The organism is Glaciihabitans sp. dw_435 (assembly GCF_018449675.1).
In the GTDB taxonomy this organism is placed as follows: domain Bacteria; phylum Actinomycetota; class Actinomycetes; order Actinomycetales; family Microbacteriaceae; genus Glaciihabitans.
Genome location: NZ_JAAVUZ010000001.1, coordinates 285,729 through 343,399, shown reverse-complemented (window position 1 = coordinate 343,399; position 57,671 = coordinate 285,729). Strand labels below are relative to the sequence as shown.

Below are 57,671 nucleotides of genomic sequence, written 5' to 3'. Positions count from 1 at the left end.
CGGGGCGTCAACGGGAATGTCTGAGGGGTTACTTGTATTCATGGCGTTCGCTACTCTACGCGGGCGGCAGTACCCGCGTGGCGGCTCCCCCGGTCCCGCGCTATGCCGCGGCGATCCAGATCGACTCGAGGGCCTGGTCGCCGAGGTCGAGATCTGCGGGGGTGGCACCGGTCGCGGCAGAGGTGGCGTCCCCGGCGTGCGCACCCAGGCGCACAAGAAATCCTCCGCCGAACGGCGCGCGACCGATGACCGTCAGGTCCGTGTCGAGCGTGATGCCTTCCGCCTCGAGGTGCCGCAACAGCAGGGGGTCGCGGTCGCTGATGCGCACCACCCGCCCGGTGCTGCCCTCCGAGGCATCCCGCAGCAGTACTCCAACCGGGCGCGTGATCGTGCCGTCCCTCGCGGGGATGGGGTCGCCGTGCGGATCCCGCGAGGGAAAGCCCAGCTGCTCGTCGATCGCGTCCAGCAACCGGTCACTCAGCGCGTGTTCGAGCACCTCGGCTTCATCGTGCACTTCGTCCCAGCGGTACGCGTACTGCTCGACGAGCCACGTCTCGATGAGCCGGTGGCGCCGCAGCATGCGCAGCGCCAACTCCGTGCCCTGCGCAGTGAGGGTGACGGCGCCGTACTTCACGTGGGTCGCCAGTCCCTGTGCGGCAAGTTTCTTGACCATTTCGGTGACGGATGACGCGGCGAGCCCCAACCGCGCGGCAAGCACCGAGGGCGTGATGGGCTCCGGCTGCCACTCCGTGTGGCTGTAAATCACTTTGACGTAGTCCTCGACTACCGATTGGGTCTTCATGCGCAACGGTCCTAGGTCGTGATGGTCAGGTAGATGAGCGCGAGGTTCAAGCAGACCACGAGACCGACGATGATCGTCAGCAGCACCCGAACGACGGGGCGATTGACCGACTCGCCCATCACGGTGCGGTCGTTGGTGAGTCGCAGCAGGGGAACAAGAGCAAACGGGATGCCGAAGCTCAGGGCGACCTGGCTGATGACGAGGGCCTGGGTGGGGTCGGCGCCGAGCCCGAGCACGAGAAGGGCGGGAATGAGCGTGATGATGCGACGGGCGAAGATCGGGATGCGGCGCTTGAGCAGGCCCGCCATGATGGTTGCTCCCGCGTAGCTGCCCACCGAGGTGGAGGCGAGTCCCGAGGCGAGCAGCCCGATCGCGAAGACGAGGGCGACCCCGGTTCCGAGGGTGTCACTGATCGCCGCGTGCGCGCCCTCGATGGTGTCGACCCCGGTGACGCCGCGCAGGTTCACTGCCGCCAGCAGGAGCATGCCGATGTTGACGAGCCCAGCGAGCCCCAGGGCGATGATGACATCCCAGCGGGTGGCCCGCAGCAGCCTGCTCGTGCCCTCGATACCGTCGGCTTTTCCGTGGCGGTCGCGCGCCAACGCGGAGTGCACGTAGATCGCGTGGGGCATCACGGTGGCGCCGAGCATGCTCGCCGCCAGCAAGACGGAGTCCGTGCCGTCAAAGCGCGGCACGAGGCCGCCCAGCACCTGTGCGCCATCGGGTGGGCTCACCGCGAGGCCCGCGAGGAAGCCGATGGCGATGATCGCCAGCAATCCGATGATGACGGCTTCGAACGGACGCTGTCCGAACTTGCTCTGCAGGTACAGCAGCACCATCGATACCCCACCGACGATGGCACCACCGAGCAGCAGCGGGAGGTTGAAGAGCAGGTGCAGCGCGATTGCCCCACCGATGACCTCCGCGAGGTCGGTCGCGATCGCCACGAGTTCCGCCTGCACCCAGAACGCGCGCCGGGATACCGGGCGCAGGCGTTGCCCGAGGAGCTCGGGGAGGGTGTGCCCACTGACGAGGCCGAGCTTGGCGGACTGGTACTGCACGAGTCCCGCCATGAGGTTGGCCGCCACCAGCACCCACACGAGGAGGTACCCGTACCGAGCACCGCCGGTCAGGTTCGCGGCGACGTTGCCCGGGTCGACGTATGCGATAGCCGCGACAAATGCCGGACCGAGCAGCATGACGCCGCGCAGTTTTCGGTTGGTGGCAAGACCAGTTTTCGGCACACCGAAATCTTAGCGCGCCACGGACGCCTTATTCCCGTGCGGCCGGAGAATCCGCAGGCTAGATGCGGTCCTGGATGACCCGGATCAGCTGACCGAACGCGAGGGCGCGATGACTAACCGCGTCCTTCTCGTCGGCAGTCATCTCTGCGGCACTGATCGCGGACCCGGTGGGCTGGAAGATGGGGTCGTACCCGAACCCTCCGCCTCCGACGGCCTCCGCGAGAACCTTGCCCGGCCAGATTCCGAGCTCGACGTGCTCGAAGTCACCGTCCACAAGCGCCGCGGCACAGGTGAAGTGCGCAGACCTGTCCGCGCCTGCTCCCAGCGCGGCAACGTTGGTGAGCAGCAGTTCGAGGTTCTCGGCGTCATCGCGGTTACCTGCGTACCGGGCGGAGTGGATGCCGGGCGCACCTCCCAGCGCGTCGACAGAGATGCCCGAGTCATCCGCTATCGCAGGCAAACCCGTGAAGAGCGCCGCCGCACGCGCCTTGATCAGCGCATTTTCTTCGAACGTGGCGCCGTCCTCGACTGGTTCGGGGCCGTCGTAACCGATCAGCTCGATGCCGGCGAGGCGGTCGCCGAGAATGCGGCGCAGTTCCTCGACCTTGTGCGGGTTGTGCGTGGCAAGAACGACCTTCACGGGCGCGGCGCTCATGATGCGAGCGCGGCCTTCTGCAGCTCGGTGAGGGTGATGCCGCCGGCGAGCGCGAGGTCGAGCAGGTTGTTGAGCTCGGTGCGATCGAACGGTGCGCCCTCTGCGGTGCCCTGCACCTCGACGAAGAGGCCGCGGCCGGTGACGACAACGTTCATGTCGGTCTCGGCGCGCACGTCCTCGACGTAGGCCAGGTCGAGCATGGGGGTTCCGTCGATGATGCCGACGGATACCGCGGCGACGCTGTCGATGATGGGCTGCGACTTCTGGCCGATGAACTTCTTCTCGCGTGCCCACTCGATCGCGTCCACCAGGGCGACGTAGGCGCCGGTGATTGCCGCGGTGCGCGTGCCGCCGTCGGCCTGCAGCACGTCGCAGTCGATGACGATCGTGTTCTCGCCGAGCGCCTTAGTGTCGATGACTGCCCGCAGCGAGCGGCCGATCAGGCGGGAGATCTCGTGCGTGCGGCCGCCGATCTTGCCCTTGACCGATTCACGGTCCATGCGGGAGTTCGTCGAGCGCGGCAGCATCGAGTACTCCGCGGTGACCCAGCCCTTGCCCTTGCCGGCGAGCCAGCGCGGAACGCCGTTGGTGAACGTCGCGGTGCACAGCACCTTGGTGTTGCCGAACGAGATGAGGGCGGAGCCCTCGGCCTGCGTGCTCCATCCGCGCTCGATGGTGATTTCGCGGAGGTCGTTGTCGGCGCGGCCGTCGGTGCGGGTCATTACGAGGTGCTCTTTTCGTCGGGAAGGTCGGGTGGGATGGTGGCAGCGATCACGCGACGGAAGTCGTCGGCGCGGTCGGCGAAGTCGCGGTAAATACCGTAGCTCGGTGCTCCCGGGGACAGCAGCACCGTTCCGGCGGCGGGGGTGAGCGCGCGGGCACGGGTGACGGCGTCCAGCATGTCATCCGCAAGTTCGCGGTGCAGGTCGAGGCCGTCCATCGTGGCGAGGATGCGGGGGCCGCTCGGCGGCAGCCCGACGACGGCGGACACCGGATGACCCGCGAGGAAGTCAGCCAGCGGCGTGTAGTCCACTCCCCTGTCCTGGCCACCCACGATGAGCGTGACATCGGGAGACGCGAACGCCTTCAGCGCCTCGATGGTCGCGAAGGGACTCGTCGAGAGGGAATCGTTGACGAAGGTGAGACCGGACGGGTCCGCGATCGGCTCGAGACGGTGCTCGAGCGGAAGAAACTGTTCGAGGGCGGAGGCGGCTGCCGTGGCATCCACCTCGATCCCGGCCGCTTCGACCGCTGCCAGCGCGAGGCAGGCGTTGAGCGCGTTGTGCCGGCCGAGCAACCGCAGTCGCTCGCGGGGCATGATCGGCTCGTCGCCGCGCATGATCCAGTCGGAGCCGTCGTGCTCGCGCACGCCCCAGCGGTGGTCGGCACCGACGCTCTCGAATTCGACGTCCGGGTGCAGGCGGGTCACGGCGGCGAGCAGGTCGGCGTCCTCGGCGTTGAGGATCACCCGCCGCGGGCTATGCCCGATGAGATTCAGCTTGTCGGCGTAGTAGTTCTCTTCGCTGCCGTGCCAGTCCAGGTGCTCGGCGAACAGCGAGGTGAGCACGGCGACATCCGGCGAGATCGTCAGGCTCTGGCACTGGTAGCTGGAGAGCTCGACCACCGTGCGCGGGGCCGGCCCGAGCGCGAGCAGCGGAACCCCGATGTTGCCGCCCAGCACCGACCGCCCACCGAGCGCGTTCGTCAGGTGGTGGATGAGCGACGCCGTCGTGCTCTTGCCCTTGCTGCCGGTAATGCCCGTGGTGGTGGCGAAGTTGGCCGCCATCCACAGGTCGGTGCCGCTGGTGATGCGCAGCCCCACGGCGGTGAGGACGGAGACGAGTGGATGACCCGGGCTGATGCCCGGCGACTTGACGACCACATCCACCCGACCCACGAGATCCTCGGGGCGGGGCGCGATCAGGACGTCGATACCCGGGCCGTACTTCTCGCGCCACGCGATCGCGGACGCGCCGTCCTTATCATCGGCCGCGACAACACTGGCCGCGGTGCCGGCGGACAGGATCGCATCGGCTGCCGCGACACCCTCACGCCCGGTACCGAGGATGAGCACGCGCGCGCCGGCGAGACCGGCCAGCCCCGTGGCATCCGCTTCCGTACCGAACCCGGCCAGCGAATCAGACGAGGGCATGCCGCGCCTTCTCGTACTGCTCGGTGAGGGCGAGCGCGTCGGAGTCGGCGAACACCTGGCGCTCGAGGGCGGGGTCCCCGGTGGCAAGCGTGGGAATCTCCTCGACGAGCGCGCGCAACACGGCGGTCGAGGACCACTCGGGCGAGCGGGCCGCGAGGCTCATCGCGACCGAGCACTCGGCCTCTTCGCCCACACACTCGAACGGCTTGTGCGCGTCGAGTCCGAGCAGTGCGCGGTAGCCCGGCAGCTGCGTGGCGTCGTCAAACATGTTCTTGCCGAAGATGCCGGTGAGGCGCTCGCCCGACATGAACGGGGCAAACGCGAGAAAGACGAAGCGGCACTTGTCGCAGTCACCACACCAGCCGACGTTCGCGGCCCCCAGGCGGTAGGCGCGGTTGCAGCTGACGATCGCGGCGTCGTACTTGGTGGTTCCGGCGAAGCCGCGGGCGATGCGCAGCTCCGAGAAGGGGCGCAGCAGCGAGAAGTACGCGTCGGTGAGTCCCACCTGGTCGGCGAGAACGGAGACGAGGGCACGCTCTGCCTCGAGGCTCTTCGACCACTGGTGGTTGATCCAGCGACCGTTCCACTGGAGGGTCGGGTCGGACGCCGACGACTCGTTCGACATCACGACGGGCCCCAGCCCCAGCAACTGCGACTGGATCACGGCGATCAGCGAGTTCATGGCGGTCACCGGCACGTGGCCGTTGAGCGCGCCCTCGGCGTTGAGCTCGAGCAGGCGGCGGTCGATGGTGCGGGAGGCGGTGACGAGCGGATGACCCGAGACGGCGGCAACCCGCTTAATGATCGAGTTCGGGTTGACGGCGAACTGCACCGGGGCGAAGCCGACGTCCACGGTCGACTCGACCGACATGACCGAGTCCTTACCTCCACCGATGGCGACAAGGGGTGCACCCGTGGCGGCGACGGTGTGGGTCCACGGGACGAAGGTGTCCGCGGTGTTGGTCACCACGATTTCCGGGGTCAGCAGGCCGGGCAAGCCGGCACGATAGGCGAACTCACCGAGACCGTTCTCGATGATGGCGGAGAGGTAGCGCACACCCTCGGGACCGAGGCCGGCAGCCTCGACGACGAAGCGTGAGGGAGCCGCGGCCTTGTAGTAACTGGTGCTCAGCACGGCGCCGAGCAGCACGAGGGTCGACTGCACGCGTTCCCAGTCCACCGCTGCCGAATCCTCCGGCAGCGTGAATCCGATGCGCTCGACGAACGACTCGTCACCGCTGCCGACGAAGGCGAACGAAAACTCGGCAAGGCCGGTCGTGCGGTCGATCCGAGCGTCGAGGTAGCGGAATTCCGTGACATCCCCGGGTACAAAGACCATTAACGCGCCCGCCTCTTTTCTGTGCGACGGCACTGACTCCGGCGCACAACGATCTTACTGTGAGGCCCCTTGGGGCTGCCGGTGCGCGACACGGGCCACCCCGCGGGTCGCCGTAGGCTTGCAGGATGACCAGTGCGTTCCTCACCGACCGGTATGAATTGACAATGATCGACGCGGCCATCGGCAGCGGCAGGGCGCACCGCGAGAGTGTCTTCGAGGTCTTCGCCCGGCGTCTGCCCGACGGACGCCGGTACGGCGTCGTCGCGGGAACGGGACGACTGCTCGACCTCATCGCCGACTTCCGCTTTGATGACGCCGACCTCCAGTGGCTGCGCGACAACCACGTCGTCAGCGACGCGACAATTGACTGGTTCGCGGACTACCGTTTCTCCGGCTCCATCACGGGCTACCGCGAGGGCGACGCATACTTCCCCGGCTCTCCCATCATGGTCGTGCAGGGCACCTTCGCCGAGGCAGTGATTCTCGAGACGCTCGTGCTCAGCGCACTGAACTACGACAGCTCGGTCGCCGGTGCCGCCAGCCGCATGGTGTCCGCCGCCGACGGTCGCCCCCTGTCGGAAATGGGATCGCGCCGCACCTCCGAGCACGCCGCCGTCGCCGCGGCACGGGCCGCCTACATCGCCGGGTTCTCGGCCACGAGCAATCTCGAAGCGGGCCGCCAGTGGGGCATCCCCACCATGGGAACCGCTGCCCACGCCTTCACGCTCCTGCACGACAGCGAGGAAGAAGCCTTCCGCGCCCAGGTCGCCGCCATGGGCGTCGGCACCACGCTGCTGGTCGACACGTACGACGTGGAGGCGGCCGTCGCCCTCGCGGTCAAGGTTGCCGGAACCGAGCTCGGAGCAGTCCGCATCGACAGCGGTGACCTGCCCGTTCTCGTCGGCGAGGTGCGCGCACAACTCGACGCGCTCGGCGCCACCAACACCCGCATCACCGTCACCAACGACCTGGACGAGTACACGATCGCCGCCCTGCGCGCCGCCCCGGTCAACGCCTACGGCGTCGGCACGTCGGTCGTCACCGGTTCCGGCTTCCCCGCCGCGAGCATGGTCTATAAGCTGGTTGCGCATCGGGATGACTCGGGCGCATGGGTCTCCGTCGCGAAGAAGTCAGCGGCGAAGGCCACCGTCGGAGGGCGCAAGTTTCCCGTGCGGACCCTCCTCAACGGGGTCGCCCAGACGGAGACGATTCACGTGGGAGACGAACAGGCGACGACGGAGAGCCAGCGCGCCCTGCTCGTGCCGTTGATCACCAATGGCACGGTGAACGAGATCTACCGCGGCGAGGCGGGAACCGCTCTCGCCCGCGAACAGCACGCCCAGTCGATGGCGGAGCTGCCGGTCGACGCGCATCGCCTCAGCCGGGGCGAGCCTGCCATTCCGACGATTTACGCGTGAGACGCGGAAGCTACTTCTTCATCTTTTCGTAGACCTCTTTGCAGGTGGGGCACACCGGGAACTTCTCCGGGTCGCGCCCGGGAGTCCATAGCTTGCCGCACAGTGCACGCACGGGCTTGCCGGTCATGGCCGACTCGAGAATCTTGTCTTTCGGCACGTAGTGCGAGAAACGCTCGTGGTCGCCCTCTTCGATCTTCTCCTGATTGAGAAGTTCTTCGAGTTCGCGGTCGAGGGTCGACGTACCGCCGCCGGTGTGTTCGGTGTCGCTCATAGCCTCTAGTTTCGCATGCTGAACGCGAGAATGTCGGGTGAGCGCTTCTCGAAGATGCGACCTCCCCAGGCGATTCCCACGGCGAGCACGAGCAGCCCGACACCGATGCCGATCCACAGGGATCCCCACGCCCAGGTGCCGCCCTCGATGAGGCCGAGACGCGCGAGCGCCAGCGCGGGGACGGCGACCACGATGGTGAGCAGGAACGAGAATGCCTGCACCGTCGCCGACCCGCCACCGCCCGTCTGCGGCTGGGCGAACGGGCTGTCGCCGGGACGCGCCACCGGGTACGGGAACCGCGCCGACATGATGCTCGACAAGCCGAGACCGCTGAGCAGGATGCACAGGCTCACGCCGATGAGCGAGGGCAGCACCCCGATGTCGCCAAAGAGCACCGCACAGAAGAACGACCCGAAGACGACGATCGGGATCCCGATGATCAGGGTCGGGATGGCTCGGCCCAGACGGTCCGCGCTCCCCCGGGTGTGCGACACCACGTGCAGCCACACCGCCGTGTTGTCGAACGCGACGTCGTTATGGATCAGCCAGCCGAGGAACAGGGCGACCACGGGAACGGGGATCAGCGCCAGGTAGTTCGTCGGTACTCCCGCGACCATCAGGGGGATTAGCATGACGAACGGCACGAGCGGCACGATCAGCAGGGAGACGTGGTAGCGCGGATCCCGTCCCCAGTAGGTGAGGGTGCGCGCGGCAATAACGCCGGATCGCGTCGACGGGAAGCTGTCGAACCACCCGAGGCCCTTGTACTTCTTGACGACGACTTCGCGGTACTTGGTGACGATGGTGTGACCGGCGACGACGCGCCAGAGAACCCAGAGAACGGCGACGGTTGCGAGGGCCACGAGCGTCTGTCCGGTCGCGGTCCCGCCGTGTCCCGCCGCGGCTTCCGCGGGGGCCGACCAGGCAGCGCCGAACGGGGTCCACCCGGCGAAGACCACGATGGAGTGCAACACGGAGGAGCCGTCCGTTGACCAGTCGACGCCGAGGAATCCGATGCCAATGACCACGACGACGGCCAGCACAAGAAGAGCGACGACGCCCGCGACATCCCGTGCCCAACGACTGGCGACGATGAGCGCTGCCACCGCGGTGGTGACCCGGGAACCGAGGACGCACGTGGCGATGATGAGAAGTGCGCTGAGAACCGCGAGCACCGATGCCCCGGAGGAACGGCTCCACGTCGCGATCTGCGCGAACGCGACCAGGGCGATGGCCAGGGAGGGGACGCTCACGAGCGCGGCAACGGCGAGCCCGGTCGCGAGTCGGCCAGCGGGCAGGTCAAACAGGGCGAACTTGCGCGGATCCATCGCGTCGTCGCCGCCGAAGGCGAGGGGAATGAGGAAGTAGCCGAGCACGATCAGCGCACCCGCGACCGCGACGATGTCTCCGGCAACGGTGACCGTCGCGTCCCGCAGTTCGACGAGCGCGGTGACACCGAGGATGGCGGCTACCAGCCCGACGGCGAGGCCCACCAGCAGACCGACGGTCTGCCAGGCGCCACCGGCAAAGGAATTAGCGAGCAGCCGCAGCCTCAGTCCGAGAAACTGTGCAACCACTCCATGCCCTCCGCGCTCTTGCGTCCACCGGCGAGTTCGACGAAGCGCTCCTCGAGCGAGCCGCCCTTGCGCACGTCGTTGACGGACCCCGTGTCGAGCACGGCGCCGTTGACCACGACGGCCACGTCGTCACAGATGCGTTCGATCAGGTCCATGCTGTGGCTGGAGAGCACGACGGTACCGCCGGCGCCGACGTAGCGGCGCAGGATCGCGGTCACGTTTGCGGCAGAGACGGGGTCCACCGATTCGAATGGTTCGTCCAACACCAGCAGTCGGGGCGAGTGGATCATGGCAGCGGCGAGCGCAACCTTCTTGGCCATACCGGCCGAATAGTCGGTGACGAGCCGGTCGAGCGCGTCCTCCAGACCGAACGACGCGGCCAGGTCGGCGGTACGCGAAAGGACGGTCTTGCGGTCGAGCCCGCGCAGCGTGCCCGCGTAGTACAGCAGTTGGGCGCCGGTCAGTCGGTCGAACAGACGCAGGCGGTCGGGAAGAACTCCCATGTTGCGCTTGGCGGCCGCGGGGTTCGCCCACACGTCCGCACCGTGCACAAACACGCGCCCGGCATCGGGACGGAGCAGACCGGTCACCATCGACAGGGTGGTGGTCTTGCCCGCGCCATTGGGGCCGACGATGCCGAAGAACGAGCCGGCGTGAATGCTCAGGTCGATTCCGGCAACGGCCGTCGTCTCACCGAACCGCTTGACGAGTCCTTCGATGAGCAGAACTACCTCGCGAGCCGGCTTGGCTGCCGCGTCCGACTGCTTCGCGAGCGGACGACGAGGGATGCTCCCGCGCACGGCAGGGGGCTTGCGGGGCGTCCGCGCTGGTGACGGCGCCGAAGGTGGAGAGGTCGTGCGGGCAGCTGACGTCGCATCGGTTTCGGAATCCACCACACAACCGTACCAACCCCTCACGGCTGCGACCTGACTATCACGAATGGACTACAACCCCCGCGAGTTTCATAGTATTTAGCGCCCCCGCCCGGTAAACTCGCCCAAGCACAACGTTGTGTCCAGAAGCATTTCTCCCGGGTAAACAGCACGTAAAGGTTTTCCGACGGGGGCGAAAACAAGAGGAGACCACACGATGAGCACACAGATCGTCATTCTGGCTGCCGGAATGGGAAGCCGTCTCGGCCGCTCACTTCCGAAGCCGCTGACCGAGCTCAGCAACGGCCGCAGCATCATGCAGCAGCAGTTCGACAACATCAACCACGCGTTCGGCAAGGATGCCCGCGTCACGGTTGTCGTCGGCTACAAGTCCGAGCACATCATTGAGGCGTTCCCGCAGGCCTCCTTCGTCTACAACGAGCAGTACGACCAGACCAACACGTCCAAGAGTCTGATGCGCGCACTGCAGGCGTCGTCGACCGGCGGAGTGCTCTGGATGAACGGCGACGTCGTCTTCGACCCCAACGCTCTCGTCCGTGCCGCCAAGCTGGTGGCCCGCGACCAGTCCTTCGTGTCGGTCAACACCGCCAAGGTTTCCGACGAAGAGGTCAAGTACACGACCGACGCCGAGGGCTACATCCGCGAGCTGTCAAAGATCGTGAAGAACGGTCTCGGCGAGGCCGTCGGCATCAACTACATCGCCCGCGACGACAAGGCGGTGCTTCTGCGCCAGCTGAAGCGCGTTGAGGACCAGGACTACTTCGAGCGTGGAATAGAGTTGGCAATTGAGCAGGACAAGCTGCGCATTGAGCCGGTAGATATTTCCGACCTCTACGCCGTGGAGATTGATTTCGCCGAGGACCTGGAGAGGGCCAACCTCTTCGTCTGAGTCACCACGGGGCACGGGGTCGAATTAGACCCCTAGTGAGGACCCCGTGACGGTAGCAGCACCCGCGCGCACAGTGTGGACGCCTTTCTCGCGCTACCGCCATTCCCTGTGGTTGCTCACCAGCCGCGACCTCAAGGTGCGCTACTCCACCTCGGCGCTCGGTTACTTCTGGTCGATCCTCGACCCGCTGGTCATGGCCGGCATCTACTGGTTTGTGTTCACCGTGGTCTTCGACCGCGGCGTGGGCCACGAGCCGTACATCGTGTTCCTGCTCACGGGGTTGCTGCCCTGGATGTGGTTCAACGGCGCCGTCTCCGACACCACGCGGGCGTTCCTCAAAGAACAGAAGCTCATCCGCTCGACCAAGATCCCCCGCACCATCTGGGTACTGCGCCTCGTGCTGTCGAAGGGCATCGAGTTCATCGCGAGTCTTCCGGTCATCGCCATCTTCGCGATTATCGCCGGGGCCACGCTGCGGTGGGGAGTCTTGTACTCCCTGCTCGCCATCGTGATGCAGACAGTACTCATTACCGGAATCGGTCTCATCGTCGCTCCCCTCGTAGTCTTCTTCCGCGACCTCGAGCGCGCCGTCAAGCTTGTTCTGCGGTTCCTCTTCTATGCATCGCCCATCATCTACAACCTGCAGGACCTCGGGCCATTCAAGACCCTTGCCGCGTTCAACCCGCTCAGTGGGATTTTTGAGCTGTACCGGGCATCCTTCTTTGTGAACCCGATCGACTGGTTCGCCGTGGTCGTCTCGGCACTGATGTCCGTGATCATCCTCGGTGTCGGCATCCTGGTCTTCCGCCGGTCGATCAGCACCGTCCTGAAGGGAATCTGATCGTGACCGAAACCGCGAGTGTGTCGGGCGGTGCCATGACGACGGATCCGGTCATCCACGTCGACAATCTGGGCATCAGTTTCAACCGCAACCGCCGTCAGCGTCGTAGCTTCAAGGACTTGCTCTCGTCGGGTGCCCGTCGCAAACGCCCCGACCAGTTCTGGGCACTGCGCGATGTCTCCTTCGACGTGGGTCGCGGCGAGGCCATCGGCGTCGTGGGTCGGAACGGTCAGGGCAAGTCGACGCTGCTCAAGCTCGTTGCGCAGGTCATGCTTCCCGATGAGGGCTCCGTCACCGTCAGCGCCGGGGTCGCTCCCCTGATCGAAATCACCGGCGGGTTCGTCGATGACCTCACCGTGCGCGACAACGTTTACCTCACCGCGGGACTGCACGGAATGAAGCGTGCGGAAATCGACGCGCGATTTGACGAGATCATCGACTTCGCCGAAATCGGTGACTTTCTCGACACCCCCTACAAGCACCTGTCCAGCGGAATGCGCGTGCGCATCGCCTTCTCCGTGATCTCCCGGCTGGAAGAGCCGATCCTCATCGTCGACGAGGTTCTCGCCGTCGGCGACCGTGGTTTCCGTGAGAAGTGTTACCGCCGCATCGAGGAGCTGCTCGCCGGTGGCCGCACCCTGTTCTTCGTCTCGCACAGTGAAAAAGACCTCCGCCGCTTCTGCACCCGCGGTCTGTACCTCGACAAGGGAAGATTGGTGCTGGATGCACCGATTGAAGAGGTCATAGATCGCTACAACTCGGATTACGCTGTTGAGTAATGACAATCGCACCGCAGGGTAACCAGTACGTATTTCGAGGCATCGACAAGGTGCTCTCCGTGCAGCGGCCGGTCGTGCTCGCTCACATCCGGGCCATCCGCCACAGCAAGCCCAACGCGACGCCCGCCGAGGTCATTCACATTCTTGAGCGCCGCTATCTGGCGGCCGTCACGACCGGTGGTGCGATGGTGGGCGCGAGCGCCGTCATCCCCGCGGTCGGCGTGGGAATCTCCCTCGCGCTGTCCAGCGTCGAGACCGCGGGCTTCCTCGAGGCAAGCGCTCTGTTCGCGCAATCCGTCACCGAGGTGCACGGAATCGTGGTCGAAGACCCGGATCGCGCCCGCGCGCTCGTGATGACCATGATGCTCGGCTCCGGCGGCTCCGATCTCGTGCGTCAGCTGGCAGGTCAGGTGACCGGCGGCGGCCCGAGCCGTACCGGTTTCTGGGGCGACATGGTCACCAAGAGCCTGCCGTCGGCGGCCATGGGACACATCGCCGACCAGATCAAGAAGTCCTTCATGAAGAAGTTCGTCGTGCAGCAGGGCACCAACCTGGTCGGACGCGCGATCCCCTTCGGCATCGGAGCCGTCATCGGCGGATCCGGCAACCACATTCTCGGTCGTCGCGTCGTCAAGAGTTCGCGGGAGGCGTTCGGTGTCGCTCCCGACCACTTCCCCCTCACGCTCGAGCCCAAGGTGCGCATCGAGAAGCCGGCGAAGGCTCCCAAGGCCGTCAAGCAACCGAAGACTCCGAAATCCACCGGGTCGGGCGAGCGTGCGGATGCCCCGACCAAGCGTTTCCGCCGGCTGCCCCCGCTGCCGTCCTTCCCCCAGCTGTCCCCGCGGAATCGCAAGGCTCTGATGACCTCTCCTCCTCCCCAGGACGAGGACACGTCCGCTTCTCCCCAGTAGTCCCGGGAGGGTCGGATGTCGCGGCTACCGTGCGATCATGACCCACAGCCACCTCGCCCCTGTCAGCGCGGAGATTGCCTATCGGGTGCCCTGGCACTTCGAACGAGAGAACCGCGCCCAGCGTTACGCCCTGCGAAATCTCGGCGCCGAAACACTCACCGGGGTGACCCTCACCCTCCACGGCGGTGGCGTGATGCCGGCCACCGCTCCCTCCACCCTCGCGCCGGGTGACACCCTCGTGATGACGATTTCCGGACGCGACCTTGCCCGCCAAAGCATCGCGATGGTGCGATGGTTCCGCCCCAACGGGCAGGAGTATCTGTGGCCCGTCAGCTTCTAGGCGACCGGTCGCTGCAGGCGCGGCTGATACTGTTCGACAGGTGAGCCGCTTTACCTTTTCCCGAGGGAATACCCAGAAGGTTCTCGCGCTCCCCCTCTACGCGCTCGGCGCGGTCGCGAGCGCAATCGTCCCCCGCCGCACCGGCCACTGGGTCTTCGGTTGTGGCAGCGGTGTCGGCGAAGGCGCCCTCGCCCTCTACCGCGAGACCCATGCCCGGCACCCCCACCTGCATCTGACCTGGCTGGCGCGCAATAGCCGGGACATGACGGATGCCTCGGCCCTCGGCATCCCCGCGGTCCGGGTCACGAGCTGGCGCGGCTTCTGGCTCACGCTGCGTGCCCAGGTTCTCGTCGTCACGCATGGCTTCGGCGACGCCAACCGCTTTGGAACCCGCGGAGCTTTCATCGTGCAGCTATGGCACGGCATCCCCCTCAAGCTGATCCACCTTGACTCGCCCGCGACGATGCGGAGCCCCATCCTGCCGAACTCGTCGGCCATCCGTGGCATCCTGCGCCGCATGTACCGACGGGCCGCCCAGGGAATCAGCCTGTTCCCGGCAGCGTCTGAACTCGCCGCGTCCCGCATCCGCACGGCATTCGCCCTGCCCGCCGAGCGCGTTGTCGTCACCGGGGACCCGCGCGACGACGTCCTCGCCACCGGCAGCCCCGCCGAGCGCGTCTCAGCGGCTCGTGACCGCGTCGCGACGCTGACAGGGCTCGCCAGCCTTGGCGACTCCCCCGTACTGCTGTACGCGCCTACCTGGCGCGATGGCGAGCGCGACCCCGGCGTACCCACCGCCGAGCAGTGGCGAGCGCTCTCGCAGTACCTCGATTCGACGGGGTCCACCCTGATCATCCGACCCCACCCCCTTGGCGTGGGCGATTACGCCGCGGGAGCTGCGCTCTCCCCGCGCATCGCGATTCTCGGCGGCGACCTGCAGGGTGACATCACTCCGCTGCTCCCGGCGGCGACCACGTTGATCACGGACTACTCCTCCATCGCCTACGATTTTGCTCTGACCGATGGAGAGATCATGTACCTGGCCCCCGACATCGCGGAGTACACCCGCACCCGTGGTTTGTACGAGCCATACGACGAGTTCAGCGGCGGACTGCACGTCTCGACGTGGGACGAAATTCTCGCGCTTCTCTCCACCCGGGAGGTCGACGCCGACCTCAGCTCGCGAATCCAGGAGCACACCCGCATGATCGCCTCGCGCAACTTTGCGTTCAACGATGGCCACAATTCCGCCCGCGTTCTCGACGAGATCACCGCCCGCCTGTCGGCGGCCTCGTGACCGGCGCCACCGACGCCGAGACCCCGCGCCGTACCATCCGCTCGCTTGCCATCGTGGGCGACGACTCCCCCTCGCTGTCCATCTCGGGCGATTTCACGGGAACCGCGCCGACGGTTATCACGCTGATCGGACCGCGCCTCCGGCTGACCGCCCCGGTCGTTGTCACCGACACCGGCTTCTCTGCGGACCTGCCCCTGCTTACGTCGCGCTGGGGCGGCCCCGCCCTGCCTCCGCCGTCCGGCGATTATGTGATCGAGGTGCCGACAGCGGATGACACGTCCGCCGCCACCACGCTCGCCGCGACGCTTCCCGACCCCCGCCTGTACCCGGCGCTATTTCGCACCGAATTCAGCGACCACCCACTGACGCTCTCGCTCGCGGCGCCTCTCGCCGATGACGAAGTGGGCCCCGCGAACCAGCAACGCCTCGAGGCCGAGTACCGCGCCACCAACCCCACGCCGCTTGACGCCGTGTTTTTCGAGAGCTTCTACGGTCAGAACGTTTCCTGCAACCCGCGAGGGATCGATCGCGCCCTCACGATCGCCCGCCCGAACACGGCTCGCTACTGGAGCGTTGTCGACGCGTCGGTCGAGGTGCCGCAGGGGGCAACGGCCCTCATCGAGGGAAGCACGGAGTGGTGGCGCATTCGCGGCGCCGTGCGCCTCATCGTGGTGAACGACTGGCTACGCAAGCGATTCCGCAAGCGTAAGTTCCAGACGGTGCTGCAGACCTGGCATGGCACCCCGCTCAAGAAGATTGGTCTCGACCGCAAGCGGGTGCACCCGCGCACGATCGTCGCGACCCTGCGCGAGCGCTACCGCTGGAACATCCTGCTCAGCCAAAACCCCTACAGCACCCGCATATTCCGAACGGCGTATGGATTCGTCGCCCCCGTCTGGCAGGACGGGTATCCCCGCAACGACGCGCTGGTAACGGGCGATGGCGGCACAATGCGTGCGACGCTCGGCATTGCAGCGGATGCCACGGTGGTGCTGTACGCCCCCACCTGGCGTGACGACCGACCCGGTGATGCCGACCAACTCGATGTCGCCGCGTTCACCGAGCGCCTCGGCGATGGCTACGTCACACTCCTGCGCGGCCACTCCCGATCCATCGCCCACGGCGGGGACGTGCACGCCGCGAACGTCATTGACGTCACGAGCTACCCGGATGTGTCCGACCTGTTTCTCGCCGCCGACGCACTGGTCACCGACTACTCCTCCGTGATGTTCGACTTCACCGTCACGGGCAAGCCCATCTACTTCTTCACACCCGACGTGCAGTCATACCGCGACGAGCTTCGCGGCTTCTACTTCGACATGCTGCCCACGGCGCCGGGTCCCGTAGTCGAGACAGTCGACGATCTCGTTGCCCACATCACGAATCCCGCCGGTGAGGAGGCCACGTACCACGCCCGCTATCAGGCGTGGAAGAAGCGATACAACCCGTGGGATGACGGGGGCGCGGCTGACCGGGTCGTCCGTCGAATCCTCGACCGGGGCATCCTGGACTAATTCCGGTTGCTGCGCGAGGTGTCCATCGTGTCGCGGCCGCCGTGGAGCAGCCCGCGAATGAAGCCGGTGCCCCAGCTCAGGTGCATCGTCGGCAGAACGAGCATGAAGATCAACGCATCTCGGGCGGTCTTCCCGCGGTCGATGGTGAAGGCAACGCCCACCACGAGGAGGGCGTACGCAAGCAGCCCTGCGTAATCAAGGTAGGCGAGGATGCTCCATGGCCAGCCGAGCACGCCGGTGGCCTGCAACACGATACCCACCACACCGAGAACGACAGCGAGCACGAGCAGCGGCGGGACGAAGAACCGCCACGGGTTCTTGCCCGGGTGGCGACGCACGAGCTCTCCGCGCCAGACACCGGTGGTGAAAAATTGGCGGGTGAGCTTGTTCCAGTTTTCGCGGGGCCAGTACGTGACCTTCAGTTCCGGATCGAACCAGACGACGTGCCCCGCCGCACGAATGCGCAGGTTGAGTTCCCAGTCCTCGCCGCGGCGCAACGACTCGTCATAGAGCCCCACCTCGGTCAGAACCTCGTGCCGGAACACGCCAAGGTAGGCCGATTCTGCCGGTCCCTCCGCATCGCCACCGTGATAGGTGCCGCCGCCGAGACCGAACTTGCTGTTGTACGCGCGGGCGACAGCCCACTGGAACGGCGAGCGTCCCTTGGCCTTCATCAGGCCGCCGACGTTGACGGCCCCTGTGCGCAAGAGCGTCTCCACAGCGCGCGCAGTGTAGCCGGGGGCAAGTTCGGAGTGGGCATCCACCCGCACGATGATCGGGTGCTTGCTGGCCTGCACGGCGAGGTTGAGTCCGACCGGGATGTGACGGTTCGGATTGAGCACGAACGTCACCCGCGGGTCCTGCGCGACCAGTCGCTCGACGACCGCCATGGTGCCATCGGTGGAGGGTCCCAGCGCGAGAATGAGCTGCTGCTCCCCCGCGTAATCCTGACTGAGGATCGTGCGGACCGCGTCTTCGACGTAGTCGACCTCGTTGAGGACCGGCATCACGTACGAGACGCCTGGTAGGTCTGCCTGGGTGGCCAATTCAGTCCAATGCGTCGATCCAGCGGGTCGGTTGAGCCTACCAGCCGACAAACGAGAGGCGCAGGCGCACCGTACTGGTGCGACCCGCGCCTCTCGTGAGGAGCTCCCGAAGGGTTACGAGCTGTAGGTACCCAGGGTGACCGTCGCGGTTCCCTTGACGCCGTTGCGCACGTAGGTGACCTCGGCCTTCGCGCCTGCAGCCATCGAGCGGATCTGCGCGGTCAGGTCGGTCGGGCTCGTAATCGGCACGCCGTTGACGTTCGTCACGATGTCACCGGCCTTGAGACCAGCCGCAGCAGCAGCGCCCCCGCTGACAACGGACTTGATGCTCGCACCGACCGTGGTGGCGGTGTCCGCGGCATCCTGAACATTCGCACCCAGCAGACCGTGGGTGGCCTTGCCGTCCTTGATGATCTCCGCGGCGACGCGCTGGGCGACGCTGGCGGGAATCGCGAAACCAACGCCGATGCTGCCGGCGGCCGACGAACTGTCAGACGAGCCACCCGCGCTCGCGATAGCGACGTTGATGCCGATGACCTTGCCATCCGAGTCAAGGAGCGCGCCACCCGAGTTGCCGGGGTTGATCGCGGCATCCGTCTGAATCACAGAGAGCGAAATGGTGGACGTCGAAGTGGTGGATGACCCGGAGTTGTTCTGACCCGGAATGTCGAAGTTCCAGAAGTCGAAGGGGCTGTCCGTCGACTGCGGTGCAGGCGTCTCACCCGAGGTGTCCGTGGGTGCCGCTGAGGACGCAACCGTGATGCTGCGGTTCAGGGCGCTGATGATTCCGTTGGTCACGGTTCCGGAGAGCCCCAGCGGAGCACCGATCGCAATCGCCGTGTCACCCACGTTGAGCTTGGTCGAGTCGGCGAACGTGGCGACCTTCAGCCCCGTGGCATCCGCCACCTTGATGACCGCGAGGTCATTGGTGGGATCCGTGCCGATGAGTTTGGCGGTGGTGATCCGTCCATCGTTCGTTGTCACCTTGATCGTCGCGTTGGCAGCTTCGCCATCGAGGGTCACGACGTGGGTGTTGGTGAGGATGTAGCCATCGGTCGAGAGCACGACTCCCGAACCGGTGCCGGCTGCGGTCGAGCCGGAAACGTTGATGGTGACAACGGACGGAGAAGCGGATGCCGCAACTGCCGTGATCGCGTTGACCTTGCTTGTGTCGTTGACGGTGATGCTGGCGGGGGTGCCAGAGCCGTTGGTTGAAGAGGACTGGCTCGAGTTGCCGGCGAGAACTGCGACGCCGGCGCCGGAAATGCCGCCAATAATGGCGGCCGCGGCGATAGCGGCGATTACTCCAACGCTGACGGAGCGCTTGCGAGCGGCGGGTCCGGCCAGTACGGGGTGTTCTTCAGCCGAAATCTCGGAAGGGGGCGGTGTAGAGGCGACGTAGTGAGTGATCTCAGGTGTCGGCTCGTTGTGCGCATCGGTCATGGGGAGAGCTCCTTTCAGCGGTGCCAGCTTCCTCCGCTTACCTGAGCATATTATTTGACTGCGCTGGGAGGCTGCTGTCGGGACTCTCAGCAGCCGGGTCCGCGCGGATTTCCGGTGCAATCACCTCCCACCAGCACGGTCTCCGCCGTTCCGGCCACCACCGAAGTAGCCGCGGTAGGGATGCTCAGCACTCCATCGACTGGCACCCACGGGTCGCCAGCGAACTGGTACTCGGCACCATAATCAACCGTGAGCTGGACGGCGTACTTTCCAGCCGCGACATAAACATGGCTGGTGGATGTCTCGTCAAACTCCTCGAGCCCGAGCGCTTGCCACGACGCGCCAGGCTCACTCAGAAGCGACGAGGATCCGTCGCCATATGACCACCGATACCCCACCGGCGTGAACCGCACCGAGGCAGGTTCACCGAGAAGCGTTCCCTTCTCAACGTTCACGCGCGCGTTCGCGAAGAAATTCGTCGGCAGCCCCACGATCGTCCAGCCGTTCGGCTCCATATTGCTGACGCCTACCTGCGGGTGGAAACTCTTGAGATCCTCAAGGGTCGGCGGCCCGATCACGCCGATCTCGTCGAACAGCCTGACGATTGGTTGCCCGTCCGGGCCAACCGGACTATCTGGAACTTGGGTCGCGGTGTCACGCGTTGCTGAATTCAATCCGTTGGAACCGTCTCGACCTGAAGCATTCGGCGTCGAGCGCTTTGTCGAGGGGCCCGTCTCTCGCCGACCACTTAAATCCACCGCGCGATCGCCTACGGAAGCTTGAACCTCAGCGCATGTTTCTCCAGAGGTACTCCATAGACCACAAACTCCCGATGGAAGCAGGCCCGCAGATTCAGGGAGGTGGCTGAGATTCGTGGATACGATCAACATGAGCGCCACTCGCATCACGATCAACACACGCTTCCTCCTTTCCAGACGCTCGATTCGGCGAGCAGCAAATCCTCCCCAGAGCCCCGTTCAAACTTCAATTCGAAAGGCACCACGGTTACTCGATCTGCCGTCAGAGTGGACGCACCTTTCGCGTCGACAACATCGGTGTCGGATACGTCGAGGCACACATAGGCGCCAATCGCACCTGTTGAGACGTCCGTAGACTGGATGCGAAAATTTCGAAAAGTTGCGGATCCAGTCCCGCGCAACATCTGACTGCGAAATCGAGCGAACGTCGACAGGTCATCCCTCAGAACCTCGCCAGTCGCAACGGAGCTAATGCGATCAGGCTGTGCCCCACCACTGTGAGCTACTAAGTTCGACACCAAAATGTATTTCTTGTACGCCGCGGTGGCCGCCGCGAGGGCCTCGGCGTCGGACGCGAAGACGGGGGTCGCGGCGGGCGATGGCGTGGGTGTTGGGGATGACTGGGGCGGGGTGCATCCGCTCACCACAAGTGCGCACGCGAAGGCCAGAGTCAGCCCGACAGCTCGCATCCGTGATCGCATGCAGCGACGCTAGACCAGCGAGCGTGTCTGGTTGAGGAAATATCCACAGGCTGTGTGACAGCGCGCGTCAGGCAGGTTGCCCGGCAGAAGGTAAATTGGCGGGATGACTGTGAGTGGCTCCTGGGAACGTGCGGCGCGTGGTGCGATGCTGCTCGGTGATGACGGCGATCTGAAGACGACGATCTTCGCGGAGATGTCCAACCTTGCGCTGCGCACCGGTGCCATCAACCTGGGGCAGGGCTTCCCGGATGAGGACGGTCCCGAGGAAGTGCTCGAGGCCGCCCGCAAGGCGATCACCGACGGTTTCAACCAGTACCCGCCAGGGCGGGGCATGCCGGTACTGCTGAACGCGATCGCCGAGCACCAGAAGCGTTTTTACGGGCTTGAGTACGACCCGGCATCCGAGGTGCTGGTCACCGCTGGCGCGACCGAGGGACTCGCTGCGACCCTGCTGGCTCTCACCGATGAGGGCGACGAGGTGCTGACCTTTGAGCCGTTCTATGACTCGTACGCGGCCATCATCGGGCTGGGACGGGCGACGCACGTCACCGTGCCGCTGCGCTCCCCCGACTTCCAGCCCGACCACGATGAGCTGCGGAAGTCCGTGACCGACCGCACCCGGGTCATCCTCATCAATAATCCTCACAACCCGATGGGCGTCGTTCTGTCCCGCGAGACCCTCGAGCTGATCGTTGAGCTAGCGCATCGCCACGACGCGATCATCGTCGCGGACGAGGTGTACGAGCACCTGACGTTCAACGGGCCGCACATCCCGATCGCCTCGCTTCCGGGTGCGCGCGACCGCACCGTCACGATCTCCAGCGGCGGCAAGACGTTCAGCACCACAGGCTGGAAGATTGGCTGGATGACGGCGCCGCGCGACCTCATCGACGCGATCCTCGCGGTCAAGCAGTTCCTGACCTATGTGAATGGTGCGCCGTTCCAGCCCGCGATCGCCGTTGGCCTTGGCCTTCCCGACGAGTTCTTCGAGGGCATCGCCGCGACCATGAAAGCGAAGCGGGACATCCTCTCCGCCGGTCTCGTCAAGGCCGGCTTCACGATCTCCCAGCCCCAGGGCGGGTACTTTGTGGTCGCGGACGCCGCGCCTTTTGGAGTGACGGATGCCGCGGAGTTCAGTCGCCGCATGCCGGAACTGGTTGGCGTGGTTGGTGTTCCCATCAGCGCGTTTGTCCGTGACGACCACGCGACGGATTACTCCTCGCTGCTGCGATTCGCGTACTGCAAGAAGTTCGACATCCTCGAGCGCGCATCGGCGCAGCTCAGCGGTCTCAGCCGACTCTAGGCGCGACCGCACCGCGGGACACGCCTAGCTGCCGTACCGGGGCCACGCGGGCCGCGGTACCCGGAGCTACGCGCGGAGCGCCGGGGTTCCGGACAGGCGCAGCGTGACGCTGAACGTCGTTCCGACGCCCTCTGCACTCTCGACGTCGAGCTGACCGCGGTGAGCGGTGACGATCGCCTTGGTGATCGTCAGGCCGAGGCCGACGCCGGGAACGGCGTTCCGCGTCGCGGTGGTCGCGCGGAAGAAGCGTGCGTACAGCTGGTCGAGTTCTGCGGCCGGGATTCCCATGCCGGTGTCCCGCACGGTCACGACGACGGTCTCCTCGGTCACGGCCACGGCGATCGTGACCGATCCCCCGCGCGGAGTGAACTTGATCGCGTTGGAGATGAGGTTGTCGAATGCCTGGCCGAGACGCACCGAGTCACCGTTGACGAACGGCGAGCGGTCGTCGAGCTCGGCGACGAGATCGATGCCCGCGGCAGCGGCGACGGGACGCGCCGACTCCACCGATCCGCTGACGATCTTGTCGATGTTCGCGTTGTGCAGGTCGAGCGGGAACTTGCCCGATTCCACCTGCGCGGTGAAGAGCAGGTCGCCGACGAGACGCAGCAGGCGGTGCGCGTTGCGCTCGGCGACACCGAGGTACTTGATCTGTTCTTCGGACAGCGGGTTGTCGTCGTCGTCGCGCAGCAGCTCGAGGTACCCGAGGATCGAGCTGAGCGGGGTGCGCAGCTCGTGTGAGATGAGTCCAACGAACTCGTCCTTCAGCCGCGCGACCTCGCGGGACTGCGTAACGTCCGTCGCGACAAACAGGTAACCCGAGGTCTCGCCGGTGTCATCGACACGCTTGGTGACCGACAGCAGAACGGGCACGGGGGTTCCATCGGCGCGGATGTACGTCCACTCACGACTCTCGGCTCGCCCCAGCCGCGCGGACTCGACGAGCGCCGAGAATCCCGGGTTGAGGACGGTCTCTCCGGGCGGGTAGTTGAGCTCGCGGGAGAGGTCGAGCAGTTCCTCGAGCACATGGAACTCGAAGACGTACTTCTTGCCCTCGGCTTCGTCGATCGTCAGCCCAAGCAGCTTCTCGGCGCCGGTGTTCCACGCATCGATCAGGCCACTGCTGTTCGTTCCGATGATGGACTGCTCGGTGACGGCAGCCCAGACGCCACGGAACAGGCGATCGGCGGCACGAATCTTCGCTTCGCTCTCCTGTAGCTGCGTGGCAAATTCCACCGTGCGTTGCAGGATGACTTCCTTGTCATCGGCCAGTCGTCGGATCGACTGCAGCTGGGCGCGACTCTGCCTGGCCAGCTCGTTCACGATGGCCGCGGCGAGAGCGAAGACGAACGGCGAGTAGACGCCGCGCAACAGCTCGGCAATGTCTTTGGGCGCCGTGATGCCCAGGATGTACGGCATGAGGAGGGCGACGGATGTCCCGACCGCCGCAATCACGATGTGCCGACGACCCTCTTCCGCCGCGATCCACACGACGGGCAGCAGGATCAGCTCACTGAACAGCGAGGCCGTACCGCCGGTTCCCGCGCGGAAGGCACCGATGGCGAGAAAGTCGATGATGGGGACGAAGATTGCGTACCGGTCAAGGTGCTCGGCGCGGGTGAGGATGGCGGACAGCACGGTGGCGGTCACCATCAGCGTGATGCCGACGACGGCCATCAGCTCATTGGTGACTTCAATGCCCGGAACGGTGAGCAGGAGCACGATGCCGATGGCAAACGCGCTGGCCGTTGGCAGCTGCTTAAGAGCCGGTGACGGGTGATCGACGGACAAAAATCCCATCATCCGCCCGTACACGGTTTTCACGGGCGCGCCTGGTACTCGGTGGCCAGCCAGGACACGAGGGCACGTGGGCTGAAGGGCTTTCCGAGGTAGTCGTTTGCACCTGCTTCGATTCCCGCCTCGCGCGAGCTCTCATCGACAGCGGCAGACAACAGCAGAACGCGAACGTCTGCCAACGAGGCATCCGCTCTGATCAATCGACAGACCTCGATGCCTGTCATGCCGGGCATGGCGACGTCAAGAATGACGAGATCGGGCCTGGTCTCCTGGACGACATCCCAGGCGCGGTCGCCGTCTTCGGCGGCGGCAACAACTTCCATGCCGGCTTTCTTCACGGCAATTGCCACGAGCGCGCGGATGTCGCTGTCGTCGTCCGCGACAACAACGCGGTGGGTCGGGTTCGCACTCATTCCGGAACGCAGTCCTTCAGTACCTGGTTTATCTGCGCTCGGGTGAACGGCTTCGGCAACACACCTTCTGATGCCGGGAAGTCGGCCACATCAAGCACCGACGTTATGACGATAGCGCAGGCCGGACGGTCGCTGCGAAGGCGACTGACAAGTTCCCACCCGTTCATGCCGGGGAGAAGAAGATCAATGACGGCGAGATCGGGCTCTTCGACGTTGTATTCGGCGATGGCGTCTTCCGCGTTTTCCACCGCGATGACCTCGCACTTGGCACGTTCGAAGTACGTGCGCATGAGCTCGCGCTGGTCTTCGCTGTCCTCGACGATCAGCACGCGTGCCCGCGCTCCATTCGCCCGCGCCACAGTCTTTTCCAGTTCCTGGATCACTGCGGCTGCGAGTTCATGTGGTCCAACCACTGCGTTCTGATGCCCCTGCGACCATGTCGCGACACCCAGCCTGTCTCGTCCATGAGAACCTCCCCCTGTACCCCGTTCGCTAATTCTAGGGGTGGCGCGGCGATGACGGGCGAGAGTCCCGGAAATCATCGCGGAACGACCGCGAAGCGACGAAGCGCAACGGCCGGGTTGATGGTTCGGACGGCGTTCACCCGGTCGGCCGAGATGACCGCGACCGCGACATCCGCTGCCTCACCAATCGTCGCGATTTCGATGCCCATCGGATCGACGATCATGCTGTTACCGACGCCCACGGGCGGGGCATGGTCTGCCGCCGCGACATAGGACGTGTTCTCCAGGGCGCGCGCCGTGACCAGCGTGCGCCAGTGGTGCTCTTTCAGCGGTCCGCTCACCCATTCGGATGGCACGAGAACGAGAGTTGCCCCCGCATCGGTCAGGCGACGCGTGACCTCGGGAAAGCGCAGGTCGTAACAGGTCTGCAGGCCCACGACGAAGTCGTCGAACGGGAACGTCTCGGGCACCTCGATGTCGCCCGGCTTCACCCAGGTGGATTCGCTCCCACCGAAGGCGTCGTAGAGGTGCAGCTTGCGGTACGTGGCGACAAGCTCCCCCGCGGGTGACAGCGCGACGAGCGTGTTGGAGAAGCGCGACGGTTCGTCGATTTTTTCGACGAGCCCGGCGACGATATGTACCCCGAAATGGCGCGCGATGTCCGCAAGATGGAGGACAAAATCGCCGTCAAGCGGCTCTGCCGCGTCCACGAGTTCCTGCCCGAGCTGCGGCACGAAGAACGACGAGTACTCCGGGAACACCACGAGACGGGCACCGCGGGACACGGCCCGTTCCGTCAACTCGCGGATGGTCTGGAGGTTAACGGACGAATCCGCGACCGGCGCAAATTGGGCTACGGCGATCGCGGATTCGGTTGTGCTCATGTAGTTAGGGTACGGCGTGCGGGGGTCAGGCTTTGCGTGCCCGAACGACCTCGACGACGGGAGCGAACAGGGCGTGAGATTCGCCCAAACCCGTCACCTGGGTCACGAACTCTTCGGGCGTGGCGGATTCCAGCAGAGCCTTCATCTCGACGCTCTGCGGGTCCTCCGGCACATCGAACAGGAGTGCGGCGCCCATGGTGCGAACCAGCGCGGGAGTCGGGATGCCTCGCTCCACGAGTTCCGCGGCCGGACCGACGAAACGCTCATGCCTGCTCAGCTTGCGCAGCGGCTGGCGACCCACCCGGTCGACCGTGTCGCTGAGCTCGGGGTTGGCGAAGCGCACCATGTTCTTATCGATGTACGCCTGCTGCACCTCGGGATCAAAACCATGCTTGGCGACGAGCAACTGCTTCGTCTCCGCGAGAACCGCACGCACCTCGTCAGCGACCGCCGGGGTGGCGAACGCTTCCGACATGGACGAGATCCCGGCGACGAAGCCGTGGTACGCCGCTGTGGCGTGTCCGGTGTTGACGGTGAAGAGCTTGCGCTCGATGTAGGGCGCGAGATCGTCGACGAAGTGCGCTTCCGGGATGACGGGAAGCGCGTCACCGAACGGACCACTTTCGATGGCCCACTCGAAGAACGACTCGACGGTGACGTTGAGGCCGTTGCCCTCGGGCTGTCCCGGGACGATGCGGTCTACGGCGGTGTTGGCAAAGATCGCGCGGTCGGCGAGCGATGCGTCGGGCAGTGACTTGAGCACCTCGCCCTTGAGAACGTCGGTCGCGTTGATGGCGTTCTCGCAGGCCATGACCGCCAGCGGCGGAAGATCGGCGGAGCGCTTGGCGATCGCCGCGGCGATGAGAGGTGCAACGAACCGCAGGATGTTCGGCCCTACGGCCGTCGTCACGATGTCGGCCGTGGCGATCTCGTCGATGACCGACGATTCGGCCGTCGAGCTGTTGAGGGCGCGGTAGTTGTCGACTGTCCACGTCTTCGCGCCGGCACCCACCTCGGTGACGACGTAGCTCGGCGTCGACGCGAGTGAGTCGATCAGTTCGGCGTTGACGTCAGCGAAGACGACCTCGTATCCCGCGTTGTGCAGGATGAGTCCGACGAAGCCGCGACCGATGTTGCCGGCACCGAAGTGCACGGCCTTCAGGTTGGTGGCGCTCATGCGTTGATGTCTCCCAGCAGGTCGAGGACCTCTTCGGGAGTCTGCGCGGCGAGGAGTTTCGCGACGTCGTCGTCCTCACTGAAGACGATGGCGATGGAGGAGAGAACCTCCATGTGGCCACCGTCCTTGCCAGCGATGCCGACGACGAAGCGAACCTCGTTGCCGTTCCAGTCGATCGGGTTGTCGTACCGCACGAACGAGAGCGCAGACCGAAGGATCGTGTCCTTGCCCTCGTTCGTGCCGTGCGGAATAGCCAGGAAGTTGCCCATGTAGGTGGACACGGTTGCTTCACGGTCGTGCATGAAGCCGATGTAGTCATCGGTTACCGCGCCCGTCGCGACGAGGATCCGTCCGGCTTCGTCGATCGCCTCCGCGGGTGTCGTTGCCGACCCGTGCAGGTTGATCTGTGCGAGCTCAAGTACGTTGCTCATGCGATTGTCCTCAATTCCTTCTGGCTATTTCCGGTGGTACGGGTGATGCGGGTGGAGCAGGTGTTACTTGGACTCCTGCGCCTTGAGCTGCTCTACGACCTCGTCGTAGCGCGGGCTGTTCATGAAGTTGTCGACCGAGACGTGCTGCGAGTTCGGCGACTTCTGCTGCGCACGCGGCGTGAGCTCACGCTGCGTGATGACCAGGTCGGCGTTGCCCGTGAGGTTCGAGATCGCCTCGTTGACCACGGTGACACCTTCGATTCCGGCCTTCTTGATCTTGTTGCGCATAACCGTGGCGCCCATGGCGCTGGAACCCATACCGGCGTCGCAGGCAAAGACGATGCTCTGCACGCGCGTGGCGGTCGTGGTGTTGCCCGCAACCGGAGCGGTTCCCGCAGCGGCTTCGTTGCCCAGCGACGAGAGAACGTCGGACTTCTTGCCCTTGTTCGCCTCGGTCTTGGCAATGGCGTCGTCGAGGTCTCCTGTGCCGCGCTTGCCCGTGCGAAGGATGATCGCACCGACGAAGAGGGTAACGGCGGCGGAGATGACGACCGAGAGGATCACGCCGAACCAGTCGCCGTTAGCGGTCTGGGCGATGATGGCGATGATCGATCCGGGAGATGCGGGAGCCCGAAGACCCGTGCCGAACGCGACGTTGGTCGCGACACCACTTGCACCACCGGCGATGACGGCCAGGAACAGCATCGGGCGGCTGAGTACGTACGGGAAGTAGATCTCGTGGATGCCACCGAAGAACTGGATGATGATCGCGCCGGGGGCCGTGCTGCGCGCAGCGCCGACACCGAAGAACGTGAACGCCAGCAGCAGTCCGAGGCCGGGGCCGGGGTTCGCCTCAAGCAGGAAGAGGATCGACTTGCCGGTTTCCGACGCCTGGTCGGTTGCCAGCGGGGTCAGGATTCCGTGGTTGATGGCGTTGTTGAGGAACAGAACCTTGGCCGGCTCGATGATGATGCTGGCCAGCGGCAGCAGGTGCGCGTTGACGAGCCCCTCGACGCCCGCGCCCAGGACAAAGGTGATTCCCTTGATGACGGGGGTCAGCAGGTAGAAGGCACCGATGGCGAACAGACCACCGATGATGCCGGCGGAGAAGTTGTTGACCAGCATCTCGAAGCCAGCGCGGATCTTGCCGTACCAGAGGCGCTCGATCTGCTTGAAGAGGTAGGCCGCGAGCGGACCGGTGATCATCGCGCCCAGGAACTGGGGGCTGGAGACGCCGGCCTCGCTCATGAGCGGGGTACCGATCGTGCCCATGATGATTCCCATGGTGGCGATCGAGGCGACAACGCCACCACGCACGTCATAGATCATGCGTCCACCGGTGTTGGCGATCAGCAGCGGGAGCAGGAAGTACAGGATCGGCGAGACGAACCCGGCCAGGTCTGCATTCGGGAAGTAACCGTCCGGGATGAACAGCGCGGTGATGAGGCCCCAGGCGATGAATGCCGCGATATTCGGCAAAATCATGTTGCTGAGGAATGTGCCAAACCGCTGCACACGCAGCTTGGCTCGGCTGGCCGCCGAGGGAGACGTCGTTGTCATGGGTCTTACTCCGATTCTGTGGATGTTAGAGAGGTGGTGACAGGAGTTGCCGCAGCGAGGACCGCAACACGGGCCTCCACTGCGCTATTAGCCGACAGTGCGATTTCGGCGAATTCTTTGGCCTGGTCGAGGGTGAACCTGGCCAGTTCCGTGCGCACATCCGCGAGGGCGGCGGGCGACATGGAGAGTGAGGTGGCGCCAAGCCCGACGAGCACCACGGCGAGCAGCGGGTCGGCAGCGGCTTCACCGCAGATTCCCACGGGCTTGCCCTGTGCCGTTCCGGCGCGACCGACCTCACCGACGAGCTTGAGAACCGCCGGGTGCCACGGGTCCTGGAAGGACGCGACGGAACCGAGCAGACGGTCGGCGGCGAGCGTGTACTGCGTCAGGTCATTGGTGCCGATGCTGGCAAAGTCCGCGTCCGGGAGGATGCGATCGGCCAGCAGGGCGGCGGCCGGAACCTCGATCATCACGCCGGCGGTCTTGATCCCGAGTTCCCGCGCGAGCTTCGTGAAGTAACGCGTCTCCTCGACGGTCGAGACCATCGGCGCCATGACCCAGAGGTCGGCGTCGGTTGCGGCGTCCGCGTTGGCGAGGGCCGTGAGCTGGTCCCGGAGGATCGGCTCGTTTGCACGCAGGGCGCGAAGTCCGCGAAGCCCGAGGGCGGGATTCTCTTCCTTCTCGTCGTTGAGGAAGCTCAGCGGCTTGTCTGCGCCGGCGTCGAGCGCGCGGACGACGACCTTCTTGCCGGCGAACGCGGTGAGCAGCTGGGTGTACTTCTCCTGCTGCTCATCGACCGTCGGGGCCTTCTCGGCATCGAGGAAGAGGAACTCGGTGCGGAACAGGCCAACGCCCTCGGCACCCTTCTCGATCGCCGGGAGGGCGCCGTCCACCGAACCGAGGTTCGCAAGCAGGGGAACCGGGGTTCCGTCGGCGAGCGCACCGGGACCAACGGGAGCGTCGGCCGCCGCAGCGCGAGCCGCGATGGTGTCCGAAGCGGAAGCCTGAGCCGAGGCATCCGGAGCAACCGTGACGATTCCCGTGGAGGCGTCGACAATGACGACGTGATCGTCATCGAGATCAAGTGCACCTGCCGCGCCAACGACGGCGACGATCGACTTCTCGCGGGCGAGGATCGCCGTGTGCGATGTGGGTCCGCCGTCACTCGTGATGAGGGCGAGCACCTTGTCGAGGTCGAGCAGCGCCGTGTCTGCCGGGGCCAGGTCGCGGGCGACGAGGATGAACTTGTAGTCGGGGTCGGGCACGCCGGGTGCTGCAACGCCCTGAAGGTGAGCGACAACGCGCTGGGAAACATCGTTGAGGTCGGTCGCGCGCTCTCCCATGTAGCCGCCCATGCTGGTGAGCAGGTCACGGAAGGCGGCGAATGCCTCGTAGACGGCGCGCTCGCCGGTCTTGCCGGTGTCGATGCGGGCGTCGACGTCGTCCTTGAGGGTCGGGTCTTCCGCCATGAAGGCCTGCGCTTCGAGTACGTCCTTGGCCGCACCCCCGGCGCGCTGTCCGCGCAGGCGAATGTCGGCAGCGGTGGCGGCGAGCGCCCCCGCGGTGCGGACTTTCTCGGCGTCGGCACCGATCGTGCTGGGGGTGTCGGTCGGTTCCGGCAGCGGCTCGGGCATACGCAGGACGGGCCCAACGGCGAGGCCGCGGCCGATTCCGACGCCCTGGAGGTCGTGGGTCACGGTGTCACTCATGCGTCGTGGTCCTGGCTGAGGAAGGCCGCGAGATCATCGAGGACGGCGTCGGCGTTGTCACCGTCGGCGTGGAGGGTGACTTCGTCGCCGTGCTTGAGGCCGAGGGCGATGAGGCCGAGGATGCTCGCCGCGTTCATGGTCTTTTCGCCCTTGGTGAGCTCGACAGCGAGGCCCGATCCTGAGACAGCCTGAACAAACAGTGAGGCGGGGCGTGCGTGCAGCCCATTTGCGGAAGCGATTGTGACGGTGCGATCAGCCATGAGGGGTTTCCTTCGTTCAGTTGTTGGAGGCGGAATGCCCGATCGGGGCAGGTCCGGTTGCGAGGGCAAAGGCAGCTTCGGCGCCACCGGGGCCGAAGACGGTATCGGGGAGCAGGTAGGCGGGGACGCCGGACGAGGCGGCGCGCTCAACGATCGAATCGAAGTCGCCGGCGAGGTGGGCCCCGACAAGAAGGACGTCGGTGGAGGGGAGCCGTGCGTCGAGTTCGTCATCGGACGCGGCCTGAATCGTGAGGGGGATTCCGCGGGATGTGGCAAGGGCGCGCATGCGGCTGGCCAGGAAGGTACTCGAAGCGCCGGCACCACAAATAATCAGAATGGTAGTCATGGATCGCCTCCTTGCGTTCCCTGCATTACAGCGAATCGACGTGCTTTTACTCAATCCTGAACCTGACAGGCACCTGAAATCCAACAGTTATCTTTCCGCGTGGGCGGAAAAGATCATGCGGAGGCATGGACCCCGGCGGGAACGTGGTTAAGTTGCTGTAGATGAGCGATAAGTATGAGCGCCTGCTGGACTACCTGTCGCAGACCGACGGACGCGTTACCGCTGCGGAGTTGTCCGAACAGCTGGGCGTGACGACCCGCAGTGTGCGCAGCTACGTCACCGCGGCAAAAGCGGCGGCGCATCCGCTTCCCATCATTTCGTCATCGACCAACGGCTACCGCCTCAACCGCGAGGCCTATGCGAAGTTCGCCTCCGGATCCCGCGACAGCAACGGCGAGCTGCACACTCCCCGCGACCGGGTGCATCACCTCGTGCGGCGGCTCACCGAGGCGCCGACCGGGCTGGACATCCACGACCTGGCCGAGGGCCTGTACGTGAGCGAGTCGACTATCGAGTCCGATCTGCGCAAGGTCAAGGCACTCGGCGAAGAGGCAGGCCTCAGCCTGACGCGACGCGGCAGCGTGGTGACCCTCAGCGGCTCGGAGGCCGAGTACCGCAAGGTGCTGAGTAAGCTGTTCCGCAGCGAAAGCGCGCAGGGCTTCCTCGAGCTGGAGACCGTGCAGCGCGAGTTCGCCTCCGACGACCTCAGCTCGTTCAAGACCGACCTCATCGCGATGCTCGACTCGCAGGGGTATTTCGTCAATGAGTACGGAATCAACAGTGTGCTGTTGCACGTCGCGATTGCCGTCGACCGGGTCATCCGCCACACCCGTTCGGATGGAATGGATGACACTGCGCCGGCGCCCGACTCCCCCATCGGGTTGGCCCTCGCCGGGCTCATTCACCGCCACTTTCGTGTCGAGCTCGACCGCACCGACCTCGACTACCTGGCCAAGCTGCTGACCACCCGCGTGATCACGCCGCGGCAGGATACTCCCGAGCCCGCCGCCGACTCCTCTGAGCCGGAGCACCTGGGCACCGTGCGGCGCATCGTCGCGCAGGTCGGCGACGAGTACCTGCTCGATCTCGACGACGAGACCTTCATGGTGCGGCTCGCCCTGCACGTTGGCAACCTCATCGCGCGGGCGCAGGACAACTCCTACTCGCGCAACCCGCTCGTGAAGTCGATCAAGACGTCGTATCCGATGATCTACGACGTTGCCGTCTTCATCGCCAGTCAGATCCAGCGCGAGAAGTCGATCGCCATCAACGACGACGAGATTTCGTACATCGCCATGCATCTGGGCTCGCACCTCGAGCGGCAGTCCCGCCGGGAGGAGCGCATCACCTGCGCGATCGTCTCGCCGGGCTACTACGACATGCACCTGATTTTGCGGGAGCGCATCGAGAAGGCACTGGGCGACGAACTGTCGGTGGAGATCGTCGTCACCCGCACCGATGTCGACTGGGACGAGTTCTCCACAGATCTCGTGCTCACCACCATCGCGGCGAAGGGCGCGGGCGACAATGTAGTGACCATTCAGCCCTTCCTCACCGAGGGCGACATCGACAACATCCGTCGGGCGATCAGCAAGCTGCGCCGGCACCGCCGACGTCTGCGCATCAAAGACGACCTGTTGCTGTACTTCGACGAGGCACTGTTCCTGCGGAACGTGCACGCCGACACGGAGGTCGGCATGATCCGGATCCTCGGTGACCTCATGGTCGAGCGCGGCATCATCGACGAGTCGTACGTGACGGGGGCGATCGAGCGCGAGCTGCTCTCATCCACCGCGTTCACCGATTCCATCGCGGTGCCGCACGCCATGGCGATGAGTGCCAGCCGCACGTCCATCGCCATCGCGGTGAACGAGACTCCGATGCCGTGGGGCGATAACCGCGTGAACGTGATCGCCCTGATCGCGTTCAGCTCGAGCGGACGGGCATCCTTCCAGGTCGTCTTCGACCAATTTGTCGAGGTGTTTGCCGAGCGGTCGGAGGTGCTCGAGTTGATCAAGCGCTCGACCGACTTTTCCGCGTTCATCGAAGAACTGGTGCACCTCTTCGACCGGTAGCGTTTCCCCATGGATCCCGACGACCTGCGTGATGTGTGCCTGGCGCTGCCCGCCACGTCCGAGACCTTCCCCTTTGGGCCGGATACCCCCGTCTACAAGACCACGGCGAACAACAAGGTGTTCGCGATCATGTCGACTCCCGGCGACCCGAACCCCCTGGTGACCCTCAAGTGTGTGCCCGAAGACGGCGCCTCGCTCTGCGAGCAGTACGACTCGATCACCCCCGGGTACCACATGAACAAGAAGCACTGGCTGACCGTGCGGCTGACCGCCGAGGTTCCGGACTCCCTCGTCACCGAACTCGTGACCGAGAGCTACCGCCTCGTGCGCCCGCGCCCGCCCCGGGCACGCGCCTCCGACAGTTAAACGACGACGGGCGCCCCGCCAGATTGCGGTGGGACGCCCGTCGACACTCAGACTCGTTCTAGCGGTGGCGCACCACGGTGATGACCGCGTGCCCGGTGCGCGCGGGAGCCATGCCCCGCACCACCACGCTCAGCGTGCCGCGCGATGACGGCGCCTTCACCTTGACCGAGTAGCTGCCCGATCCCGATGCGTGGGCACTGGCGATCGACACCCGCTTGCCGCCGACCAGAACCACCAGGGGCTCCCCCGGTGCGAGGTTCTTTACCGCGACCGTGAAGGTGCTGCCGGATGCCACGGACGACCGTGATACCCCCACCTGAACGGCCTTGGACTTGGCCACAACATACGTCGTGGTTGCCCCGGTGCGCTTCGAGGTCGACCCCACCAGCAGCAGCGCCTTCTTCCCCTCGATGATCGTGCTGCCAATGGCAACACGTGCCGTGGCGACGCCCTTCGAGTTCGCCACTCCCGTGTACACGGTCGTGCCCTGCAGACGAACGTAGAAGTGTTCCTTCGGCGCCAGTCCCGTTCCCGTCACGGTGATCGTCGAACCCTGCACGTGCAGTCCGGCCGTCGTCGTGACATGGAACGCCTTCGCGGGAAGTCCCGTGGGCGGTGTCGTCGGCGGTGTCGTCGGGTCATCCGTGGGCGGCGTCGTCGGGTCATTTGTTGGCGGTGTCGTCGGCGGAGCGGTCGGCTCCTCGGTCGGAGGTGCATTCACCGGAGCCAGATCGGCGACGGTGGTCGGCAGTGCGAACGAACGATAAATCTTCGACGCCTGCTTGCCCGGCTTGAAGTCCTCGAAGATCGCTGCCATCCAGTAATCCTGCTTTTCCTTGAACGCAAAGGTGCGGTCAACGACCGGGCCCTCCTTGGTCACGTAGGTGACGGGAATGCCCTCGGTCGAGAACTGATCCTTGAGAACCTCGGTGCCGGTACCCGCACGCAACGTGTAGCCGTAGCTGTACGAGGCGTAGCGGTTGCTGACCACGGCCGTGATCGGGCTGCCCGGAGTTCCGGTGTCACCCGCATCGCTCAGCGTGATCCAGAACGGCTGCGAGATCTTGGGGGCGACAGGGGCACACCGTCCTTCGCTGGCGTTCTCGTAGTCCGCGACAACCTTGCCGTCGAGGGTCATGGTGGCGCGGGTGATTCCATGCATGTCGTACGTCGCAGGGAAGGACACGTCGGGGCTCACGCCGATGTTGGCGAACACGACTGGTCCGGCGCACGTCTTGTACTCGATCGTCGGGTACAAGGCGTACTGGGTGTTGTTGGTGAACGTCATGTCGACAAAGTTGGGATCGTCAACGCTCTGTTCGAGCACCGTCGAGCTGGGCGTGGTGGCGCCGACATCGAAGCTGGTCTCGTGCAACTGGCTCTGCACACCGTCTTCGTCCACGACCCATACCCGCAGGGAGTAAGTGCCGTCATCAAGGGCGGTCCGCTTCGAGAGGTACTCCATCGCGTCAAAGATGGTTCCGCCGTCGACGGCCTCTGTCGTGTCGATGTACTTCTTGCCCGTAGAGGACTTCAGCAACACGCGCAGCGAGCCCTTGCCCGCGTAGATGGTATCCACGATGACGGTAGGAGTTCCGTCATACGCTGCATCGATCAACGGGAAGACGTAGCCGATGGTGATGGGGGCGACGATGACCGTCACGGACGTCGATTTTCCCGCCGTCGTGATTGTGATCGTGTGCGGTCCCTCGGTGGTCTCCGGGGCGAGCGAGGCGTAGCGTGCCACCTTTCCCGATGTGGAGGCGAACCCGGTGATCGACGACGTGGTGCTCTTGTCGAGATACATCGAGTAGGCCTCACCGGGAACGAGTCCCCGGGCGAGGAGTGAGACTCCATGACCGGCACGGACGAATCCGGGATCGGTCGTGACGACGAAGTCACCCGTGTTTGTTGCCGGCTGGGTGAGCGGTGTGGTCGCCACGGTGACGTAGGTCGACTGACCGGAGTCGCCGAAACTCACCTTGCCGAGGTAACTGCTTCCTGCGTCGAGGCCCTTCCAGCTCGCGGATACCGATGCGTCGTCGCCCAGCGTCATGCTCAGCGTGGACGGATCAACGGCGAAGTCTCCCGCGCCGCTGGCTCCCAGGTTATAGGTGCTCAGGCTGAAGCCCAGATCGCCCGTGCCCGACACCGCGGTGACGTCGATGATGTACTTCGCCACGTCCGGGTTGGACATGTCGACACGCTCGTCGGCCGCGCCCGATTCCGCAGCATTGGAGAGGAACGTGCCGCCGTACGGCCAGATCTCGTAGACGTGCATGTCGAGGTCTGCGGTTTCGTCGTCGGTGTTGAGGTCGATCCGCGTGAGAGTCGTTCCCTCGGGAACATCCACGACATAGCTCTGGGTAGAGCCGTCCGCGTGGGCGACGCCGCGAAGAACCTCGCCCTTGGCCAGTCCGACCGAGGAGATGTCGACGTCCGTGGTTTCACCGGCGAGCACGGGGATCGTTGCGCTTCCCGTGTTGCCCGTGCCCGTGACATCCGCCGGCACTGACAGCATTTCTGGTCGCACCGCGAGCGGGCTCGTGACGACGACGTCGCCACTGGTCCAGCGCAGGTAACCGGTCGTGAACTCGTCGATGGCAGCGTCGGTGCGGTCGAACCTGACGGTGTAGCTCTTCGTCTCGCCCGCGGCGCCGAAGGTCATGGTCGCGGGGCTGACGGTTACGTCGACTCCGGCCATGGTGACCGGCTGGGCCGTGAAGGTGCCCGCCTGCGTGGAGGTCACCGTGCGGGTGACGGTCTCGGTTCCGGCGAGCGAGCCGATGCTGATGGAGGCGAGGTTCAACTCGGTTCCGTCGAGCGGCTCAACACCGAATTCGATCTGGCCGAGCGACTCGACGTAGCCCTTCCAGTCGTCGATGTCGTTCAGGTAGAGCAGTCCGGGCGCGAGGAACTTTGTGGGGTCAACGTTGCCGGCACCCTGGGCGAAGGGATCTTCGTCGGGGTCGCCGCCCGCGGTGATCGTGTTGTACGCGGTCGTCATCATGGCGGACTTGATCTCGGCGGGCGTCGCCAGTGGGTCCTTGCTCAGGTAGAGCGCGGCAAGACCGGTGATGTGGGGTGCTGCCATCGAGGTACCCGACATGAACTCATACGTCGGGGTGGCACCGGCGGCGTTGGGGCCGTCGGCGAGAATCGCAACGCCGGGGGCGGCAATGTCGGGCTTGAGCATGTCTCCACCGTCGGCCAGGATCGGCCCACGCGAGGAGAAACCGGCGACCTGCGGGGTGGCAACGTCGGGCTTGTCCGACGTGTTGCCATTCTCGAAGGTGACCCGGGCTGCCGGGTTGGCCGCGTACTCACGGATCTTCGCGAACGAGTCCGCGTTGAGGTGAATGGTCGGCACGCTGTGCTCGTCCAGGTCGATCGAGTCGTCGGCGGGGTTCACGAGAATCATGCCGATACCGCCGGCACGCTTGACCTCGGCCGACTTGGCGACGCGATCGTTCACGCCGCGCTCACACAGCACGATCGCGCCGGTGACCTGCGCCGGGTCGAGGGTGCCGGTTCCGCAGAGCTCCGGCTGGGTCGCTCCGGCAACGCCGGTCAGCCGACCGGCGACCAGCTTGCCGCTGATCTTTCCGGTCTCCGGCAGGGTGATGGAACCACCGAGGAACGTCTGGCCATCGGCCGCCGTTACCGTCGCGTCATAGGACGGAATGGTGGATGCCGCGACAGTCGTGATCCACGGAGAAGCGTTGTCCGCGGTCGACGCCTTGGGGCCGTCGTTACCGGCGGATGCCGAGACGAAGATTCCGGCTGCGGCTGCGTTGAGGAATGCCTGGTCGGTCACGGACACGGTGCTCTGCGCCTGTCCTCCACCGATGGAGAAGTTGATGATGTCGACGCCGTCGGCAACGGCCGCGTCGATGGCGGCAACAAGGTCGCCCGTGGAGCAACCGTCGCCGTCGATACCGGTCCAGCAGACCTTGTAGATCGCCAGCTTGGCGGCCGGAGCGACACCAGAGATGGTGCCGAACTTCTTGCCACCCACCGATGCACTGACGCCGGCGTTGCCGGCGGCGGTGCTCGCGGTGTGCGAACCGTGGCCCGCGCCGTCACGCGGAGACACGTACTCTCCGTCGGCCGCACCCTTGATCGAGTCGAGGCCGAAGTTGTCGATGAAGTAGCGGGTACCGATGATCTTGGTGCTGCAATCGGCGGCGGTGAACTGCTCGCCCGTGGTGCACACGCCGCGGAACTGGGTTCCGTCGGACTTGTTGTACACGGTCGCGCTGCCGTCGAGGTATGGAGCGTCCCCGGCGACGGTGCCCAGCGGGTCACCCGCGAACGACGGGTTCTCCGGTGCGATACCGGTGTCGATGTCACCGATGACGATTCCGTCGCCCGCGGCATCCACTCCTCCCAGGCTCGCCCAGAGACCATCGTCCCCGGACAGTCCCAGGAAGTCGGTGGATGGCTCGGCAGCCGTCACGTGCAGGAGCTCATCCTTCACGACCGACACCACCCGGTTGTCCCGGGACAGCTCGAGCGCCTGACGGGCCGTGAAGGTGCCGGTGAAGCCGTTGGTCGCGAGCGTGTAGGAGCTGACAATCTTCGCGCCAACGTCGGTGGCAACGTCCTTCTGCTCAGTCGACAGGTAGGAGGCGTAGGAGCTGACCTTCTTCGATCGGGTCACCAAGGACTTGCCCGGGGTCGCGCGCGTTGCCGCGTACGACTTGACGCCGCCGTCGTAGGTCGCGACGGGCGCGTCGCGCAGCGTCACGATGTAGTGGCCATCGTCGTACGGGTTGGTCAGTGCCGACGATGGTGACGTCGGGCTGGTCGTCGCGGCAACGGCGCCGGACACGGGAACGAGCGCGCCGGCGATAACCAGAGCGGAAGCGATGAGGGTCGAGGCCAACCTCGCCCCGAGGCGTTTGAGCAGTGCAGAGGTGCCCAGCGGGCGCCGATGTTCAGTCACGGGGTTTCCTTGCCGGAGTTGGGAACGCCGTCGCCAGCGCGTCCGCACCCACCACGCGAAGGTGGCGTTCCGGACAACACTTAACAAACAAACGAACACCGCTGGATGCAGTGTTCGTTCAGTATGTTCGGGAGGCTGCGGCCTCCGCTGGCCGATTTTGTCCTCTGGCCGGAATCGGCCAGATCACGAAACGCGACTGTTACATTCGCGACATTTGACGGTCACACCCACCCGCGGCGGGACGCTTCGACACCGGCCTGGAACCGGTTGTCGGCACCCAATTCGGTCATGAGGTCCTGGCTCCGTCGACGGAGCGTGCGGGGCGACATCCCGAGCTGACGGGCGATCACATCGTCTTTTAAACCCGCGCCGATAAGAGTGAGCAGTGCCTGCTCTTCGTGCGTGGGCGGACGAACGGATGACGCGTTCCACAGCTTTTCCTGCGCGGTGGGCGTGGCCAGCGAGAGCGTGCCGGGCTCCGGCGGGGCGACGACGGGTTCCTCAAACGAGCGGTTCTTGGGCATCCGAAGCGATCGCTCCCAGTAGAACTCGAACAGGTCGCACAGGGCGTTCACCAGCGGCTGGGACTCCGTGACCAGCGTCTCGATGTGGCCACTCTCGTGGCTGAGTGACAGCAGGGCGATGGAACGGTCCGCGATTGCCAGCTTCAGCGGCAGGTCCGCGATCACGCGCGACTGCTCGCCCTGGGAGGCGAGTTCCTCGACCTCTTCCCATGCTCCGGGGACTTCGAAACTGCTCGCCGCGTAGATCGCCCGCCACGACACTCCGCGGTCGAGGGACCCCGCCTGCAGTGGATCCATGGACGCCGTGACGTAGGGAGGACGGTCAAATGCCATGAACTCGCGCACCACCTGGTGCTGCAACCGCGCGTACAGGCCCGCGACGGCGTCGGGGTCGTTCAAGACCTGTGTCTTCGGGGACTCGGTCTGTGAGGCGAGACCTCGGTCGAACCGCTCGGCGAGCACCGGCGTCTGGTCCTGCAGGCGGCGCACGCTCTCGTTCAGCCGGTCGGCGATGGCGCGCAACGAGTACCTCGGGTCGACCGGGGCGAAGCCCTCGCCGTCGGATCGGCGGGCCAACAGCCCCATGTCGCGCAGCGACTCGAGCCGCTCATGTACCTCGGACTCCGGCAGGTCGAACCGCTCGCAGATCTCCTGGGCGGTCGCGCGTCCGCGGTGGAGCACAAACATGAAGATGCGCTCGCTGAGGTGCTCGATGCCCATGATGCGAAGCAGTGAGTTGTCTTCGGCCATGAGCACAGGCTACTGAACTACCCCAGTACCCGCTGTAGCACGGCTGGCTCGTGCCGCGCTCCCAGCACCTCGTATCCCACCACCACGATGGCCGGGGAGAGCGTGATGATCATCAGGCTCAGTCCGATGGGCGCGCCGAGCGCCGCGAGCACGATGGCCACCACCAGAAACACCACAGTCGCCGCAAACAGCACGATGTGGAAGGGGTCCAGTTCCCGTACCAGATACGCGTACAGGGCGAAGAGTGCGATGGAGAAGATGAGTACCGGAACCGCCACGGCAACGATCGCGCCCAGCACGCCGATCTCGGCATCCCCCTCGATCACATAGGCGGCGATGTGCGGGCCGGCGCCGGTGGCAACGATGGATCCGTAGATAAAGAAGTGGCTGTATCCCCACGGCTTCGCGCGCTGCCGAAACTTCACCAGCACGGGTCCCGACGGAATCATAAAGTAGCTCCACCACAGCCCGAAGGTCAGCCCGATGCCCGCCACCACGACGAGCACCGCGTTGACACTCCATCCCTGGCGGTCGACCAGGGCCGTCACCGCGGCGACCGTGCCGAAGATGCCCTCCCCCAGCGCGATGATCGTGAGCAGCGCATACCGTTCGGCAATATGTTCGGGATGCCACGGAGTGCCGGTCGACTTCCGTTCCGCCATCCACGGTCCGATGAATTCCACAAAAAACAGCACGATGGACACCACGATGAATACGTCGGTAGGCGTGTGCAGGATCGCGAGAATGACCCACCCGACCTGGGCTACCCCGATGCTGATAGCATAGGCGATCGCGGTGGGACGCCGCCCCGGGTCATCCCGAGCCGCCCGCAGCCACTGAACGATCATCGCGATGCGCATGATCACGTAGCCGATGACCATCACGCCGTTGTCGATGGGGTGGTGCTCCGCCAGCGAGGCGAACATGGCGGGAATGCCGAGGGCAAACATGATCACGCCGATCATCTGCACCATGGTGGTGACGCGGAAGAACCAGTCGTCCGTGTCATAGGCGGACGAGAACCACGAGAAGTTCACCCACGCCCAGCACGTGGCGACGATCACGAAGACAAACCCGATGATGGCGGCCTTGAAGTGACCCGCGGCGACGGCATGGGCGAACTGGTCGCTCGCCTGCCCAAACGCGACGACGAACGTGAGGTCGAACAGCAACTCGAGCGGCGTGGCCGCGCGGTGCCCCTGAATCGGATTACGTCCGGTGAGCCGGGCGAGACGATGACCGAAGTAGAAGCGCTGCTCGGGCTGGATGGCGTCGACCATCCGCCCATAGTGGCACGCCGCAGGTCCGACTTAACGAAAAAAGTCCCGGTCTCGCAGTGACAAGCACTGCAGAAACCGGGACATGCGTTGCGGGGACAGGATTTGAACCTGCGACCTCTGGGTTATGAGCCCAGCGAGCTACCGAACTGCTCCACCCCGCGGCGTAATATCAACGATAGCACAGGGGCGCGGAGCACCTGACCAATGGTCACCAGATGGTCACCCGATACGGGTGGCACCGAGGCTCATCGTCAGCGGCAACCACTTGGTCTCCGGCCAGCGCCAGAGCCCGTTTCCCACGGGTTCCAGGGTTTGGTACATCCGCCACGGCACCTCGTAGTGTTCCGAAAAGAAATCTAAGCGGAGTCCCGCTGCCAGCAGCGCACCGATCGTTTCGCTGAGCGGATGCGCCCACTCGTGCGTGATCGTATTCGTCATGTCGACGTCGTCTGCCGCATAGTCGGCGTTCTCGTCGATGACGTCGGCCGCGCCATCCGCTTCATACGCGTACGCAAAGACGGGGAGACCGGATGTCTCGCCGAGGTCACTGAACACGAACGCAGCCGGGTGCCCGTCGGCGAAGTACAGCTGTCCACCGGGTTTCAGGAACCAGGCGATGATGCGAGCCCATTCCGCGACGTCGGGAAGCCACCCGATCGTGCCCCATGTTGTGAAGACGAGGTCGAAGGAGCCCGCTTCCGGCAGCGCCTCGCGGGCGTCGTAGATATTGGCCTGGACGAAGCTGGCGCGCGACTCGAGACCCACCTCTGCCGCGAGGGCACGTGCCTGCTCGATGGCCGGCGCCGAGAAGTCGAGACCGACGACGGTGGCGCCGCGCTGGGCGAGGGTGAGGGTGTCTGCGCCGAAGTGGCACTGCAGGTGCAGGATGCGGAGGCCGGATAACCCGTCGGGGTAGAGCTCGCTGAGCTCGGCTTCCTCGATGGGGTACAGACGACCGCGACCTGCCCGCAGGGGTGACTGGTCATAGAACTCGCTGGCCACATGTAGTGGCACCCGCTCGTCCCAATTCGCGCGATTGCGCTCCAGCCACTCCCCCGCGTGCAGGTCGTTCACCGTGTGTCTCCTACCGAATGGTTACTCGCTGGCTGCGATGGCCGCCTCGAGTGCCGCCTGCAGTCGCTTGTCTGCCTCGGCTGCCGCAACCAGATCGTTGGCCGCGTAGGCCGCGGTCCGATCATCCAGCGCACTCTTCGCCTGCGCAAGGGCCTGCTGCAGTGCGGTACCGGTTGCCGGCGCCGTGCTGGTCGGGTTCGGCGTTGACGTCGACCCCGGGGCCGGCGTGGAGGTCGACGACGGTGTTCCCGTGGATGGCGTGCCGGTGGTGGGCGAACCGCCCGGAGTACTGCCCGCATCGCCGTCCCCGGCAGAGGCACCGGAGTCACCGCCGAAGAGTGAGTCGAGCGCCTGATCGAGGGTGTCCTCGAAGGCGATCTTGTCACCGAAGCTCACCAGCACCTTCCGCAACAGCGGATACGCGGTGTTACCCGTCGACTGCACATAAACCGGCTGCACGTAGAGCAGCCCGCCGCCCACGGGCAGGGTCAACAGGTTTCCCTTGATGACCTGCGTCTCCCCGCGCGCCAGAATGTTGATCTCTGTCGCGACATTCGTGTCGGTATTGAAACTGTTCTGCACCTGTCCAGGGCCGGGAATCGTGTCCTGTCTCGGCAGAGTCAGGAGCGTGAGTTTGCCATAGTCGTCCCCGTAGTCGGAGTTCACCGCCAGGTACCCGGTGAGGACGTTACGACTGGTTGTTGTGGTCGCCTTCGGAATGAACGTTGAATACAACGTGAACGATGGCTTCGACTGTCCGGGAACCTGCATGGTCAGGTAGTACGGGGGCTGAAGCGTTGTCGCCGCTGCCGACGACGTCGGGTCGTCGGGCGTTACCCACTGGTCGTCGCTCGAGTAGAACGAACCGGCATCGGTCACGTGGTACGAACCGAGGATGGCGCGCTGCACCTTGAAGAGGTCCGACGGGTAGCGCACGTGGCTCAGAAGCTGCGTGCTCATGTCCTTCTGCGGGAGAACCGTCGAGGGGAAGATCTTCTCCCACGTCTTCAGTACCGGGTCCTTGTCGTCCCACGCGTACAGCTTGACGCTGCCGTCATAGGCGTCGACGGTCGCCTTCACCGAGTTGCGGATGTAGTTGATGTTGTCGACGGCGAACGCGGGCTTGGGCGTGTACGTGTCCGCGATGGTGTTGCTCAGCTGCTCGACGCGGGAGTACGGGTAGTCCGCGCTCGTGGTGTACCCATCCACGATCCACACGATCTTCCCGTCGACGATCGCGGGGTACGCGTCGTTGTCCAGCGTGAGGTACGGCGCGACCTTGGCAACGCGCGACTTGGGGTCGCGGTCATACAGGATCTGCGAATTGTCACCGACGGCATCCGACAGCACGATCTGCTCGGACTGGAACTTGATCGCGTAGATCAGGCGGGTGAAGACGTTGTCGAGTTTGGGGCCACCGTTGCCGGCGAAGGTCGTGGTCGCATTGTTGCTCGTGTCGTCGTCGCCGCTGGCGGGGTAGTCGAGTTCGACCTTCTTGCCCCCCTTGGGAGCACCAACGATGGAGTACTGGGGAGAGTTCTCGCCGAAGTACACGCGCGGTTCGAAGTCACCGAGATCACCCGTGCTGGGGATACCCGACTCGAGGAAGACCGGCTGGCCGTCTGCGGCACGCTGATTTCCGTACGCGGCAACCACACCGTAGCCGTGCGTGTACACGACGGTGTTGTTGTACCAGGTCTGCGAGGCGCCGAGGCCCTCCTGGTTGAGCTCACGCACGGCGAGCACGGTGTCCTGCGTCTTGCCATCGATCGTGTAGCGGTCGACGTCGAGGTGCGCGGGGAACGTGTAGTACTGCTTGAACTGCTCGAGCTGCTGGAACGACTTGGTGACCAGCGCCGGGTCGATGATGCGGATGTTGGCGGTGGTGGTCGCGTCCGCGCGCAATGCGCCGGCCGTGGCATCCGTTGTCGCCGAATAGGGCACTTCCTTGACGTCCGCGACCCCGTAGGCGTCCCGGGTGGCATCGATGCCGCGCTTGATGTACTCGGACTCGTAGGTGCGGGCGCTCGGCTCGACCTGGAAGCGCTGGACGATGGCCGGGTAGACGGCACCGATGAGCAGTCCGCTCACGAGCAGTAGCGCGGTTCCGATGATCGGCAGGCGCCAGCGGCCGATGACCGCCGTGACGATGAAGAGAATGGCGACGAGCGCGGCGATGCCGGAGAGGATGGCACGGCCGGGGATGGTCGCGTTGACCTCGGTGTAGCCGGCGCCGGTGGCGAGGAAGCCGCTGCTGGCGGACGTCAGCGTCGTGTACTGGTCGAGCCAGAGGCTCACGGCCTGGATCGCGATGTACAGGCCAGCGGTGACGGCGAGCTGCACGCGAGCGGTGCGTGAGATGCGAACCTCACGACCGTTGAAGCGCAGCGCTCCGTAGAGGTAGCTCGTGGCCACGGCGGCGAGGCCGGACAACAGCACGACGGCAGAGGCGAAGGCAACAACGCCGTGCCAGAACGGCAGGTCGTAGAAGAAGAACGAGATGTCGAGACCGAACTGGGGGTCCTTCTGGCCGAAGGTGGTGCGGTTCAGGTACTGCAGAACGGCCGGCCAGCGGGTGGCGGCCGAGACGCCGGCGAAGATGCCGAGAAGGGAAGGAATGCCGTAGGTCGCGAGGCGACGCAGCGGCTCGATGACCTGCTGGTAGCGGTCAAGCTGCGCGTTGAGCTTTGCGTACACCGGGCGCCAGCGGAACGCGATCTCGATGCTCAGCCAGACCGGAATGGCCATGGCGAGGAAGCCGATGAAGAACATCACTGTTCCGGCGATCCACTGGGTGGTCAGCACGTTGAGGTACCCCAACTGCTTGAACCACAGGACGTCGGTGTACAGACCCGACAAGATGAAGAACAGTACGACGAGCACAGCAAGTACTACTGCCGTAATCGTAAGTGTCGTGCGCGTGCGGCTTGCTGGACGGGGGGCAGTCGAACTCAAGGGGGTGCTCCAGGCTGTTAGAGAGGCTGTGCGCCCATCTTAAGGGTCATCCCTGCGAAAGTGCGGGGCGCTCAGGAACCGTTACACGTGGCGAGAGCGTCGAGTCCGGTGCCGGAATCGATCGCCTTGAGCGCGGTGAGGGAATCCTGCAGCGTCTTGACCGCGTACACGGTCAGCCCGCTGGGCACGTGGTCGACGACCTCGTTGCAGTTGGAGGCGGGAGCAAGGAACCATTTCGCGCCAGCCTGCTTTGCCCCGTACAGCTTCTGACGGATGCCGCCGATGGCCCCGACGGTGCCGCTCGCGTCGATGGTGCCCGTTCCGGCCACCTGCTCGCCGCCGTTGAGCTCACCGGGGGTGAGCTTGTCGATGATTCCCAGGGCAAACATCATCCCGGCGCTGGGGCCGCCCACATCCTGCAGCTGAATCTTGACGTCGAACGGGAACGTGTAGTCCGCGGCAACACCGATGCCGAGCTGCGGCACGGCCGGATCCACCGTGGTGTTCAGCTTCGGAGTGATCGAGAGCGTCTTCTTCACGCCGTCACGGAGGACAACGACAGTGGCGGGCTTGTCCGCGCCGTTCGCGATGACGGCTGCCGAGACATCCCCCAGAAAAGTAAACGTGGTGCCGTTGATGCTCTCAATGACGTCGCCGGCCTTCAGCTGGCTCTCGGCGGGCGAGCCCTGCGCGATCGCGGCGACGGTCAGCGTCGTCGTGAACTTGATCCCGAGTTCGTGGAGGGCGGCAGCGACGGCCTCCTTCTGCGAATCGACCATGTCGGCGGCGCTCTGGGCCTTCGAGTCGGCGTCGGTGACACCCGCCGGGTAGATGTTCTCCAGGGGAACGACGGCCTTGCTCGGGTCGAGCCACGCCGTGGCGATCTCGAGCCAGGAGGGGCGCTGCGCGCGGTTGCCGTTGACCGACACCGTGAGCATGTCGAGGGAGCCATCGGTGGGGTACGTCTTCTCGACGGGGATGTCGATCATCTGCACCTCCTTGTTGTCGACGGTGACCTTGCTGAGGGTGTTGAACACGGGGCCGGGCTGCTCAATCACATAGGGCGCGGGCACAAACGCCACCACGCCAACGCCGATGATGGCGACCAGCAACAGGATCCATCCGACACGGGTACGGCGGGGTGAGCGGGGCGGAAGATCGCGTTCTGTGTCGGTGAAGAGAGACACCGGAGTCCTTTGAAAGAGCGGGCGGGGAAGGGGTGTTCGCCACGGGCGCACAGCCGCAGGCCCAGCCTATGGTCATTACACAGGCCGATCGGCCGTGCAGCGGCTAGCGTAGTTTGCATGGCTGATGATTCGCGGGAAGATCCGGAAGAAGAGTTCCGAGACATGTTGCGCGAGTTCCTCGCGGGCAACACCAATATCGATCCGGCAAAGCTCGCAAGCGCTGCGGGATTGCCCAATGACCCCGACATGGTGGCGCAGCTGATTTCACAGTTGCAGAACGCCATGCAGTCGAGCGGTGACGGCGTGAACTGGGGACTCGCACTCGAGCAGGCGAAGGCGCTGGCCGCCCGTAGCTCGGTCGTTTCGCTGCCCGCCGAGCGCTCGCAGCTGGAGCAGGCGTTCCACGTCGCCTCCCTGTGGCTCGACGAAGTGACCTACGTTTCGCAGCTCACCTCCGAGCCCCGACTGATGAGCCGCTCCGAGTGGGTCACCGGCACGATGGCCGTGTGGAGCCAGCTCGCCGAGCCCGTCGCCACCTCCATCTCCAACTCACTCGCCGAGGTGCTGCAGGACCAGGCGCCGGAGGAGATGAGCGGCATGATCGAGGGCGCAAGCCAACTCATGCGCAACGTCGGGGGAACCCTCTTTGCCATGCAGCTCGGCCAGGTCGTCGGACAGCTGTCCACCGAGGTTGTCTCCGGTGGCGATGTGGGAATCCCGCTGCTGGAAGACCAGCAGGCGGCCCTCATCCCCCAGAACGTCGTCGCGTTCGGCGCCGGACTCGACATCCCGATCGATCAGGTGCAGCTGTATCTCGCGGTGCGGGAACTTGCCCACGCGCGACTGTTCCGCCACGCCAAGTGGCTGCGACTGCAACTGCTGTCGTCGATCACGGAGTTCGCCCGTGGCATCCACATCGACACCTCGCGTTTGGAAGAACTGGCCGAGAACTTCGATCCGTCGAACCCGGAAGAGCTTCGTCTGGCAATGACGAGCGGCGCGCTGATTCCGCCGAAGAGCGACGATCAGCTCGTTGCCCTCGCCCGGCTCGAGACCATGCTCGCCCTCATCGAGGGCTGGGTCGACGTCGTCACCGCCGAGGCCACTCATCGCCTGCCGAGCACCGACGCGATGGCCGAGACCGTCAAGCGTCGCCGCGCCTCCGGCGGACCGGCCGAGTCGGCCTTCGCCACGCTCGTCGGCCTCGAGCTTCGGCCCCGTCGCCTGCGGGAAGCGGCCGAGATGTGGCGTCAGCTGACGGCCGCAGTCGGCGCCGAAAAGCGTGATGCTCTGTGGGCACAGCCCGACCTGATCCCCACGAGCGAAGACATCGACGACCCGTCGTCGCTGATCGCCCGGGTGTCCGGTGTTGCAGTGCAGGACGACATTGACCAGGCCATCGAGGACCTGCTGAACGATGAGGGTACGGATCGGCCGCACGAAGAAGGCTAGAACCACCCGTCGAAAGCACCGCAGCCGCTCCCGGCCGCGGTGCTTTCGTGCGTGAGGGAGCAATCGCCGCGGTCAGCGCGCGAATGCCTGGACCATCAGGTGGCCGCGAATCTCCCCGAATTGGTTCGCCAGCCGTGACATGAGCGCGCCGGTGACCGATCCGGCCACGATGTCCCAGGGGCCGAGGGGCTCCAGCTTGCCCATGCGGAGGCGAACGACTTCCCAGTCGCAGGCGCGAAGCAGCCGGTCTTTACGACGATCGACGTCTTCCCGCTTGCCGACGTGCTCGAGGCCGTGGCGGCCGATGGTGTCGTACTCGATGGCGATGCGAAGGTCGGGAATGACGATGTCCGGCCAGACCTCGACGTGCGCAAAGAACGGGCGTGCGACCTTGACCGCGTTGCACGTCAGGTCGAAGTCGAACTGTTCCGCCAACCGCTGGCGTAGGTCCGCCTCCGCGGCGGACGCCGTCGCCGGTGCCCATGGGCTCACGAACGCATCTCCGACGCGATAGCGGTCGGCCGCGGCGGCGGCGTGGGCGCACACGGTGCAGCGTCGTCCGCCCAGCATCTTCTCGACGGATGCCGCGTAGGTGCCGTGCCCACGCGGACATTGCCAGCGATACGTGCGGGCAGTACCGTTCTCGGCGCTCAGCTCGGCGCGGGCACCGGGAGTGACAATCGACAGCAGCTCGTCGCGCGTGGTGGGAGACGAATCGAGTCGGCGACAGAAATAACAGCGGGATTCGCTCGCGTCGTCGATGCGGCGGGGATCGCGGGGATGCCCGCACTCGTAGACACCCACCTCGACGGGGTCGGGTCGCACCTGGGGCATCCGCTTGTTAATCGCGCCCGCCGCGCACTCCGGACACCAGGACGACCGGCGCCGTTCACGACCCGGCCGGTTGCGTTGCTCTTCCGGTGTCGCCGCAAACAGGTGGCCCACGTCGCACTGCCAGAGCAGCAGCACCTCCGCAGCGGGCGGGATTTGGGTGAGGGTGATGCCACTGTTGAACTCCGGGTGGTACTGGTGGATAAGTACCGGGTATCGCTGCCAATCCTCCCGGTAGGTACCGACCGGATACGGCACGGGCGTGCCCTTCGACATCTGGCGACGGCTCCACCACGCGTCAACGTTCTCGGGCACGGCTACTCCTCACCGCAGCGCAAGGCACTGGCTCTTCCACAAGCGGTACTGGTCCCAGGGATCGTCGGCTCCCGCCCTCAGCTGCGCGATGTGGTCGAGCAGGCGATCGCTCGCGGCAAACCACTCGGACCGCTCCAGGCGTTCCGCCGCGAACTGCTCGTGCCGCGAGTGCTCGCGGTGCCTGTCGCCCCGTTCGAACGCCAGAAGTTCGTCGTGACGTATTTGAGTGAGGCGCATCTGCGGATTGCCGGATGTCCCGATCTTGATGGTGTCCCGGAACCGCAGGTAATAGACGACGTCGACGCGCGCGACAGCAAGCTCGGCATCGGGAACATCGCTCTGGCGCCACTCGCACACCGCACACAGCCACCCACTCGGATACCGCACGCCGAGCCGCGACCCGCAGGCGACACAGGGCGACGGAAGCAGGTCGGTCACGCCGACATCCCGCGCGACTTCGTCGTAGGCGGCGAGCAGATGGTGCGTGCACACGCTCAGCGTCGATCCGGGATCGACAGCACTGGCGCACGGAACACCGCGCTCGCGGACGCTGCAGAACCCCGCGGCATCCATCCCCGCACCGCCGCCGACCTCTCCCATACCGGCACCGTACGTCGTGCCGCCGACACTGATCCAGCCGCCTGTGGGCAGCCGGCGACGGCCCCCGCGCATCCGGAGCATGCTGTACGCCATGGTGCTGAAGCTCGACTCCCGCGTCCCCGTGGTGTGGCGCACTCCGACCAGCGTGCAGCTGGGCGTCGATCCGCCCCGCGTCGTCTTCGACGACGTGACCACGGTGCAGGAACGCATGCTGGCCGCGCTGGAATCGGGCGTGAGCAGACCGGGTCTCGACCTGATCGCGCGGGAATCCGGCTCCGACGAACGCGACGTCGACCGGCTTCTCGCCGCCGTGGCGCCGGCCATGGAACCGGACGGCCCGCGAGCCGGCCGACGCCCGGTATCGGTGGTGGGTACGGGACCCACGGCGGAGCGAATCGCGGAGGCACTGGCGGACGTGGGCCTGCGCGTGCGGGCCACTCGCGCCGCGGAAGACGGCGAGTTCGACCTCGCCATTGCCGTCGGTCACTTCGTGCTCGATCCCGACTATTACGGATTCTGGCTGCGGCGCGACCAGCCGCACCTGCCGGTGATCTTCGGCGACTCCGCCACCACCATCGGTCCGCTCGTGGAGCCGGGGTTCGGCCCCTGCCTGTACTGCCTCGAGCGGTACCGCAGCGAGGCAGATCCCGCGTGGCCGGCGATTGCCGCCCAGTTGTGGGGCCGGCGGAGTGCGGCGGAGACTCCGCTGTCGTCCGCGGAGGTCGCGGCAGCCGTGGCCCGGATGGCGGTGCGCCGGCTCTCGCTCGGGGTGCCCGGCGACGGGTCATCCATTCGCCTGTCTCCCGACACGGGCGCGATCGAACGGCGAACCTGGAAGCCGCATCCCGCGTGCGGGTGCATCTCGATGCTCATGGACGAGCGCGCCCAATCGGCGTGACGCCCGGCCGTCTATTTCAGTTCGGAGACGAACCGGCTGATCTGGCGTTGCTGTCCACGATGGTTGCCCTCGGCTGCCCAGGTCAGCTCGAGTCGCTTGCGCGCCCGGGTGATGCCGACGTAGAAGAGCCGACGCTCCTCATCGATGGCCTCGAGGCCCTTGGCGTAGGTGATCGGCAACAGTCCCTCGGATACCCCGGCAATGTGCACGCTGTCCCATTCGAGACCCTTCGCGCTGTGCAGGGTGGCGAGGGTGACCGCGGACATCGTCGGTTCGTGCTGCCCGTTCTGCCGTTCGAGCAGGTCGGCGACGAACTGCTTGAGGGTCGTCTCGGGGCCGGATTCCTCGGCGAGACCCATCAGTGCGTTGAGCGATTCCCACTTGTCGCGCACGGCCCCACGGGCCTCTGGCGCCTCCTGCGTCCAGCCGAGCGACCGCAACACGTCGCTGACCGTCTTGAACAACGGCTCCCCGGTGATGGAGATCGACGCACCCTTCAGCATCATGATCGCTTCCTTGACCTCGCGCAGGTCAAAGAACCGGGTCGAGCCGCGCAGCACGTACGGCACGTGGGCATCACCGAGGGCGGCTTCGAGGGCGGCGGATTGCACGTTGATGCGGTACAGAACCGCGATGTCCTCGGGCTTGGTTCCCTCGGCAATCTCGGCGGCGATCGACTGCGCGATGGCGCGCGCTTCCTGCGAATCATTGTTGTGAACGGATGTCAGGGGCGCGGGTCCCACCGGAGCATCGGGCCGCGCGTGCAGGCTCAGTGCGCCCGGGCGCCCCCGCATGAGACGGTTGGCCGCGTCGATGATCGCCGGCGTCGACCGGTAGTTCTGTTCGAGACGGACAACGACCGCGTCGTCATACGTCCCGCCGAAGCCCAGGAGGTAGTCGGGCGTTGCCCCCGCGAACGAGTAGATGGTCTGGCTGGCGTCGCCGACCACGCATACGTCGGTGCGCTCCCCGAGCCACAGGCTGAGCAGTTCGTGCTGGAGCGGCGACACGTCCTGGTACTCGTCGACGACGAAGAAGCGGTACTGCTCCCGCACCTGCTGCGCGACGCGCGGCTCCGACTCGATCATGCCGGCCGTGGCAAGCAGCACGTCTTCGAAGTCGAGCTGCCGGCGCTCGTCCTTGACGTTCTCGTAGGCGCGCTGCAGGTCCACGGCCTTCTCGACCGTGAGACTCGGCGGCAGGGTGCGGGTGCGCGCGGCGCGGTCATACTGCTCGAGGCTGAGCCGTGACACCTTGCGCCACTCGATCTCTGCTGCCATGTCACGCAGGGTGGGGGTGTCGAGTTTCAGGTGCAGCGTCTCCGCCGCGTGGGCGAGAATGCGTCCCTTGCTCTCGAGCAACCGCGGGACCGTGCCACCGATGACCTGCGGCCAGAAGAAGTTCAGCTGCGACAGCGCTGACGCATGGAAGGTACGCGCGGAGACACCACCGGCACCCAGGCCCCGCAGCCGGGTGCGCAGCTCCCCCGCGGCCCGGGCGGTGAACGTGAGGGCCATGACCTTGCCCGGCGAATACACGCCGGTGGCGACTCCGTAGGCGATGCGGTGCGTGATCGCCCGGGTCTTGCCGGTTCCCGCACCCGCGAGCAGGCAGACGGGTCCGAGAAGTGACTCCGCGGCTACCCGCTGCTGGTCATCGAGGCCGGCGAGCAGTTCGTCCGGAGAATTCACTGCTGCCCGTCGTTGATGGGGCCGCCGTACCACTCTTCGATGATCGCGCGGGCGATCGAGACCGGTCCGGGCAGCAGGATTTCGCCGAGCGCGGCCGTCAGCTCATCGCGACTGAACCAGCGCAGGTCGAGGATCTCGTTTCCATCGGGAGTCGTCGCCCCATCCGTTGCGGTGTCGACCCGTGCGGTGAAGCCGAGCATGAGGGACGCGGGAAACGGCCAGGGCTGGCTGCCGAGATACACGGGATCGACGACGTGCACGCCGGATTCTTCGAAGACTTCGCGGATGACGGCTGCCTCGAGCGATTCGCCCGGCTCGACAAACCCGGCCAGCAGCGAATACCGGTTGCTCTCCCACAGCGCGTTTGACCCGAGAAGCATGCGGTCGTCCGCATCGGTGATGCCGACGATGATGGCGGCGTCCGTGCGCGGGAAGACCTCGGTCTGCGAGACCGGATCGCGGCGCACCCATCCGCCCTTGGCGACGATGGTCGGGGCTCCGGTGCGCGGGGAGAACCCGTGGGATGCATGCCAGTTGATGATGCCGAGGGCCTCGGTGAGAATGCCGGCGTCGCGGTCGCTGAGGCGGGTGCCGAGGGTGCGCAGGCTCGCCCAGTCGGACTCGGCGAGGTGGCCGGCGTCGGACAGCACGGCGGCAACGATCGGGGTGCCGACGGGCTCGGGGCTGGTGGTGGAGGTGGACCGGCCGAGGTAGACGAGCAGTTCGGAGTCGGGCACCGCCCCTACCGGCAGCAGGGCAAGGCTCGTGGGCGACGAGAGCAGCGCGGTGCCCTGGTAAATCGGCAGGACGCGGGTGGTCGGATCGAGCCAGAGATCGTCGAAGAGGTTGTCGTTGTCGCGGGCGAGATAGTCACGATCGACCTCGTAGCGGGACAGCGGCAAACGGGCCAAAAAGGATTGTGACATTCAGTGACCCATCAGAAAGGCGTGGCGTACGTGCGTTGTGGGGGCCGATCGACTTACCCTGAAGTCATGGCTCGATCCCATCTCACTCTAGCCGCGCTCTCGACGGCGGCCGTGCCCGGAATCGACATCGTCGCGGCCACCATCTTCGGGACCCGCGCCCACAACGATTTTGACTCCGCCCTCCTCACCGACCGCGCGGGACACCACTGGATTATCCGGATGCCGCTCAACGCCCGCGCCGAAGCGGAGCAGGCTGCCGACCTCGTCGCCATCCGCGCGCTCAGCGCCGGCGTTCGTACCCGGCTTCCCTTCGCCGTCTCCACCTACGCCGGCCAGGCTCCCGTGCAGGGCACCCGTGTCGTCGTCTACGAGTTTGTGTACGGCACGAAGGTTGCTCTCGGATCGGTCGGAGCCGAGCTCGGGTCATCCATTGGCCGTGCCATCGCCGCCATTCACACGCTGCCGACGAGCTTCGTCACCGACGCGGGGCTGCCGCACCTGACTCCCATCGAGAGCCTGCGCGCCTGCATCACGATCATCGATCGCGCCGCGGCCACCGCCCTCGTGCCGGCCGCGCTTCTCGCCCGCTGGGAGGCGGCGACCGAGGAGTCAAGCCTGTGGCAGTACTCCCCCACGGTCATCAACGGGTCCCTCAGCGCCGAGTCGTTCCTCACGGGCGACAACGAGGTCAAGGGTGTTCTCGGCTGGCAGGAACTGCGCGTCGGCGATCCCGCCCGCGACATGTTCTGGCTGCTGGGCGCCCGTGGCGAGGGTGTGGCCGAGGCAGCGTTCGACGCCTACAACCACGAGCGCGGCGGCGCCGACCGTCAGGTTCGCCAGCGCGCCATGCTCTATGCGGAGCTGGAGATCGCCAAGTGGCTGCTGCACGGCACCGACACCAAGAGCACGGAGATCGTGGATGACGCGGTCGACATGCTTCACCGTCTGCTCGACTCGGTTCAGAACGATGTCATGAACCCGATCGGCCCGCAGACCATGCCGACGATGGCCGTCGACGAGGTCGAGCAGATGCTCGACCGCAGCGAACGCGCGATCTAGCCAGCAACGCCCACTGGCGCTGCCTGTCTGGCCTTCCCGCCTAGGCTTCGCCGAGCGACGCCCGCCACAGTGCGAGCAATTCCTGCTCGTCGAAAATGCGCTCCGGCGTGATCACGCGGTCGTCGGAGACGTAGTAGAAGACGGCGTCGATCAGTTCGGGATCGATGTCCTTCCAGCGCGCATAAGCGAGCCGGTAGAGCGCAAGCTGTAGTTGCTTGTCCTCGAGGTCCTTCGCGGTCTTCGGGGCCTTTCCTGTCTTCCAGTCGACGACCTGGTAGCGCTCGCCGTCGAAGTACACGGCGTCGATCTTGCACACGAAGATCTGCCCGTCGAGGATGAGGTGGATCTCCCGCTCCACCTCCACCGGGGCACGCATCGCCCACGGGGAACGCTCGAAGATGGCCTTGAGTCGGGCGAATTCGGTGTCGTCGACGGCGATCGTGTCGCCATCGACCTCGGTCGACAGCGCGTCCAGTTCCTCGAAACCTCCACCGGATTCGCCGTAGCGCTGCTCCACCCAGCCGTGAAACAGGGTGCCGAGCCGGGTCGCCCGGTACGGCCGTTCCGGCATCGGACGGCGCAGCGATGCGGCGACCGCGGCGGGGTCGGTGACGAAGTCCTTGAACCTGGATGCGGGAACGCGGGTCGGCACGGCCACGACTTCGGCGCCATTCAGCCGTGCGGCGCGCTCGGCCAGCAGCAGCTCGAGTTCGGCGCCCCAGCGCCCCGTCGCCTGCGGGTCGGCGGCGCGCACGGCCTCCGCCGCTTCCTCGACACGCGACCGGCGCGAGCCGAGCGGATCGAGCGGCCACGACATCATCTCGCCCTGGTCGCCCAGCGGGTTGTCGTCGAACTCGCTCGCCTCCGGCAGCGCGTCGATGACCCCCGCGGCCTCAAGTTCCCGCAGGAAGGAGCTGGGACGGCGCGGCTTGGTCTGGGTCGCCCAGAACGACGCCGTCAGCAGCAGCGAGTGCCGGGCCCGCGTAACGGCCACGTAGGCGAGACGTCGCTCCTCCAACTCGTGGCGGTGCGAGACGAGTTCGCCGAATTCGGCTTTGGACTCGAGCACGTCCTTGCGGGACTCGGCGAGCTCCCACAGGAATTCGGGCAGCTCTGCGGCGTCTCCCCGGAACGGCCACGGCAGGGAGCCAAACGACAGCCATCCACCGGATCCCTCGAGGGGCTTGCCGGGTAGCTCGTCCTCGACCAGTCGTGGCACCGCGACGAGATCCCACTCGAGCCCCTTCGACCCGTGGATCGTCAGCAGCTGCACGGTGCCTGCCTCGGCCTTTTCGGGTCGCGGAGCCAGGCCGTCGCGCCACTCCGCCTCCTTCAACCACCCGAGGAAACCCCCGAGCGTCGAGCTGTCGTCAACGGCGATGAAGCTGCCGAGGGCATCGAAGAACGCCTCCCGGTTGGCGCCCCCGAGGGCGCGAAAGTCGTTGGCGACGACCTCGATGTCGAGCATGAGTTCCTGCTCCACGACGGTGATGAAGTCGAGAAGGTCGAGGCCGGAGCGCTGGCGCAGGCGGGCGAAGGTCTTGCCCGCATCCCGCAGGCGGGTCAGTCCCAGCTCGCTGAATTTCTCCAGCTGGCTGTGCCCGTCGCGGGCGGTGGCGACGAAGTCGAGAGCGTCGACGATCGACCCGCCCTCTCCATCGGCGACGGATGACCGGAGCTGGTCCTTCACGTCGTCCTCGTACGGCTTCTGGGCATAGTCGCGGTCCCGCAGCCATGAGGCGACACGGTGCAGGGCGTGCAGGTCGCGCACGCCGATGCGCCAGCGTGATCCGGCGAGCAGGCGGATGAGCTCGCTGCCGGCGGTCGGGTCGTTGAGCACCCGCAGCGCGCTCACGAGGTCGGCGATCTCGGGTTCGGCCATCAGCCCTCCGACACCCAGCACGTGGAAGGGAATCTGGTGCTTGCGCAGGGCCGCAATGAACCACGGCTGGCTCTTGCGCGCGCGGAACAGCAACGCCGCTGTGGGCGGCAGGCCGGTCTTCGGGTCGAGCGGGGCGAGGTGTTGCTTGAGCCAGCGCGCCGTGGCATCCGCTTCGTCCTCGACGGTCTCGGCGACGAGCACGTCCACCGGCAGGTCACTGGCGATGGGGCCGGCGTCGAGCCGTTCCACGCGCACCCGGGTTTCGGGGATGAGCGGTTCGACGAGGGCATTGGCGACCGAGAGGATGCGGTGGCCGTTGCGCCAGCTCGTGGTGAGGTTGAAGTTCTCGACGCGCCCGTTGCCGAACTGGGTGGCGAAGCCCTCGAGGTTGGCGGCGCTGGCACCACGCCAGCCGTAGATCGACTGGTTGGGGTCGCCGACGGCCATGACGGGCTGGCCGGCGAACAGCTCCGACAGCAGCCAGGTCTGCACGACGCTCGTGTCCTGGTACTCGTCGAGCAGCACGACCCGATGGCGGGCACGAAGTTCTTCGCCGACGCGGGGAACCTTGCGCACGATCTCCAGCGCGAGCGCCACCTGGTCGGAGTACTCGACGAAACCACGGCTCGCCTTTGCCGCGGAGAACTGCAGGGCGAGGTCGAGAAGGGGGTCGAGGCTGCTCACCGTGCGGGCCAGATCGGCGACCGCGGCGTATTCACCGCGACCGCCCGGCGGCAGGTCAGCGAGCACACCGAAGCGCGCGGCCATGGCCCGCACTTCCTCGGCGTCGGCGAGATTCTCGGTGACCGCGTGGCTGAGGTTCAGCACGGCCTTGGTGATCGTGTCGACACTCTTGTCGAGCGTGGCGAGCCGTTCATCGTGGCTGGAGACGACGATCGAGCGGGCGAGCTGCCACGCGGACGCCTCCCCCAGCACGTCACCGTCGCTCTCGCGCCCGAGCAGGATGGCGTGGTCGCGGTAGATAGTGTTGGAGAACGAGTTGTAGGTGGCGACGATGGGCGCGTCGAACGCGTCGTAGTCCCCCGGCACGAGCCCCGCGTCGGCGAGCTGATCGATGCGATCGCGGATGCGTTGCGCGAGTTCCCCCGCCGCCTTGCGCGTGAAGGTGAGCCCGAGGATCTCGCCGGCGCGCACGTGCCCATTGGCCAGAAGCCACAGCACGCGGTTGGCCATGGTCTCGGTCTTGCCGCTGCCGGCTCCCGCGACCACGAGGGCGGGCGTCAGGGGCGCCTCGATGACAGCACGCTGCTGTTCGGTCGGGCGGAACATACCGAGCGCGTCGGCGATGTCGTTCGCACCCACGGCAAGACGGATGCCCGGGGCATCCGCCATCGACACGTCTGTGAGATCAGTCACTGGACACCGCCCTCACCCGGTGGATCGCGAGGTCGGTCGGCCCCTGCGCTCCCCACGTACTCAGTTCGACGGCACCCTCGAAAGCCGCGGCGGCCATGCCGATGGCTGCCTGGCGGATGCGCGTGCGGAATCCCTCGAGTTGCTCCTCGTCGAGCGCAGCCTGGTGTCCCTCGCGGTACAACTTGCCCTTGACGCCCTTCTTGACGAACAACAGCTTCGCCCCGCCCGGGGTGTGGGGGCCGAACTCGTCGAGGAATTCGTCGAGCA

Annotated in this window: 49 protein-coding genes and 1 tRNA gene (2 of these 50 cut by a window edge); 14 read left to right on the top strand and 36 right to left on the bottom strand. The window is 65.8% G+C overall.

Translation table 11 applies throughout. The features are described 5' to 3' along the window. The 7 genes from HB677_RS01580 to HB677_RS01550 form a co-directional block, all read right to left on the bottom strand. A protein-coding gene (locus HB677_RS01580) for a HEAT repeat domain-containing protein (RefSeq protein ID WP_213813888.1) crosses the window boundary here: on the bottom strand, positions 1-42 show its beginning. The gene continues 507 nt to the left of window position 1, outside the view; only the first 42 of its 549 coding nucleotides appear in the window; the start codon lies at positions 40-42; the stop codon falls past the left edge of the window. Between the two features lie 58 nt (positions 43-100). Further along, positions 101-802, bottom strand: a complete 702-nt coding sequence (locus HB677_RS01575) for a metal-dependent transcriptional regulator (protein ID WP_213813887.1) — start codon at positions 800-802, stop codon at positions 101-103. Positions 803-813: 11 nt separating this feature from the next. Continuing rightward, on the bottom strand, positions 814-2,001 hold the full coding sequence (locus tag HB677_RS01570) for an Nramp family divalent metal transporter (protein ID WP_213814144.1): 1,188 nt from the start codon (positions 1,999-2,001) through the stop codon (positions 814-816). Positions 2,002-2,104: 103 nt separating this feature from the next. After that, the gene (rdgB, locus tag HB677_RS01565; protein WP_213813886.1) at positions 2,105-2,701 is read right to left on the bottom strand and encodes an RdgB/HAM1 family non-canonical purine NTP pyrophosphatase; all 597 of its coding nucleotides are present in this window, start codon (positions 2,699-2,701) and stop codon (positions 2,105-2,107) included. Further along, positions 2,698-3,423: a ribonuclease PH gene (rph, locus tag HB677_RS01560; RefSeq protein WP_213813885.1), complete on the bottom strand. Its 726-nt coding sequence runs from the start codon at positions 3,421-3,423 to the stop codon at positions 2,698-2,700. Before rph ends, rdgB begins: the two co-directional genes overlap by 4 nt. Further along, entirely contained in the window at positions 3,423-4,853 is a 1,431-nt protein-coding gene (gene murD, locus HB677_RS01555) for a UDP-N-acetylmuramoyl-L-alanine--D-glutamate ligase (RefSeq protein WP_213813884.1), read from the bottom strand. The genes rph and murD overlap by 1 nt, the downstream gene beginning before the upstream one ends. Continuing rightward, a complete protein-coding gene (locus tag HB677_RS01550) occupies positions 4,840-6,192 on the bottom strand; it encodes a hypothetical protein (RefSeq protein WP_213813883.1) in 1,353 nt (450 codons plus the stop codon). Before HB677_RS01550 ends, murD begins: the two co-directional genes overlap by 14 nt. A gap of 125 nt (positions 6,193-6,317) precedes the next feature. On the opposite strand from HB677_RS01550, the gene HB677_RS01545 reads away from it, so the two are divergent. After that, positions 6,318-7,610 carry a nicotinate phosphoribosyltransferase gene (locus tag HB677_RS01545; RefSeq protein WP_213813882.1) on the top strand — a complete coding sequence of 431 codons (1,293 nt, stop codon included), beginning with the start codon at positions 6,318-6,320 and terminating at the stop codon, positions 7,608-7,610. 10 nt (positions 7,611-7,620) lie between these two features. Here the strand turns inward: HB677_RS01545 and HB677_RS01540 are convergent, their stop codons facing one another. Genes HB677_RS01540 through HB677_RS01530 form a run of 3 tightly spaced genes read right to left on the bottom strand, consistent with a single transcriptional unit; the run spans position 7,621 to position 10,258 of the window. Continuing rightward, positions 7,621-7,881, bottom strand: a complete 261-nt coding sequence (locus HB677_RS01540) for a DUF3039 domain-containing protein (RefSeq protein ID WP_213813881.1) — start codon at positions 7,879-7,881, stop codon at positions 7,621-7,623. 5 nt (positions 7,882-7,886) lie between these two features. After that, the gene (locus HB677_RS01535) at positions 7,887-9,458 is read right to left on the bottom strand and encodes an ABC transporter permease (protein ID WP_213813880.1); all 1,572 of its coding nucleotides are present in this window, start codon (positions 9,456-9,458) and stop codon (positions 7,887-7,889) included. Next, complete coding sequence (locus HB677_RS01530; protein ID WP_374193749.1) at positions 9,434-10,258, bottom strand: ABC transporter ATP-binding protein; 825 nt, start codon at positions 10,256-10,258, stop codon at positions 9,434-9,436. The genes HB677_RS01535 and HB677_RS01530 overlap by 25 nt, the downstream gene beginning before the upstream one ends. Positions 10,259-10,547: 289 nt before the next feature. On the opposite strand from HB677_RS01530, the gene HB677_RS01525 reads away from it, so the two are divergent. Genes HB677_RS01525 through HB677_RS01495 form a run of 7 tightly spaced genes read left to right on the top strand, consistent with a single transcriptional unit; the run spans position 10,548 to position 16,922 of the window. Continuing rightward, the gene (locus HB677_RS01525) at positions 10,548-11,240 is read left to right on the top strand and encodes an NTP transferase domain-containing protein (RefSeq protein WP_213813878.1); all 693 of its coding nucleotides are present in this window, start codon (positions 10,548-10,550) and stop codon (positions 11,238-11,240) included. A gap of 46 nt (positions 11,241-11,286) precedes the next feature. Next, positions 11,287-12,081, top strand: a complete 795-nt coding sequence (locus HB677_RS01520; protein WP_213813877.1) for an ABC transporter permease — start codon at positions 11,287-11,289, stop codon at positions 12,079-12,081. Positions 12,082-12,116: 35 nt separating this feature from the next. Beyond that, on the top strand, positions 12,117-12,860 hold the full coding sequence (locus HB677_RS01515) for an ABC transporter ATP-binding protein (protein WP_213814143.1): 744 nt from the start codon (positions 12,117-12,119) through the stop codon (positions 12,858-12,860). Beyond that, positions 12,860-13,771 (top strand): hypothetical protein, encoded by a 912-nt coding sequence (locus HB677_RS01510; protein WP_213813876.1) that lies wholly within the window; start codon positions 12,860-12,862, stop codon positions 13,769-13,771. Before HB677_RS01515 ends, HB677_RS01510 begins: the two co-directional genes overlap by 1 nt. A 37-nt stretch (positions 13,772-13,808) precedes the next feature. Further along, positions 13,809-14,111 (top strand): hypothetical protein, encoded by a 303-nt coding sequence (locus tag HB677_RS01505; protein ID WP_213813875.1) that lies wholly within the window; start codon positions 13,809-13,811, stop codon positions 14,109-14,111. Positions 14,112-14,151: 40 nt separating this feature from the next. Continuing rightward, entirely contained in the window at positions 14,152-15,408 is a 1,257-nt protein-coding gene (locus HB677_RS01500; RefSeq protein WP_213813874.1) for a CDP-glycerol glycerophosphotransferase family protein, read from the top strand. Then, positions 15,405-16,922 (top strand): CDP-glycerol glycerophosphotransferase family protein, encoded by a 1,518-nt coding sequence (locus HB677_RS01495; RefSeq protein ID WP_307852436.1) that lies wholly within the window; start codon positions 15,405-15,407, stop codon positions 16,920-16,922. The genes HB677_RS01500 and HB677_RS01495 overlap by 4 nt, the downstream gene beginning before the upstream one ends. Here HB677_RS01495 and HB677_RS01490 read toward each other — a convergent pair. The 3 genes from HB677_RS01490 to HB677_RS01480 all read right to left on the bottom strand — a co-directional run bounded on the left by HB677_RS01490 (position 16,919) and on the right by HB677_RS01480 (position 20,085). After that, complete coding sequence (locus HB677_RS01490) at positions 16,919-17,968, bottom strand: glycosyltransferase family 2 protein (protein ID WP_255546022.1); 1,050 nt, start codon at positions 17,966-17,968, stop codon at positions 16,919-16,921. The two genes, HB677_RS01495 and HB677_RS01490, sit on opposite strands and share 4 nt — an antisense overlap. 114 nt (positions 17,969-18,082) lie before the next feature. Further along, positions 18,083-19,411, bottom strand: a complete 1,329-nt coding sequence (locus HB677_RS01485; protein ID WP_213813872.1) for a S1C family serine protease — start codon at positions 19,409-19,411, stop codon at positions 18,083-18,085. Positions 19,412-19,497: 86 nt separating this feature from the next. Then, a complete protein-coding gene (locus tag HB677_RS01480; RefSeq protein WP_213813871.1) occupies positions 19,498-20,085 on the bottom strand; it encodes a PKD domain-containing protein in 588 nt (195 codons plus the stop codon). 888 nt (positions 20,086-20,973) lie between these two features. Between HB677_RS01480 and HB677_RS01475 the strand changes: the two genes are divergently transcribed. Next, positions 20,974-22,173, top strand: coding sequence for an aminotransferase class I/II-fold pyridoxal phosphate-dependent enzyme (locus HB677_RS01475; RefSeq protein WP_213813870.1), 1,200 nt, complete (start codon positions 20,974-20,976; stop codon positions 22,171-22,173). A 66-nt stretch (positions 22,174-22,239) separates the two neighbouring features. Here the strand turns inward: HB677_RS01475 and HB677_RS01470 are convergent, their stop codons facing one another. The 10 genes from HB677_RS01470 to HB677_RS01425 all read right to left on the bottom strand — a co-directional run bounded on the left by HB677_RS01470 (position 22,240) and on the right by HB677_RS01425 (position 31,214). Further along, entirely contained in the window at positions 22,240-23,997 is a 1,758-nt protein-coding gene (locus HB677_RS01470) for an ATP-binding protein (protein WP_307852434.1), read from the bottom strand. Next, on the bottom strand, positions 23,994-24,383 hold the full coding sequence (locus tag HB677_RS01465) for a response regulator transcription factor (RefSeq protein WP_213813869.1): 390 nt from the start codon (positions 24,381-24,383) through the stop codon (positions 23,994-23,996). The genes HB677_RS01470 and HB677_RS01465 overlap by 4 nt, the downstream gene beginning before the upstream one ends. Then, on the bottom strand, positions 24,380-24,766 hold the full coding sequence (locus HB677_RS01460; protein ID WP_213813868.1) for a response regulator: 387 nt from the start codon (positions 24,764-24,766) through the stop codon (positions 24,380-24,382). The genes HB677_RS01465 and HB677_RS01460 overlap by 4 nt, the downstream gene beginning before the upstream one ends. A 155-nt stretch (positions 24,767-24,921) precedes the next feature. After that, on the bottom strand, positions 24,922-25,731 hold the full coding sequence (locus HB677_RS01455) for a carbon-nitrogen hydrolase family protein (protein WP_213813867.1): 810 nt from the start codon (positions 25,729-25,731) through the stop codon (positions 24,922-24,924). A 25-nt stretch (positions 25,732-25,756) separates the two neighbouring features. Next, positions 25,757-26,893, bottom strand: coding sequence for a mannitol-1-phosphate 5-dehydrogenase (locus tag HB677_RS01450; RefSeq protein ID WP_213814140.1), 1,137 nt, complete (start codon positions 26,891-26,893; stop codon positions 25,757-25,759). Positions 26,894-26,904: 11 nt separating this feature from the next. Then, positions 26,905-27,339 carry a PTS sugar transporter subunit IIA gene (locus HB677_RS01445; protein ID WP_213813866.1) on the bottom strand — a complete coding sequence of 145 codons (435 nt, stop codon included), beginning with the start codon at positions 27,337-27,339 and terminating at the stop codon, positions 26,905-26,907. Positions 27,340-27,402: 63 nt separating this feature from the next. Continuing rightward, on the bottom strand, positions 27,403-28,899 hold the full coding sequence (locus tag HB677_RS01440) for a PTS mannitol transporter subunit IICB (RefSeq protein ID WP_213813865.1): 1,497 nt from the start codon (positions 28,897-28,899) through the stop codon (positions 27,403-27,405). 5 nt (positions 28,900-28,904) lie between these two features. Then, positions 28,905-30,608, bottom strand: a complete 1,704-nt coding sequence (ptsP, locus tag HB677_RS01435) for a phosphoenolpyruvate--protein phosphotransferase (RefSeq protein WP_213813864.1) — start codon at positions 30,606-30,608, stop codon at positions 28,905-28,907. Further along, complete coding sequence (locus tag HB677_RS01430) at positions 30,605-30,868, bottom strand: HPr family phosphocarrier protein (RefSeq protein ID WP_213813863.1); 264 nt, start codon at positions 30,866-30,868, stop codon at positions 30,605-30,607. Before HB677_RS01430 ends, ptsP begins: the two co-directional genes overlap by 4 nt. A 16-nt stretch (positions 30,869-30,884) precedes the next feature. Continuing rightward, complete coding sequence (locus HB677_RS01425; protein ID WP_213813862.1) at positions 30,885-31,214, bottom strand: PTS sugar transporter subunit IIB; 330 nt, start codon at positions 31,212-31,214, stop codon at positions 30,885-30,887. 161 nt (positions 31,215-31,375) lie between these two features. Between HB677_RS01425 and HB677_RS01420 the strand changes: the two genes are divergently transcribed. Continuing rightward, positions 31,376-33,289, top strand: coding sequence for a transcription antiterminator (locus HB677_RS01420; RefSeq protein ID WP_213813861.1), 1,914 nt, complete (start codon positions 31,376-31,378; stop codon positions 33,287-33,289). 9 nt (positions 33,290-33,298) lie between these two features. After that, entirely contained in the window at positions 33,299-33,655 is a 357-nt protein-coding gene (locus tag HB677_RS01415; protein ID WP_213813860.1) for an MmcQ/YjbR family DNA-binding protein, read from the top strand. 58 nt (positions 33,656-33,713) lie between these two features. On the opposite strand, the gene HB677_RS01410 is transcribed toward HB677_RS01415, so the two are convergent. From HB677_RS01410 to HB677_RS01380, 7 genes are all read right to left on the bottom strand, one after another. Beyond that, complete coding sequence (locus HB677_RS01410) at positions 33,714-38,603, bottom strand: S8 family peptidase (protein ID WP_213813859.1); 4,890 nt, start codon at positions 38,601-38,603, stop codon at positions 33,714-33,716. Positions 38,604-38,824: 221 nt separating this feature from the next. Further along, positions 38,825-39,877, bottom strand: a complete 1,053-nt coding sequence (locus HB677_RS01405; RefSeq protein ID WP_213813858.1) for a helix-turn-helix domain-containing protein — start codon at positions 39,875-39,877, stop codon at positions 38,825-38,827. 17 nt (positions 39,878-39,894) lie between these two features. Continuing rightward, on the bottom strand, positions 39,895-41,157 hold the full coding sequence (locus HB677_RS01400) for a low temperature requirement protein A (RefSeq protein WP_213813857.1): 1,263 nt from the start codon (positions 41,155-41,157) through the stop codon (positions 39,895-39,897). An 87-nt stretch (positions 41,158-41,244) separates the two neighbouring features. Beyond that, positions 41,245-41,318: transfer RNA gene (locus tag HB677_RS01395), tRNA-Met, on the bottom strand. Positions 41,319-41,376: 58 nt separating this feature from the next. After that, complete coding sequence (locus HB677_RS01390) at positions 41,377-42,231, bottom strand: bifunctional 2-polyprenyl-6-hydroxyphenol methylase/3-demethylubiquinol 3-O-methyltransferase UbiG (protein WP_213813856.1); 855 nt, start codon at positions 42,229-42,231, stop codon at positions 41,377-41,379. Between the two features lie 21 nt (positions 42,232-42,252). Beyond that, complete coding sequence (locus HB677_RS01385; protein ID WP_213813855.1) at positions 42,253-45,186, bottom strand: UPF0182 family protein; 2,934 nt, start codon at positions 45,184-45,186, stop codon at positions 42,253-42,255. 71 nt (positions 45,187-45,257) lie between these two features. After that, positions 45,258-46,373 carry a S16 family serine protease gene (locus tag HB677_RS01380; RefSeq protein ID WP_213813854.1) on the bottom strand — a complete coding sequence of 372 codons (1,116 nt, stop codon included), beginning with the start codon at positions 46,371-46,373 and terminating at the stop codon, positions 45,258-45,260. 117 nt (positions 46,374-46,490) lie between these two features. Between HB677_RS01380 and HB677_RS01375 the strand changes: the two genes are divergently transcribed. Next, on the top strand, positions 46,491-47,825 hold the full coding sequence (locus HB677_RS01375) for a zinc-dependent metalloprotease (RefSeq protein WP_213813853.1): 1,335 nt from the start codon (positions 46,491-46,493) through the stop codon (positions 47,823-47,825). A 72-nt stretch (positions 47,826-47,897) separates the two neighbouring features. Here HB677_RS01375 and HB677_RS01370 read toward each other — a convergent pair whose 3' ends face one another. Both HB677_RS01370 and HB677_RS01365 read right to left on the bottom strand, forming a co-directional pair. Then, positions 47,898-48,971 (bottom strand): zinc-ribbon domain-containing protein, encoded by a 1,074-nt coding sequence (locus HB677_RS01370; protein ID WP_307852433.1) that lies wholly within the window; start codon positions 48,969-48,971, stop codon positions 47,898-47,900. A gap of 9 nt (positions 48,972-48,980) precedes the next feature. Continuing rightward, the gene (locus tag HB677_RS01365; RefSeq protein WP_255546020.1) at positions 48,981-49,664 is read right to left on the bottom strand and encodes a GIY-YIG nuclease family protein; all 684 of its coding nucleotides are present in this window, start codon (positions 49,662-49,664) and stop codon (positions 48,981-48,983) included. Between HB677_RS01365 and HB677_RS01360 the strand changes: the two genes are divergently transcribed. Further along, positions 49,651-50,469, top strand: a complete 819-nt coding sequence (locus HB677_RS01360; RefSeq protein ID WP_213813852.1) for a TOMM precursor leader peptide-binding protein — start codon at positions 49,651-49,653, stop codon at positions 50,467-50,469. The genes HB677_RS01365 and HB677_RS01360 overlap by 14 nt on opposite strands. 11 nt (positions 50,470-50,480) lie before the next feature. Here the strand turns inward: HB677_RS01360 and HB677_RS01355 are convergent, their stop codons facing one another. Both HB677_RS01355 and nudC read right to left on the bottom strand, forming a co-directional pair. Next, positions 50,481-52,160, bottom strand: coding sequence for an ATP-dependent helicase (locus tag HB677_RS01355; protein ID WP_307852432.1), 1,680 nt, complete (start codon positions 52,158-52,160; stop codon positions 50,481-50,483). After that, the gene (nudC, locus tag HB677_RS01350) at positions 52,157-53,086 is read right to left on the bottom strand and encodes an NAD(+) diphosphatase (protein WP_213813850.1); all 930 of its coding nucleotides are present in this window, start codon (positions 53,084-53,086) and stop codon (positions 52,157-52,159) included. The genes HB677_RS01355 and nudC overlap by 4 nt, the downstream gene beginning before the upstream one ends. Before the next feature lie 66 nt (positions 53,087-53,152). On the opposite strand from nudC, the gene HB677_RS01345 reads away from it, so the two are divergent. After that, entirely contained in the window at positions 53,153-54,145 is a 993-nt protein-coding gene (locus HB677_RS01345) for a phosphotransferase (RefSeq protein ID WP_213813849.1), read from the top strand. Positions 54,146-54,185: 40 nt separating this feature from the next. On the opposite strand, the gene HB677_RS01340 is transcribed toward HB677_RS01345, so the two are convergent. Further along, positions 54,186-57,404 carry an ATP-dependent DNA helicase gene (locus HB677_RS01340; RefSeq protein ID WP_307852431.1) on the bottom strand — a complete coding sequence of 1,073 codons (3,219 nt, stop codon included), beginning with the start codon at positions 57,402-57,404 and terminating at the stop codon, positions 54,186-54,188. Beyond that, a protein-coding gene (locus tag HB677_RS01335) for an ATP-dependent DNA helicase (RefSeq protein WP_213813848.1) crosses the window boundary here: on the bottom strand, positions 57,397-57,671 show its end. 2,812 nt of this gene lie beyond the right edge of the window; 275 of the gene's 3,087 nt are visible here — the last part of the coding sequence; its start codon lies beyond the right edge, outside the window; it ends in the stop codon at positions 57,397-57,399. Before HB677_RS01335 ends, HB677_RS01340 begins: the two co-directional genes overlap by 8 nt.

What these genes read in the sequence shown, in the direction of transcription:
- HB677_RS01465 (WP_213813869.1), bottom strand. Translation starts at nt 24,383, where the DNA reads ATGAGTGCGAACCCGACCCACCGCGTTGTTGTCGCGGACGACGACAGC.
- HB677_RS01485 (WP_213813872.1), bottom strand. Translation starts at nt 19,411, where the DNA reads ATGACCGATGCGCACAACGAGCCGACACCTGAGATCACTCACTACGTC.
- HB677_RS01540 (WP_213813881.1), bottom strand. Translation starts at nt 7,881, where the DNA reads ATGAGCGACACCGAACACACCGGCGGCGGTACGTCGACCCTCGACCGC.
- HB677_RS01455 (WP_213813867.1), bottom strand. Translation starts at nt 25,731, where the DNA reads ATGAGCACAACCGAATCCGCGATCGCCGTAGCCCAATTTGCGCCGGTC.
- HB677_RS01375 (WP_213813853.1), top strand. Translation starts at nt 46,491, where the DNA reads ATGGCTGATGATTCGCGGGAAGATCCGGAAGAAGAGTTCCGAGACATG.
- HB677_RS01515 (WP_213814143.1), top strand. Translation starts at nt 12,117, where the DNA reads ATGACGACGGATCCGGTCATCCACGTCGACAATCTGGGCATCAGTTTC.
- HB677_RS01545 (WP_213813882.1), top strand. Translation starts at nt 6,318, where the DNA reads ATGACCAGTGCGTTCCTCACCGACCGGTATGAATTGACAATGATCGAC.
- HB677_RS01360 (WP_213813852.1), top strand. Translation starts at nt 49,651, where the DNA reads ATGCTGTACGCCATGGTGCTGAAGCTCGACTCCCGCGTCCCCGTGGTG.
- HB677_RS01505 (WP_213813875.1), top strand. Translation starts at nt 13,809, where the DNA reads ATGACCCACAGCCACCTCGCCCCTGTCAGCGCGGAGATTGCCTATCGG.
- HB677_RS01345 (WP_213813849.1), top strand. Translation starts at nt 53,153, where the DNA reads ATGGCTCGATCCCATCTCACTCTAGCCGCGCTCTCGACGGCGGCCGTG.
- rdgB (WP_213813886.1), bottom strand. Translation starts at nt 2,701, where the DNA reads ATGAGCGCCGCGCCCGTGAAGGTCGTTCTTGCCACGCACAACCCGCAC.
- HB677_RS01445 (WP_213813866.1), bottom strand. Translation starts at nt 27,339, where the DNA reads ATGAGCAACGTACTTGAGCTCGCACAGATCAACCTGCACGGGTCGGCA.
- HB677_RS01365 (WP_255546020.1), bottom strand. Translation starts at nt 49,664, where the DNA reads ATGGCGTACAGCATGCTCCGGATGCGCGGGGGCCGTCGCCGGCTGCCC.
- HB677_RS01510 (WP_213813876.1), top strand. Translation starts at nt 12,860, where the DNA reads ATGACAATCGCACCGCAGGGTAACCAGTACGTATTTCGAGGCATCGAC.
- HB677_RS01575 (WP_213813887.1), bottom strand. Translation starts at nt 802, where the DNA reads ATGAAGACCCAATCGGTAGTCGAGGACTACGTCAAAGTGATTTACAGC.
- HB677_RS01415 (WP_213813860.1), top strand. Translation starts at nt 33,299, where the DNA reads ATGGATCCCGACGACCTGCGTGATGTGTGCCTGGCGCTGCCCGCCACG.
- nudC (WP_213813850.1), bottom strand. Translation starts at nt 53,086, where the DNA reads ATGTCACAATCCTTTTTGGCCCGTTTGCCGCTGTCCCGCTACGAGGTC.
- HB677_RS01405 (WP_213813858.1), bottom strand. Translation starts at nt 39,877, where the DNA reads ATGGCCGAAGACAACTCACTGCTTCGCATCATGGGCATCGAGCACCTC.
- HB677_RS01430 (WP_213813863.1), bottom strand. Translation starts at nt 30,868, where the DNA reads ATGGCTGATCGCACCGTCACAATCGCTTCCGCAAATGGGCTGCACGCA.
- HB677_RS01525 (WP_213813878.1), top strand. Translation starts at nt 10,548, where the DNA reads ATGAGCACACAGATCGTCATTCTGGCTGCCGGAATGGGAAGCCGTCTC.
- murD (WP_213813884.1), bottom strand. Translation starts at nt 4,853, where the DNA reads ATGCCCTCGTCTGATTCGCTGGCCGGGTTCGGTACGGAAGCGGATGCC.
- HB677_RS01475 (WP_213813870.1), top strand. Translation starts at nt 20,974, where the DNA reads ATGACTGTGAGTGGCTCCTGGGAACGTGCGGCGCGTGGTGCGATGCTG.
- HB677_RS01440 (WP_213813865.1), bottom strand. Translation starts at nt 28,899, where the DNA reads ATGACAACGACGTCTCCCTCGGCGGCCAGCCGAGCCAAGCTGCGTGTG.
- HB677_RS01400 (WP_213813857.1), bottom strand. Translation starts at nt 41,157, where the DNA reads ATGGTCGACGCCATCCAGCCCGAGCAGCGCTTCTACTTCGGTCATCGT.
- HB677_RS01420 (WP_213813861.1), top strand. Translation starts at nt 31,376, where the DNA reads ATGAGCGATAAGTATGAGCGCCTGCTGGACTACCTGTCGCAGACCGAC.
- HB677_RS01550 (WP_213813883.1), bottom strand. Translation starts at nt 6,192, where the DNA reads ATGGTCTTTGTACCCGGGGATGTCACGGAATTCCGCTACCTCGACGCT.
- HB677_RS01570 (WP_213814144.1), bottom strand. Translation starts at nt 2,001, where the DNA reads ATGCTGCTCGGTCCGGCATTTGTCGCGGCTATCGCATACGTCGACCCG.
- ptsP (WP_213813864.1), bottom strand. Translation starts at nt 30,608, where the DNA reads ATGAGTGACACCGTGACCCACGACCTCCAGGGCGTCGGAATCGGCCGC.
- rph (WP_213813885.1), bottom strand. Translation starts at nt 3,423, where the DNA reads ATGACCCGCACCGACGGCCGCGCCGACAACGACCTCCGCGAAATCACC.
- HB677_RS01425 (WP_213813862.1), bottom strand. Translation starts at nt 31,214, where the DNA reads ATGACTACCATTCTGATTATTTGTGGTGCCGGCGCTTCGAGTACCTTC.